Origin of the sequence: uncultured Roseibium sp., from assembly GCF_947499295.1 — a bacterium.
GTDB lineage: Bacteria > Pseudomonadota > Alphaproteobacteria > Rhizobiales > Stappiaceae > Roseibium.
Map to the genome: position 1 here is coordinate 230,686 of NZ_CANMNP010000004.1, position 57,671 is coordinate 288,356.

52 protein-coding genes (2 of these 52 only partly in view) are annotated in these 57,671 nt (G+C 56.1%); 31 read left to right on the forward strand and 21 right to left on the reverse strand.

The window, feature by feature from the left end; all coding sequences use genetic code 11:
• The 10 genes from deoA to Q0835_RS09460 form a co-directional block, all read right to left on the reverse strand.
• Positions 1-866: the 5' portion of a thymidine phosphorylase gene (deoA, locus tag Q0835_RS09415; protein WP_298960591.1), read on the reverse strand. The gene continues 451 nt to the left of window position 1, outside the view; the window shows 866 of its 1,317 coding nt (coding positions 1-866); its start codon is at positions 864-866; its stop codon lies off the left edge, out of view.
• Between the two features lie 23 nt (positions 867-889).
• Positions 890-1,672, reverse strand: a complete 783-nt coding sequence (deoC, locus tag Q0835_RS09420) for a deoxyribose-phosphate aldolase (protein ID WP_298960593.1) — start codon at positions 1,670-1,672, stop codon at positions 890-892.
• A complete protein-coding gene (locus Q0835_RS09425; RefSeq protein ID WP_298960596.1) occupies positions 1,669-2,478 on the reverse strand; it encodes a purine-nucleoside phosphorylase in 810 nt (269 codons plus the stop codon). Before Q0835_RS09425 ends, deoC begins: the two co-directional genes overlap by 4 nt.
• 6 nt (positions 2,479-2,484) lie before the next feature.
• Positions 2,485-2,883 (reverse strand): cytidine deaminase, encoded by a 399-nt coding sequence (locus Q0835_RS09430; protein ID WP_298822114.1) that lies wholly within the window; start codon positions 2,881-2,883, stop codon positions 2,485-2,487.
• Entirely contained in the window at positions 2,880-3,848 is a 969-nt protein-coding gene (locus Q0835_RS09435; protein ID WP_298822113.1) for an ABC transporter permease, read from the reverse strand. Before Q0835_RS09435 ends, Q0835_RS09430 begins: the two co-directional genes overlap by 4 nt.
• A gap of 2 nt (positions 3,849-3,850) precedes the next feature.
• On the reverse strand, positions 3,851-4,957 hold the full coding sequence (locus Q0835_RS09440; protein WP_298960599.1) for an ABC transporter permease: 1,107 nt from the start codon (positions 4,955-4,957) through the stop codon (positions 3,851-3,853).
• A complete protein-coding gene (locus Q0835_RS09445) occupies positions 4,954-6,507 on the reverse strand; it encodes an ABC transporter ATP-binding protein (protein ID WP_298960602.1) in 1,554 nt (517 codons plus the stop codon). Before Q0835_RS09445 ends, Q0835_RS09440 begins: the two co-directional genes overlap by 4 nt.
• A 67-nt stretch (positions 6,508-6,574) precedes the next feature.
• On the reverse strand, positions 6,575-7,570 hold the full coding sequence (locus Q0835_RS09450) for a BMP family ABC transporter substrate-binding protein (protein ID WP_298960605.1): 996 nt from the start codon (positions 7,568-7,570) through the stop codon (positions 6,575-6,577).
• Between the two features lie 88 nt (positions 7,571-7,658).
• Complete coding sequence (locus tag Q0835_RS09455) at positions 7,659-8,642, reverse strand: BMP family ABC transporter substrate-binding protein (protein ID WP_298822169.1); 984 nt, start codon at positions 8,640-8,642, stop codon at positions 7,659-7,661.
• A gap of 86 nt (positions 8,643-8,728) precedes the next feature.
• Entirely contained in the window at positions 8,729-9,679 is a 951-nt protein-coding gene (locus Q0835_RS09460; RefSeq protein ID WP_298822109.1) for a sugar-binding transcriptional regulator, read from the reverse strand.
• Positions 9,680-10,865: 1,186 nt separating this feature from the next.
• Here Q0835_RS09460 and Q0835_RS09465 point away from each other — a divergent pair.
• The 4 genes from Q0835_RS09465 (at position 10,866) to hrpB (ending at position 15,855) form a co-directional block, all read left to right on the forward strand.
• Positions 10,866-11,720, forward strand: a complete 855-nt coding sequence (locus tag Q0835_RS09465) for a DUF1194 domain-containing protein (protein WP_298960608.1) — start codon at positions 10,866-10,868, stop codon at positions 11,718-11,720.
• A 191-nt stretch (positions 11,721-11,911) separates the two neighbouring features.
• On the forward strand, positions 11,912-12,337 hold the full coding sequence (locus Q0835_RS09470) for a methylglyoxal synthase (RefSeq protein ID WP_298822107.1): 426 nt from the start codon (positions 11,912-11,914) through the stop codon (positions 12,335-12,337).
• Positions 12,334-13,374: an ROK family protein gene (locus tag Q0835_RS09475; protein WP_298960611.1), complete on the forward strand. Its 1,041-nt coding sequence runs from the start codon at positions 12,334-12,336 to the stop codon at positions 13,372-13,374. Before Q0835_RS09470 ends, Q0835_RS09475 begins: the two co-directional genes overlap by 4 nt.
• 9 nt (positions 13,375-13,383) lie before the next feature.
• Positions 13,384-15,855, forward strand: a complete 2,472-nt coding sequence (hrpB, locus tag Q0835_RS09480) for an ATP-dependent helicase HrpB (protein WP_298960614.1) — start codon at positions 13,384-13,386, stop codon at positions 15,853-15,855.
• A gap of 67 nt (positions 15,856-15,922) precedes the next feature.
• On the opposite strand, the gene putA is transcribed toward hrpB, so the two are convergent.
• The gene (gene putA, locus Q0835_RS09485) at positions 15,923-19,063 is read right to left on the reverse strand and encodes a bifunctional proline dehydrogenase/L-glutamate gamma-semialdehyde dehydrogenase PutA (protein WP_298960617.1); all 3,141 of its coding nucleotides are present in this window, start codon (positions 19,061-19,063) and stop codon (positions 15,923-15,925) included.
• A 143-nt stretch (positions 19,064-19,206) separates the two neighbouring features.
• On the opposite strand from putA, the gene Q0835_RS09490 reads away from it, so the two are divergent.
• From Q0835_RS09490 to Q0835_RS09505, 4 genes are all read left to right on the forward strand, one after another.
• On the forward strand, positions 19,207-19,662 hold the full coding sequence (locus Q0835_RS09490) for an Lrp/AsnC ligand binding domain-containing protein (RefSeq protein ID WP_298822103.1): 456 nt from the start codon (positions 19,207-19,209) through the stop codon (positions 19,660-19,662).
• A gap of 112 nt (positions 19,663-19,774) precedes the next feature.
• Positions 19,775-20,998 (forward strand): ABC transporter substrate-binding protein, encoded by a 1,224-nt coding sequence (locus Q0835_RS09495; RefSeq protein ID WP_298822102.1) that lies wholly within the window; start codon positions 19,775-19,777, stop codon positions 20,996-20,998.
• Entirely contained in the window at positions 20,988-22,712 is a 1,725-nt protein-coding gene (locus Q0835_RS09500; RefSeq protein WP_298960620.1) for an ABC transporter permease subunit, read from the forward strand. The genes Q0835_RS09495 and Q0835_RS09500 overlap by 11 nt, the downstream gene beginning before the upstream one ends.
• A gap of 9 nt (positions 22,713-22,721) precedes the next feature.
• Positions 22,722-23,420 carry an ATP-binding cassette domain-containing protein gene (locus tag Q0835_RS09505; protein ID WP_298960627.1) on the forward strand — a complete coding sequence of 233 codons (699 nt, stop codon included), beginning with the start codon at positions 22,722-22,724 and terminating at the stop codon, positions 23,418-23,420.
• Positions 23,421-23,437: 17 nt separating this feature from the next.
• On the opposite strand, the gene bfr is transcribed toward Q0835_RS09505, so the two are convergent.
• Positions 23,438-23,923, reverse strand: coding sequence for a bacterioferritin (bfr, locus tag Q0835_RS09510; protein ID WP_298822099.1), 486 nt, complete (start codon positions 23,921-23,923; stop codon positions 23,438-23,440).
• Between the two features lie 14 nt (positions 23,924-23,937).
• Positions 23,938-24,180, reverse strand: coding sequence for a (2Fe-2S)-binding protein (locus tag Q0835_RS09515; protein WP_298822098.1), 243 nt, complete (start codon positions 24,178-24,180; stop codon positions 23,938-23,940).
• 126 nt (positions 24,181-24,306) lie between these two features.
• Between Q0835_RS09515 and Q0835_RS09520 the strand changes: the two genes are divergently transcribed.
• The 3 genes from Q0835_RS09520 (at position 24,307) to Q0835_RS09530 (ending at position 28,795) form a co-directional block, all read left to right on the forward strand.
• A complete protein-coding gene (locus tag Q0835_RS09520; RefSeq protein WP_298822097.1) occupies positions 24,307-25,065 on the forward strand; it encodes an SDR family oxidoreductase in 759 nt (252 codons plus the stop codon).
• Between the two features lie 194 nt (positions 25,066-25,259).
• On the forward strand, positions 25,260-27,695 hold the full coding sequence (locus Q0835_RS09525; RefSeq protein ID WP_298960630.1) for a methyl-accepting chemotaxis protein: 2,436 nt from the start codon (positions 25,260-25,262) through the stop codon (positions 27,693-27,695).
• Positions 27,696-27,841: 146 nt separating this feature from the next.
• On the forward strand, positions 27,842-28,795 hold the full coding sequence (locus Q0835_RS09530; protein WP_298822095.1) for a class I SAM-dependent methyltransferase: 954 nt from the start codon (positions 27,842-27,844) through the stop codon (positions 28,793-28,795).
• Positions 28,796-28,859: 64 nt separating this feature from the next.
• On the opposite strand, the gene Q0835_RS09535 is transcribed toward Q0835_RS09530, so the two are convergent.
• Positions 28,860-32,039: an efflux RND transporter permease subunit gene (locus Q0835_RS09535; RefSeq protein WP_298960633.1), complete on the reverse strand. Its 3,180-nt coding sequence runs from the start codon at positions 32,037-32,039 to the stop codon at positions 28,860-28,862.
• 3 nt (positions 32,040-32,042) lie between these two features.
• On the reverse strand, positions 32,043-33,242 hold the full coding sequence (locus tag Q0835_RS09540; RefSeq protein ID WP_298822093.1) for an efflux RND transporter periplasmic adaptor subunit: 1,200 nt from the start codon (positions 33,240-33,242) through the stop codon (positions 32,043-32,045).
• Positions 33,243-33,405: 163 nt separating this feature from the next.
• On the opposite strand from Q0835_RS09540, the gene Q0835_RS09545 reads away from it, so the two are divergent.
• The 12 genes from Q0835_RS09545 to Q0835_RS09600 all read left to right on the forward strand — a co-directional run bounded on the left by Q0835_RS09545 (position 33,406) and on the right by Q0835_RS09600 (position 45,007).
• Entirely contained in the window at positions 33,406-34,035 is a 630-nt protein-coding gene (locus Q0835_RS09545; RefSeq protein WP_298822092.1) for a TetR/AcrR family transcriptional regulator, read from the forward strand.
• A gap of 80 nt (positions 34,036-34,115) precedes the next feature.
• Positions 34,116-34,955: an RNA methyltransferase gene (locus Q0835_RS09550; protein WP_298822091.1), complete on the forward strand. Its 840-nt coding sequence runs from the start codon at positions 34,116-34,118 to the stop codon at positions 34,953-34,955.
• Between the two features lie 2 nt (positions 34,956-34,957).
• The gene (locus tag Q0835_RS09555) at positions 34,958-35,815 is read left to right on the forward strand and encodes an SDR family oxidoreductase (RefSeq protein ID WP_298960636.1); all 858 of its coding nucleotides are present in this window, start codon (positions 34,958-34,960) and stop codon (positions 35,813-35,815) included.
• A gap of 44 nt (positions 35,816-35,859) precedes the next feature.
• Entirely contained in the window at positions 35,860-37,665 is a 1,806-nt protein-coding gene (locus tag Q0835_RS09560) for an adenylate/guanylate cyclase domain-containing protein (RefSeq protein WP_298960639.1), read from the forward strand.
• A 151-nt stretch (positions 37,666-37,816) separates the two neighbouring features.
• Positions 37,817-38,269: a YtoQ family protein gene (locus Q0835_RS09565; RefSeq protein ID WP_298960642.1), complete on the forward strand. Its 453-nt coding sequence runs from the start codon at positions 37,817-37,819 to the stop codon at positions 38,267-38,269.
• Between the two features lie 268 nt (positions 38,270-38,537).
• Positions 38,538-38,738 (forward strand): cold shock domain-containing protein, encoded by a 201-nt coding sequence (locus tag Q0835_RS09570; RefSeq protein WP_298822087.1) that lies wholly within the window; start codon positions 38,538-38,540, stop codon positions 38,736-38,738.
• A gap of 72 nt (positions 38,739-38,810) precedes the next feature.
• Complete coding sequence (locus Q0835_RS09575) at positions 38,811-40,124, forward strand: tetratricopeptide repeat protein (RefSeq protein ID WP_298960645.1); 1,314 nt, start codon at positions 38,811-38,813, stop codon at positions 40,122-40,124.
• A 127-nt stretch (positions 40,125-40,251) separates the two neighbouring features.
• Entirely contained in the window at positions 40,252-41,853 is a 1,602-nt protein-coding gene (locus tag Q0835_RS09580) for a B12-binding domain-containing radical SAM protein (RefSeq protein WP_298822084.1), read from the forward strand.
• Positions 41,854-41,902: 49 nt separating this feature from the next.
• Positions 41,903-43,168, forward strand: coding sequence for a TCR/Tet family MFS transporter (locus tag Q0835_RS09585; protein ID WP_298822083.1), 1,266 nt, complete (start codon positions 41,903-41,905; stop codon positions 43,166-43,168).
• A gap of 1 nt (position 43,169) precedes the next feature.
• Positions 43,170-43,847: a dienelactone hydrolase family protein gene (locus Q0835_RS09590; RefSeq protein ID WP_298960648.1), complete on the forward strand. Its 678-nt coding sequence runs from the start codon at positions 43,170-43,172 to the stop codon at positions 43,845-43,847.
• Positions 43,848-43,945: 98 nt separating this feature from the next.
• The gene (locus tag Q0835_RS09595; protein WP_298822081.1) at positions 43,946-44,548 is read left to right on the forward strand and encodes a hypothetical protein; all 603 of its coding nucleotides are present in this window, start codon (positions 43,946-43,948) and stop codon (positions 44,546-44,548) included.
• Positions 44,549-44,704: 156 nt separating this feature from the next.
• Complete coding sequence (locus Q0835_RS09600) at positions 44,705-45,007, forward strand: NIPSNAP family protein (protein WP_298960651.1); 303 nt, start codon at positions 44,705-44,707, stop codon at positions 45,005-45,007.
• A 119-nt stretch (positions 45,008-45,126) separates the two neighbouring features.
• Here Q0835_RS09600 and Q0835_RS09605 read toward each other — a convergent pair whose 3' ends face one another.
• A complete protein-coding gene (locus Q0835_RS09605; protein WP_298822079.1) occupies positions 45,127-46,170 on the reverse strand; it encodes a M20/M25/M40 family metallo-hydrolase in 1,044 nt (347 codons plus the stop codon).
• A gap of 300 nt (positions 46,171-46,470) precedes the next feature.
• On the opposite strand from Q0835_RS09605, the gene Q0835_RS09610 reads away from it, so the two are divergent.
• On the forward strand, positions 46,471-47,556 hold the full coding sequence (locus Q0835_RS09610) for a patatin-like phospholipase family protein (protein WP_298822078.1): 1,086 nt from the start codon (positions 46,471-46,473) through the stop codon (positions 47,554-47,556).
• Positions 47,557-47,594: 38 nt separating this feature from the next.
• Positions 47,595-48,725 (forward strand): penicillin-insensitive murein endopeptidase, encoded by a 1,131-nt coding sequence (gene mepA, locus Q0835_RS09615; RefSeq protein WP_298960655.1) that lies wholly within the window; start codon positions 47,595-47,597, stop codon positions 48,723-48,725.
• On the opposite strand, the gene Q0835_RS09620 is transcribed toward mepA, so the two are convergent.
• Entirely contained in the window at positions 48,722-49,240 is a 519-nt protein-coding gene (locus Q0835_RS09620; RefSeq protein WP_298960658.1) for a GNAT family N-acetyltransferase, read from the reverse strand. The genes mepA and Q0835_RS09620 overlap by 4 nt on opposite strands.
• 244 nt (positions 49,241-49,484) lie before the next feature.
• On the opposite strand from Q0835_RS09620, the gene lepA reads away from it, so the two are divergent.
• On the forward strand, positions 49,485-51,290 hold the full coding sequence (gene lepA, locus Q0835_RS09625) for a translation elongation factor 4 (RefSeq protein ID WP_298822075.1): 1,806 nt from the start codon (positions 49,485-49,487) through the stop codon (positions 51,288-51,290).
• A 108-nt stretch (positions 51,291-51,398) separates the two neighbouring features.
• Here lepA and Q0835_RS09630 read toward each other — a convergent pair whose 3' ends face one another.
• Entirely contained in the window at positions 51,399-52,235 is an 837-nt protein-coding gene (locus Q0835_RS09630) for a LysR family transcriptional regulator (protein ID WP_298960661.1), read from the reverse strand.
• A 104-nt stretch (positions 52,236-52,339) separates the two neighbouring features.
• Here Q0835_RS09630 and Q0835_RS09635 point away from each other — a divergent pair, with 104 nt between their 5' ends.
• A complete protein-coding gene (locus tag Q0835_RS09635) occupies positions 52,340-52,741 on the forward strand; it encodes a tautomerase family protein (RefSeq protein ID WP_298960666.1) in 402 nt (133 codons plus the stop codon).
• Positions 52,742-52,767: 26 nt separating this feature from the next.
• Here the strand turns inward: Q0835_RS09635 and Q0835_RS09640 are convergent, their stop codons facing one another.
• The 3 genes from Q0835_RS09640 to Q0835_RS09650 form a co-directional block, all read right to left on the reverse strand.
• Entirely contained in the window at positions 52,768-53,367 is a 600-nt protein-coding gene (locus Q0835_RS09640) for a short chain dehydrogenase (RefSeq protein WP_298960669.1), read from the reverse strand.
• A complete protein-coding gene (locus Q0835_RS09645; RefSeq protein ID WP_298960671.1) occupies positions 53,364-53,726 on the reverse strand; it encodes a MerR family transcriptional regulator in 363 nt (120 codons plus the stop codon). The genes Q0835_RS09640 and Q0835_RS09645 overlap by 4 nt, the downstream gene beginning before the upstream one ends.
• 217 nt (positions 53,727-53,943) lie before the next feature.
• Positions 53,944-54,081, reverse strand: coding sequence for a hypothetical protein (locus tag Q0835_RS09650; RefSeq protein WP_298822070.1), 138 nt, complete (start codon positions 54,079-54,081; stop codon positions 53,944-53,946).
• A gap of 133 nt (positions 54,082-54,214) precedes the next feature.
• On the opposite strand from Q0835_RS09650, the gene Q0835_RS09655 reads away from it, so the two are divergent.
• From Q0835_RS09655 to pheT, 4 genes are all read left to right on the forward strand, one after another.
• Positions 54,215-55,132 (forward strand): LysR substrate-binding domain-containing protein, encoded by a 918-nt coding sequence (locus Q0835_RS09655; RefSeq protein WP_298960674.1) that lies wholly within the window; start codon positions 54,215-54,217, stop codon positions 55,130-55,132.
• Positions 55,133-55,522: 390 nt separating this feature from the next.
• On the forward strand, positions 55,523-56,605 hold the full coding sequence (gene pheS / locus Q0835_RS09660; protein ID WP_298960677.1) for a phenylalanine--tRNA ligase subunit alpha: 1,083 nt from the start codon (positions 55,523-55,525) through the stop codon (positions 56,603-56,605).
• 29 nt (positions 56,606-56,634) lie between these two features.
• Positions 56,635-57,288: a phenylalanyl-tRNA synthetase subunit alpha gene (locus Q0835_RS09665; RefSeq protein ID WP_298822067.1), complete on the forward strand. Its 654-nt coding sequence runs from the start codon at positions 56,635-56,637 to the stop codon at positions 57,286-57,288.
• 62 nt (positions 57,289-57,350) lie between these two features.
• Positions 57,351-57,671: the 5' portion of a phenylalanine--tRNA ligase subunit beta gene (gene pheT, locus Q0835_RS09670; RefSeq protein ID WP_298960679.1), read on the forward strand. 2,097 nt of this gene lie beyond the right edge of the window; only the first 321 of its 2,418 coding nucleotides appear in the window; it begins with the start codon at positions 57,351-57,353; its stop codon lies beyond the right edge, outside the window.

Genomic DNA, 57,671 nt, shown 5'->3' on the forward strand with positions numbered 1-57,671 from the left:
GAGGCCGCAAGACGACCTGATGCGAGCAGTTCTCCACCTTGTGCCACAGTGACGTCCCACAACCGATTGTCGACGGCGGTACCTTTGAGAAAATCGACCGCATTTTGCATCTCGACAGCATTTCCGGCGGCAGATGCAAGGGGCTCATTCATGTCGGTGAGAAGCGCAGTGGTCTTCAGTCCGGCGCCATTTGCAACGAGCACAAGACTTTCCGCCAGCGTACGCGCTTCTTCCAGGCTCGCCATGAAAGCCCCCGTGCCCCATTTGACGTCGAGCACCAGACCTTGCAAACCCGCCGCCAGTTTCTTCGACAAGATTGAAGCCGTGATGAGATCCACACTCTCCACGGTACCTGTTACATCCCGAATGGCATAAAACCGCTTGTCAGCGGGTGCGAGGTTTCCAGTCTGGCCAATGATCGCGCAGCCAACTTCCTTCACCACTTTCTTGAACAGCACATTGTCCGGTTGTGTCTGATAGCCCGGAATGCTGTCGAACTTGTCGAGCGTACCGCCAGTGTGTCCAAGACCTCGGCCAGAAATCATCGGCACGGCCGCACCACAGGCTGCGAGCGCCGGGGCAAGCATGAGTGAGACATTGTCACCAACGCCACCTGTCGAGTGTTTGTCGAGAACAGGCGCGTCGACATCCGACCAGTCCAGGACATCACCGCTATCGCGCATGGCGAGGGTGAGCGCCACGCGCTCGTCCACGGTCAGTCCCTTGAAAAAGACCGCCATTGCAAGCGCCGAGACCTGGCCTTCCGTAACCGAACCGTCAGCGAGCCCCTTGACGAAGAATGCGATCTCCTCCGCGTCGAGCGTTCCCCCGTCGCGCTTTTTCCGGATAATTTCTTGCGGCAGCATTTTTTGTCCTTCTTGAAGCCGTCCTAGTAGCCGTGATGGGAGTGATCGACGATTTCCTGACCTTCGATCGTGGAAATCAGGGAATCCAGCAATCCGCTCGCACCGAAACGGAACGTATGCGCCGATACCCAGTTGTGGCCCATGATCCTGTCAGCGACGGCCAGATACGCTGCGGCATCTTCAGCGGTCTTGATGCCTCCGGCAGGCTTGAAGCCGATGACGCGTTCCCCATCGTCCCGGCGGGCCTCCTCAATCGCGGTCAGCATGATTTCCGCAGCTTCGAGGGTCGCGTTGACGGCAACCTTGCCGGTCGAGGTCTTGATGAAATCTGCGCCAGCATTAATGGCCAGGTTTGACGCAGCATGGATCAGCAGCGGGTCCTTGATCTCGCCGGTCTCCAGGATCACCTTCAAGAGTACTCCTTCCGGGATAACAGCCCTGATGCGAATGATCTGCTCTTCGGCAAAACCCTTCCTGCCTGAGACAAAGGCCTTGTACGGCATGACCAGGTCGACTTCGTCTGCACCATCGGCAATCGCCTGTCTGGTTTCCGCAATCACCGCCTCCGTATCTTCACCGCCGGCTGGAAAGTTGACGACAGTCGCCACTTTGACACCTGTGCCTGTCAGTTCCTTGGCGGCCTGCGCAACAAAGCGCGGCCAGACACAAACGGCTGCGACAGAGCCGTGGTCTGTGACCGTGCGCGCGCACAGTTTGGTGATATCCTCAGCGGTGCAATCGTCATTCAAATTGGTGAGATCAACCAATCCGAGAGCACGCGCTGCGATTTCGATCATGTCACTCATTCACCGACCTCCTTCACAAATGCCCGCACCAGCTCTTTCATCCGTTCCATGCCCTGAAGGGCAACCGATTTGGTTTCATCGTGTGACAGCGCATGGGCCTGCAAGCCCGCACCGTAGTTCGTGACGATCGACATCGCGGCCACTCTCAACCCCAGGAACCTTGCCATGATGACTTCCGGAACCGTGGACATGCCGACCGCATCAGCCCCCAGCACCTTGGCCAGACGAATTTCGGCAGGCGTCTCAAAAGAGGGGCCGGAGAACCACATATAGACCCCTTCCGCGACCGGATCTCCGGTTTCAGCTGCCACCTTTTTCATGGCGGCTCGAAGTTCTGGGTCATACGCGGCACTCATGTCGAGAAAGCGCTTTTCGTCTTCCTCGCCGATCAGCGGGTTCTTGCCGGACCAGTTGATATGGTCGGAAATCAGCATCGGAGACCCCGGCGCAACCTCTTCCCGCAGTGAACCCGCCGCATTGGTTGCAAGCAGGATCTCGCAGCCAAGTTCCTTCAGTGTTTCAACAGGTGTACGCATCACCGTCGGATCACCGCTCTCATAATAGTGCGCGCGTCCAGAAAGGATCACCACAGGAACACCTGCGAGCGAACCTGCTACCAGTTCGCTGGAATGAGACGTCACAGTGGAGATCGGAAACTCGGTCAGATGCGAATAAGGAATTCGCACAGCGTCTTCAATTTCCTCGGCTAGCGCTCCGAGACCGGATCCAAGGATCATGCCAATCTTGTAGGATCCCTGACGGGCAGCGCGGACAATATCCGCACATTCACGGCCGTAACCACTCATGGAGGGTCAGTCCTTCTTGTCTTCGAGTTCAAATGCAGCCGGCAGCAGCTCATCAATTGTGAAACTGCGTCGGATGCCGTTTAAGTCGGCGACATGGACGATCAGATCGTCCGTGCCGAATTCCTTCAAACGCTGACGGCACATGCCGCAAGGTGTGCATAAAGCCGCATCGCCAATCACAACCGCCTCGGCGATCTGGCGTTGGCCGGCCGCGATCATAGCACTGACGGCGCCGCCTTCCGCACAAACGCTCACCGGATAAGAAGCGTTTTCAACATTGCACCCGGTGAAGACATTCCCGTCCGGGGTCCGCAATGCGGCCCCGACAAGGAAATTCGAATACGGCGCATAGGCCTTTTCGCGGACCGCCCTGGCGGCTTCAAAGAGGGCGTTCACATCGCTCATGAACGTTCCTTCAGATACGGGATACCTGCTGCCTTTGGAGGGATCGCCTTGCCGATGAAGCCAGCCAGGAGGATCACGGTGAGGATGTATGGCAGAGCCTGGAAGAACTGGACGGGAATTTCACCAATCCCGGGTATCTCCTGCCCCTGCATTCGGATGGAAACAGCATCCAGAAAACCGAAGAGCAGGCAGGCAAACATTGCGCTGGCCGGACGCCACTTGGCAAAAATGAGCGCGGCCAGTGCAATAAAGCCCTTGCCCGCAGTCATGTTCACACCAAAGCCCGAGCCCTGAGCGATCGATAGATAAGCACCTGCAAATCCACACAGGATGCCGCAGGCGATAACAGCACGATAGCGCAGCCAGGTGACGGAAATGCCCGCTGTATCCACAGCGGCTGGACTTTCGCCGACCGCGCGCAGGCGCAAGCCGAAACGGCTGCGGAACAGAACCCACCAAGTGAGCGGTACAGCAAGAAAGGCTGAATAGACCAGGAGGTTATGTCCCGAAATCAACTCGCCATAGAGCGGACCGATAAACGGCACCTCGCGGATCTGCTCGGCAAACGGCCAGACGACATCCTTGAAACGTCCACCATCCGGCAGGGACGGTGTCCGCCCACCTTGCTGGAACCATGTCTGGCCGAGAAGTGCCGTCAGGCCTGCCGCCAGGAAATTGATGGCGACACCGGAAACGATCTGGTTGCCGCGATTGGTGATCGAGGCAAAGCCGTGCAACAGCCCAAGAGCGACGGAAACGGCAATGCCGGCCATCAGGCCAAGCCAGGCGTTTGCAGTGATGTAGGCAACGGCACCGGCCCCGAAAGCGGCTCCCAGCATCTTGCCTTCAAGGCCGATGTCAACGACGCCGGAGCGTTCAGAATAAAGACCGGCCAGACATGCCAGAAGCAGTGGAGTTGAAAGACGGACAGTGGAATCAAGTGTCAGGATCAGAACTTCGAACATGTCTACGCCTCCTTCGCCTTGAGGGCCCTTGAGGGCGTAAACAATCGGACAATCGTTGGCCGGAACATGTGTTCCAGTGCCCCGGCGAACAGAATAACAAGACCTTGAATCACGATTATCATATCACGCGTGATGCTTGGCATCTCGAAGGATAATTCCGCACCTCCTTGATAAAGCATTCCAAACAGCACCGCTGCGAGAACGATACCGACCGGGTGGGCGCGGCCCATAAGCGCGACCGCGATGCCGACAAAGCCGTAACCTGTCACAAAATCGATCAAAAGCCGATGCTGAGATCCCATGATTTCGTTGATTGCCATCATGCCGGCGAGACCGCCGGAAATCAGCATTGTGACCACAATCGTCTTCACGGGTGAAATGCCCGCATAGACGGCTGCTGTTGCATTGGCTCCGAAGGAGCGGATTTCAAACCCGAGTTTTGTCCTCCATATCAGCAGCCAGACAAGGACGCAGGCCCCCAGCGCAACGAACAGCGACAGGTTGACTGGCGCATAGCCGAAGCCGAAGGACGGAAAAATGTCATTGAGGAACGGCAGGCGGCCGCCTTCCTCAAAAGTGCGGGTTTCCGATTGCATCGAACCGGGTTTCTTCAAGATGTTGTTCAGCAGATAGACCATGAGCGACGACGCAATGAAGTTGAACATGATCGTCGTGATAACAACGTGACTGCCGCGCGTTGCCTGCAGCCAGCCAGGGATCAAGGCCCAGGCTGCGCCCATCATGGCGGACCCAAGGATTGCAAAGGGCAGCGTTACGTACCAGGGCACATATTGGTCCAGTGCGAGGCAGGCAAAGGCCACGCCGAGACCACCTATATACGCCTGGCCTTCACCACCGATATTGAAGAGCCCGGCATGAAACGCAACGGCGACGGCAAGACCGGTAAAAATGAAGTTCGTGGCATAAAACAGCGTGAAGCCGATGCCTTCACCATAGCCGAGGGACCCCCATACGAGGATCTTCACGGCCTCCAGGGGGTTTTCGCCAATCAGAACCACAACAAGACCCGAAACCAGAAAGGCAGCGGCCAGGTTCAGAAACGGAATAAGGCCATAGTCGGCCCAGCGGGGAAGCTGTCCGGAATTCATTGAGCGCCTCCTGCTGCCGCGGTTTGGTTGTCTTCAACACCGGCCATCAGCAGGCCAAGTTCGCCTTCTTCTGCATTTGCGCCTCGTTCGCCGACAATCTTGCCGTCAAACATCACTAGAACTCTGTCCGAGAGCGCGCGAATTTCATCCAGCTCAACGGACACGAGCAATACCCCCTTACCTGCGTCTCGCATTTCTACCAGGCGGCGGTGTATGAACTCGATTGCACCGATATCGACGCCGCGCGTTGGTTGCCCGACCAACAAGACTTCAGGATCGCGCTCGATCTCGCGGGCAAGCACGATCTTCTGCTGATTGCCACCGGAAAAGTTGGCCGTTTTCAGCATCGGATTCGGGGGTCGGATATCGTATTTTTCTATTTCGGCGACGGCGTTTTTCTTGATCGCGCCAAGATCCATCAAGACGCCCTTCGAATAGGCCGGATCCCGGTGATAGCCGAGTATGGAGTTTTCATACTCATAAAAGGAGTTGATCAACCCCATCCGGTGCCTGTCTTCCGGCACGTGCCCCATGCTTTTGGCGCGCATATCGGCAGCGTCCAGCCTGCTCGTGCCAAGATCGATCGTTTCACCGTTTATCTTCAATGTGCCGCTGGTCGCCCTGCGAATACCGCACAAGGTTTCAAGCAGTTCCGACTGTCCGTTGCCCGACACACCCGCGATGCCGACGATCTCGCCTGCACGCACGGTAAAGCTGACATCTTTCACCACCTGCACACCGCGGCTGTCGGTCACGGTCAGGTTTTCAACTTCCATGACCGGCGCTTCCGGGGTGGCCGGGTCCTTGTCGACCCGCAGAAGGACGCTTCTGCCAACCATCAGTTCGGCCAACTCTTCCATCGAGGTCTTCGCAGTTTCGCGCGTTGCGACCATTTCACCGCGCCGCATGACGGAAACGGTATCCGTCACTTTCATGATTTCGCGCAGCTTATGGGTGATCAAAAGAACCGTCTTGCCCTCGTTCTTCAGGACTTCAAGGATCTTGAAGAGGTGATCAGCCTCAGCTGGTGTCAGGACCCCGGTCGGCTCGTCCAGGATCAAGACCTCAGCACTGCGATAAAGCGCTTTCAGGATTTCGACCCTTTGCTGCAATCCCACTGGCAGGTCCTGGATCAACGCATCGGGATCGACGCGCAGCTCATATTCGTCTTCAAGATGCTTGAGCGTGGTGCGTGCGCGCGACAATCCGCCGGCCAGCAACGCACTGTCTTCCGCCCCAAGGACAACGTTTTCCAGCACGGAGAAATTGTCGACCAACATGAAATGCTGGTGAACCATGCCGATCCCCATTCCGATGGCAGCCTTGGAATCTGAAATGGTGACCTTTTCGCCATTGATGAGAATGTCGCCATCATCAGCTGCATAAAAGCCATAGAGAATGGACATGAGCGTTGATTTGCCCGCGCCGTTTTCCCCAATGATGCCATGAATTGAGCCCTTCTTCACAACAAGGTCGATATCCTTGTTGGCGTGGACCGGCCCAAAACTCTTGTTGATCTTGCGCAGTTCAATTGCCGGCGTGTCGCTCATGCCTTCCCCCAGGCCTGACATATCTTGCTTATCATTCTTGCCCCCTCACCGTTGACGGGCCTTTCGCTCAGAAAGGACACTTTCCGTCAGCAACGACGTCGTGAACGTTGATCGATCCGTCCGAAATTCCGGCGACCGCCTTATCGGCAGCAACTTTCATCTCCGATGTGATCAGATCCTTGTTGTTGTCATCCAGAACCCAGTCCATGCCGCCGTCGGCAACACCCAGCACTTGAATGCCGGGTTTGAAATCACCGTTCTTGGCGGAAGTGAAACTGTCGAAAACAGCGTTGTCTAACCGCTTGCGGATGGATGTCAGCACCTTACCCGGGTGCAGTCCGTTCTGATTGCTATCCGTGCCGACACCTAAAATGCCAGCGTCTGCCGCCGCCTGTAGAACACCGATGCCGGTGCCGCCGGCAGCCTGTATAATGACGTCCGCACCTTGCTGGATCTGACCTGTTGCCAGTTCTCCGCCGCGCACCGGATCAGCAAATGCGGCCGGGGTGTCGCCGGTCATGTTCGAGACAACCCTGATGTCAGAGTTTGCATCAAGAGCACCTTGTTTGTACCCGCAGAGGAACCGCTGAATGATCGGGATATCCATACCACCAACAAAGCCTATGGTTCCGCTTTTTGACGCCATGGCTGCGAGCAGCCCCCCGATATAGGCGCCTTCATGCTCCTTAAAGACATACGAGCGGACATTTGGCTGGTCGACGACCATGTCGACAATCGCGAAGTCCGTTTCCGGAAAGGTTGGCGCTACCTGGTCAAGCGCATTGGCCTGATTGAACCCTATGGCCACAACCGGCGAGCTGCCCCGGCTGGCAAAATTGCGCAGCGCCTGCAGGCTTTGGGCATCCCGCTCGAGTTCGAATTCACGAACACTCTCGCCGCTGGCCTCCTGAAAACGCTTTACTCCCGTGAAGGCGCTTTCATTGAAGGAACCATCGAACTTGCCGCCAACCGAATAGACGATGGCCGGATCGGCCAGAGTGGACGTGGCTGAGACCGTAGTGGCCATCAAAGCGGAAAAAAGAACTGACCTGAAAGAGAACATCCGGCTCCCCGCAACGCTGGTTGAGCGGTCTTGAAATTCATGGAATGGCCCCCGCGGAAAATCGCGGAGGCCAATGTCTGGTACCGCTTTAGAACGGGCAGGACTGGTCGGACATATAGTCGTGGACTTCGATCTCACCTGAGATGATTTTCTGAGAGGCAAGCTCAACAGCTGCCTTCATTTCATCATTGACGAGTTCTGCATTGTGATCGTCCAGTGCCCAGTCGACGCCGCCCTCTTTGAGGCCGAGGACTTCAAAGCCAGAGGACCATGTATCGTTCTGAGCATCTTCAAACGCCTGATAAACGGCAATGTCGACGCGTTTCAGCATTGATGTCAGAACGGAACCGGGATGCAGCGCATTCTGGTTGCTGTCGACGCCGATACCGAGCTTGCCAGCATCAGCTGCTGCCTGAAGAACGCCAATGCCCGTACCGCCGGCCGCGTGATAGACAACATCAGCGCCACGATCGAATTGTGACTTTGCCAGCTCGCCGCCCTTGACCGGATCGTTCCAGGCCGCACCGGTGGTGCCGGTCATGTTTTCGAAGATTTCAGCGTCGGCATTGACGGATTTGACACCCTGCTTGTAGCCGCAAGCGAATTTGCTGATCAACGGGATGTCCATGCCGCCAACGAAACCGACTTTGCCGGTTTCGGAAGCCATTGCCGCCAGCATGCCAACAACATAGGAACCTTCTTGCTCCTTGAAGAGGATGGAACGTACATTCGGCAGATCCACAACCATGTCGACGATAGCGAACTGAAGGTCTGGGAATTCCTTAGCAACTTTCTCGACAGCGTTGGCTTGCGAGAAACCGATCGCAACGATCGGACTCATGCCGCGCTTTGCGAAGTTGCGCAGAGCCTGCTCGCGCTGGCTGTCGTTCTGAATTTCAAAGTCACGATATTCGACGCCGTTGTCTTCCTTGAACTTCTCAGCACCCGTGTAGGCTGCTTCGTTGAACGACTTGTCAAAACGACCACCAAGGTCGTAGAGCACTGCCGGCTTGATATCAGCCGCCATCGCACCAGCGACAGAAAAGGCCAGACCGGCGAGCGCCGTGCCCATGGTAAGAAGCTTTTTCACGTTTATGTCCTCCGACATGCAGGGCTTTGCGTTCAGCTTGCCCATTTCCCCTCGTGACCCAGCCGCATTCACGCGGACTGTGCCAGTTGCGATCCGACCCGTGCACTCAAAGCCCTCGCAAGGGTCTCGTCTGTCACAAGGTCGGTAATGACACCGGTGCGCAGAGCCGCAAGCGTGGCATCCACCTTGCTCTCTCCGCCCACCAGCGCAATCAGTCTGCGCCCACGCACTTCCTCAAAATGCAGACCCACGGCACAATCGCCAAGCGGGTCCGGCGCCAATTCTCCGTCAATCGTCAAGAACCGGCCCATCAGGTCGCACACGGCGCCCCCTGAAAGCAGCCCTTCCTGCTCTGTCTTGGTAATCATGCCGCGCTGAACCAGGTGACCCTCATTTTCAACCGAACCAATTCCGATTAGAAATGCATCCGATTGACGCGCGCGCTCCATCAGGTCCTGAACACTGCGCTGGGTGAGGAACATTGCCCTCTCGTCCTGATTTTCGGCAAAGTAAGGCACAGGCAGGTAGTAGCCGATACCGCCAGTGCGTTCCTGCATCTTCTGCACAATGTCATAGGGGTTTGCGGCAAGCGTGCGGGTGAGCGATCCACAGATCGACATGATTTCCAGGTCTGACCGCGAAACCTTCGGCAAAGCTTCAACGGCGGCGGTCAACGTACGCCCCATACCCACACCAAGCCGACTGACACTTGTACCGCTCAAGAGGCCAGACAGAAACTGTGCTGCGGATACCGCCACAGCTCTCAACGCGCTTTCGTCGTCACCGCCGCCCAGATCCGGAGCCACGATACAATTTGTCAGGTCGAAGTGGTGGGAAAGTTCTTTTTCCAGCTTCAGGCATTCCATGGGCCGGCCATCCACCTGGAACTTCACATAGCCCTCACGCTGGGCATGTGCGATGAGGCGGTGAACCTTGGCAGGAGAAACACCGAGCTGGGAAGCGATTTCGCCTTGCGTCCGGCCGCCCACGAACGACAACCAGGCCGCACGTATCGCCATGTATGATGTCCAGTCGTCGTCGCGCGCCTGCATCCGCGTCGAAACCTTCCCCTCTGCCGCGCACCCTTTTCAGGCAAGCGGTGGCTGCGCCATGCTCTCTTTGGAGCCTTGTCTTTGCGGGCCCGGCTTTCCGGGCTACCGAAAAATTCTTCACATAGTGAGAATTTATTCAGATCATGACCAGCCTTGCTGCTGCCGTCAACTAAAAAACTGCCGAAATTCTGGCCAAAGGGCGCATTTTAAAGCAGCAGATCGCAGGAGCGCCACCGACTACGGGACGGAAAAATCTGCCCAGACAACGTCAATCTGCAACAAAAGCCGGAAAATGTTGCCCAGTCATTGGGCAAATTCTGCCGCCTCACCGGGGACCCACCCTCCGATTTCGCAAAAAGGACCCGACAGCCCCCTTCATTTAGCAATCGGCTTGCCGCAACACGTGAGGCCTTTATTCTTAAAGAACAAACCGGCCAACGCGGCACATTCATTGACATAGAAGGAACTTCCGGCCCGAGCCACTCGACTTAACAGATCGTCGTTCAATGGGGGCAAACTGGGAGACCAACTTCCTCGTTCGGCCGGCAGAACCCTTCGCGAAGGAAACGCCAAAGCAGCTGCATCCCCACAAGCATTCAGACCGGGAATCAAGTTATTTTGCCACCAAAAGACAAAGGCTGAAATACAGCTTTGGAACGGGATCCATGTTCAATTCGGATTTGAGCGACTTCCCTTTAAGGTTAACACTTGATTAACCAATTTTGCTTGACCACGCGACACATCCAAAGCGCCTTCTTTGCGATCACTTGCGACAGTCGCGGTTTTTCTTCTCCCCATGCCGTCGCTCAAAATAAATTGAAGCCATCAAACACAGCAGATCAAACCGTAATTTCATGAGCTTACGTATAGGTAATCTATTGCCGGATGGCCGGTCAGAAAATTTTGCCTAGCAATTCAAGCCCGGGCTCACCACCTGTGGATAGAAGCCGCACTCCGTGCACATTCATTTTGCCAGCCAACCCGAATTACGCTACGGTTGGCATGTAGCTTGCTAAGTAAAATATCAAGCTGAGCCAAGGCATTCGCCCGTTCCTCGTGAATAATTACGAGGGATGTTTAGATGAGGAATACAACGACAAAATAACAGGGGAGACGTGGCAACCAGCCGAAAGGCTGACATAAGGAGAAAACAATGCGTCTCGACAAAATGACGAAACTCTGTGCACAGACAGTCTCTGCAATACTGTCCCTCTTCTGTGCGGCCATTATTTTCGCCGCACCTTCGGCCGCCCGTGATTTTCGACCGGTCCTGACCTCTTCGACAGCCTACAGTTATGACCCAGCCAAGGAAGTCGACGTCGAACTTGTGCTGGCCGTCGACATCTCCCAATCCATGGATACGGAAGAACAGGAAGTTCAGCGAGCCGGATATGTTGCCGCGCTCACATCAAGCGAATTTCTTGACGCCATTCAAGTTGGCCCCATCGGCCGAGTTGCAGTCACCTACATGGAATGGGGCGGCGTTGACGAACACTTCATCGTCGCCGAATGGACCGTGATCCAAGACGCCTCCTCTGCCTCTCATTTTGCTTCCAAGATCGCTGAGGCACCGCTCAGGCAGGTTCAGCGCACATCTATAGCGTCTGCCCTGGAAAAGTCCGTTCAACTGGTGCAAGGCAACGAATATACCGGCCTGCGCCAGGTCATCGACATTTCGGGGGACGGTCCGAACAACCAAGGTGGTTCCGTGACGGAGATGCGTGACCGCATGATCGCCGCAGGAGTTACGATCAACGGCCTTCCGCTTATGATGAAATCCAACAAGAACACCTGGCAGGCCATGCTGCACCTCGATCATTACTACGAGGACTGCGTGATCGGGGGCCCGGGCTCCTTTGCCATTCCTGTCAGGTCACAGGAAGGGTTTGCCGATGCAATCCGGATGAAGCTGGTCATGGAAATTGCTGGGCTCCATTTGCCGAAGCCCGCACCCCTTGTCCAGAAAGCTTCGGGACGCGAACGCATCCGGTGTGACCTCTTCGACTAACCCAGCCACGTCTTCGCCAGTTTCAAAGGCCGTGCTCCCAACCGGAGCGCGGCTTTTTTTCCTTGTACAACGCCTGAAGTAATCGATTACATTCGCGCAGATCTTGCATAAACTGCGGATCTGCCTTTGCGCAATCGGATCAATGGGGCTAAACACATCCCGCCGCACGCCACTGAACAAAAGGACACTCCATGCCAGCTACGCTCGCACTTGTTGCGCACGATGCCAAAAAGGACGCTATGGTCGAGTTTGCCAAGCGGCATGAGGACAAACTTGCAGCGTTTGATCTGGTGGGAACGGGCACGACAGGCGGCCGAATATTGGAGGCCTGCCCGTCGCTCAAGCTGACAAGGCTGAAAAGCGGTCCGCTGGGAGGCGATCAGCAACTCGGCGCCATGATCGCGGAAGGCAAATTGCAAGGCCTAATCTTTTTTGTCGACCCGCTTTCTCCCATGCCTCACGATGTCGACGTCAAGGCTTTGATGCGCCTTGCGACCGTTTACGACATGCCAATGGCTCTTAATCCATCAACCGCTGACATCTTACTGCGTTCCGCCCGCCTTACCGGACTGCAGACAACGTCCGAGACCCCTGAAGTTGGCTCCAAAGCATCATGAGTTTTTCTGAAAGTTCCAAGGCTTTTGCCTATCCGGTTCTGGTCGCCGACATTGGCGGTACGAATGCCCGCTTTGCGCTTGTCGATGGACCAGACGCACCGACCCGTATGTGCGGCAAGACAGCAACCGCCGACCATGTCGATATCTGTTCCGCAATTCGTGGCACCGTTTTCCCGGAAACAGACATCAAACCGCGTACAGCGATCATTGCGGTGGCCGGTCCCGTTACGGGCGACAAAATTCCGCTGACCAATGCGGCGTGGGTAATTGAACCGCTGAAGATGATATCGGAACTGGGCCTTGAAGAGGTTGTCGTCCTGAATGATTTCGAAGCACAGGCTCTCGCCCTGCCCGGCTATGCAGGTGAAGACGTCGAACAGGTGGGATCCGGAACGATCCGCCCGGCCAGCACCAAGTTTGTACTCGGCCCCGGCACCGGACTGGGGGCAGCTGCAATGATCCATGCTGCCGCGACCTGGATACCGGTTCCTGGTGAAGGCGGCCACGTGGAGCTCGGGCCCGTTACGACGGAAGACTTCGAAATCTGGCCGCATATCGAACGTGTTGGTGGCCGCATCGGCGCGGAACAATTGCTCAGCGGCACTGGACTGCCCCGCCTTGCACGCGCGGTCGCAGAATGGATGCAGGCCGAGCGGCAATTGGAAACACCAGCAAGCATCACGCAAGCGGCAGAACAAAATGACGCGGTTGCCGTCAAAACGCTTGAAGTCTTTGCACGGGCCCTCGGCCGGGTTGCCGGCGATTGCGCCCTGACCGTTTTGTCCCGTGGCGGGGTTTATCTAACCGGTGGCGTAACACCCCGGATCACCCGATTTCTGACTGACGTCAAATTCCGGGCCGCATTCGAGGCCAAAGCGCCGCATGAGGTCCTGATGGCCAAGATACCGACCTTCATTGTTCGCCATCCAAATCCTGCGCTGGAAGGGCTTGCGTCCTTTGCAAGAACACCGGACGCCTTCGCTGTGGACATGCAGGGACGGCAATGGAACGGACCGGTTTCCGCCAACGACAATTGACCTGAAGCCATGTCTTCCGCACTTGGCTTCAAGACCGCATTGCCGATAGACGGCGTATTGCCGGACCTGCTGCACGCGCTTGAAAAAAGCGCGAATGCCGTACTTGTTGCTGAGCCGGGCGCTGGAAAGACAACGCGTGTTCCGCTTGCCCTTCTTGATGCACCCTGGCGCGGTGACGGCAAGATACTGGTTCTCGAACCTCGCCGACTGGCGGCCCGGGCAGCAGCGCGGCGCATGGCCGAAGAGCTGGGCGAAAAGCCGGGCGAAACAGTCGGTTACCGGGTTCGCATGGACTCCAAAATCAGCGCGAAGACACGGATCGAAGTCGTCACCGAAGGTGTGTTCACCCGGCTGATACTGGAAGATCCGGAACTGACAGGTGTGGCTGCAGTTCTTTTTGACGAATTTCATGAGCGCTCGCTTGACGGCGACCTGGGTCTGGCTCTCGCAGTTGATGTTCAGTCTGCACTCAGGGACGATCTGCGCCTACTGCCGATGTCTGCCACCCTGGATGCCGCCCGCGTCGCAAACCTTCTGGGAACAGCTCCGGTCATCGAAAGCAAAGGGCGCAGCTTTCCGGTCGAAACACGTTATCTCGGCCGGTCAACCACCGAACGCATAGAACGTCAAATCGCACGCGTGGTTCGGCAGGCCGTGCAGGAGGAAAATGGGTCGGTCCTGGTATTCCTTCCCGGCCAGGGAGAAATCAAACGAACCGCTGATCTTCTGGCGGGTAGCCTTCCCGCCGATTGCACGGTTTCGCCGCTTTATGGCGGCCTGGACTCCAAGGCGCAGGATGCGGCAATCAAGCCCGCAGCGTCCGGCACCCGCAAGATTGTTCTGGCAAGTGCCATCGCACAGACTTCGCTCACCATTGAAGGCGTGCGCGTGGTCATTGACAGCGGTCTTGCAAGGGTCCCAAGATATGAACCACAAACCGGTTTGACGCGCCTTGAAACCGTGCGTGTATCCAGGGCAACAGCCGATCAACGCCGCGGCCGAGCCGGCCGAACCGAACCTGGCATCTGCTACCGGCTTTGGGACGAGGCGCAGACGGCGGCCCTACCGGAAACAGAGGCACCGGAGATCTTGGAGGCAGATCTTACCGGACTGGTTCTGGATCTCGCTGCCTGGGGTACGCTTGACCCAACAAGTCTCAGTTTCATGGATCCACCGCCGGCAGCTGCCTGGAATGAGGCCAGAAACCTGCTCTCCGATTTGCATGCCCTCGATCGTGCCGGGCGCCTGACGCCTGCGGGAAAGGCGCTTGCAAACCTGCCGCTTCACCCCCGTCTTGCACATATGCTGCTGGAGGGGATTGCGCGAGATCTCGGGATGACAGCCGCACTGATCGCGCTGCTGCTTTCAGAGCCGGGGCTTGGCGGCAGAGATCCCGATCTTCGCACCCGGCTGCGATCAGTACGCAACGACAAGGGACAACGCGCCAGAGACGGGCGAACACTCGCCGCGCGCTGGCTGCGCCAGGCCGGTGGGTCAGGATCGGGCGTCGACCTTGAAAGCACCGGATTTCTTTTGGCGCTCGCTTATCCTGACCGTGTAGCACAGGCCCGTGGCAAGACCGGGCGCTTCCGCCTTGCCAACGGACGCGGTGCTGAACTTGACATCAGCCACGTTCTTGCAGCTGAACCGTTTCTCACCGTCGCGGATATACAGGGAAAAGCCGCCAACGGCCGCATCCAGCTTTGTGCGCCGATTTCCAGAACGGATATCGAGGATCTCTTTGCTGACGACATTGTTAAGGAAGACGAAGTCCAACTGACGGCGGAAGGCGCGATCAAAGCAAGGCGTGTAAAACGCTACAAAGCCGTTGAGCTGCAAGCAGTTATCGTTCAATCACCGAACTCGGACGCAATCGAAAAAGCACTTGTCGACGAAGTACGGCGCCGTGGTGTCGCTCGTCTTGACTGGAGCAAGGACCAGCGGCGGCTTCGCCGACGGGTTGACTACGCTCGCTCAAACGGCGCGTCAGATCTGCCCGACCTTTCAGACGAGTTTCTTGGTGAAACACCGGAGAGCTGGCTGCAACCCTTTCTGGCTGGCATCACACGGACCAACGCAATCGACGCGGCCGTGCTCGGCAACGCCCTCAGCGTCTTGCTTCCTTTCGATGCCATGGCGCGTCTTGATGCACTTGCTCCCTCGCACTTCACAGCCCCGACCGGCAGCAAAGTTCCCATTGACTACGGTGCGGTGGCGGGCCCGACGCTTTCGATCCGCGTTCAGGAACTTTTCGGTCTGACCCACCATCCAAGCGTTTGCGATGGCAAACTGCCGCTGATCCTGGAACTGTTGTCGCCCGCACAGCGACCGATCCAGATCACCAAGGACCTCCCCGGTTTTTGGGCCGGGTCCTGGAAAGACGTAAAGGCCGACATGAAGGGACGCTACCCGAAGCACCCCTGGCCGGATGATCCGACGTCTGCGGAAGCAACAAGGCGGGTGAAGCCGCGCGGGAAATAGCCTGGCTGTTTTGATTGTCCCCTATCGTCGGCGAGGTTTCGGGGACAACGCATGTCGCTAAACTTGTTCAATCATCCGACGCGGCGACCAGGCTTGCATTGCCACCGGCTGCTGCCGTGTTGATCGACACCACCTGTTCCAGCGCGAACCGGGTGAGATAGACCGGCCCACCTGCCTTTGGACCAGTGCCGGAGAGACCCGACCCGCCGAAGGGTTGCGTACCGACAACAGCGCCGATGGTGTTGCGGTTGACATAAACATTGCCAACGGACAAACGGTCGACCACCTTTTTCACGGTCGCATCGATGCGGCTATGCACTCCAAGCGTCAGGCCGTAGCCGGTGCCGGCGATCTGATCGAGAACCTTATCAATGTCTTTTGCCTTGTAGCGCACCACGTGCAGCACGGGGCCGAACACTTCTCGAGACAGCGCCTCTGCCTGATCCAGCTCGATAATATGCGGTGAGACCCAGGACCCATTTGAGAGAGAGCCGCTCGGCAAATCGCCTGCAAATCGCAACGTCTGGCTTTCAGACATTTCATGGATGTGTGCCATGATGTTGTCTCGCGCTTCCTCGTCAATCACCGGGCCTATATCCGTTGACGGCAATCTTGGGTCCCCGAGTTTGAGTTCCTTCGCAGCACCTTCCAGCATCCTGAGCAGTGTGTCGGCGACATCTTCCTGCACGTATAACAGGCGCAAGGCGGAGCAGCGCTGGCCAGCCGAGCGGAAAGCGGACATCATGACATCGTCGCAGACCTGTTCCGGCAAAGCGGTCGCGTCCACGATCATTGCATTGATGCCGCCTGTCTCGGCAATCAGCGGTACGATCGGCCCGCGCTTTGCAGCAAGTGTTCCGTTTATTGCCCAGGCGGTTTCGGTCGACCCGGTAAAGGCCACACCGGCAACATCAGGGTGAGAGGTGAGCGCGGCACCGACATCGCCCTCGCCCGGTAACAGAAAGAAGGCATCTTCCGGAACACCTGCTTCATACATGAGTTTTGCCGTCTCAAAAGCAATCAGCGGTGTTTGTTCTGCGGGTTTGGCGACAACCGAATTGCCGCCCAGAAGCGCAGCACTGATCTGACCCAGGAAGATCGCCAACGGGAAATTCCAGGGCGAAATACAGACAAAAACACCCCGGCCGCGATAGCGATACCGGTTCTCCTCACCAGTCGGTCCCGGCATCAACCTGCCTTCGCCGAAATGCGTCCGCGCCTCGTGGGCGTAGTAGCGGCAAAAATCGACCGCCTCTCGAATCTCGGCGATACCATCGGTCAGGCATTTTCCGGCTTCCATGGACAGGATCATCATCAGCCGGTCACGGTTTTCCTCCAGCAGATCACCAAGCCTGTTCAGTGCTTCAGCCCGCTCATGCACCGGCCTTCTCGACCAGGTTTCAAAGCCTTTCTTCGCTGCAGCGACGGCCTCTTGTGCGTTTTCCTGGCTTGCAAATCTTACCGTTCCAACGCGAGTTGTTCCGTCCATGGGAGAAAAAACAGGATGCGCGTCACCGCCGATGGAAAGCCCAGCGCCCAACGGTGCTGCTTGCGTGAATGGAACCGAGGTCTTGCGCATGCCTTCAACCAGGAGGCTGCGTTCAGCCGCATGACCGAATTCGATACCGTCGGAGTTCTGCCGGCTTGCGCCATAAAGATCCGACGGCAAGGGAATGGATCTGTTTGTGGCATGATGCCCATTGTCCAGAATGTCTTTTGGCCGTTTCAGCAAGGCTTCCGTCGGCACCGACGCGTCGCCGACAATGGTGACAAAGGATGAATTCGCACCGTTTTCCAACAACCGGCGAACCAGATAGGCCAAAAGGTCCTTGTGACCACCAACCGGTGCATAAATGCGGCAAGGGAAACCGTCCCGCTCGCATACGGACTTGTAGAGGCTTTCGCCCATACCGTGCAGGCGTTGGAACTCGTAGCCTTCAGCCTTGCCGCCAGACAGCTCGATGATCTGCGCAACCGTCAGGGCATTGTGCGTGGCGAACTGCGGATAGAGCACATCACGGGCAGCGAGCATGCGCTTGGCGCAACACAAATAGGAAAGGTCTGTTGCAGCCTTTCGCGAGAAGACCGGATAGCCGCCAGCACCGTTTTCCTGGGCGTGCTTGATTTCCGTGTCCCAATAGGCGCCTTTTACAAGGCGCACCATCATCTTGCGTTTTGTCGTTCTGGCGGCCTTCACCAGCCAGTCGATTATCTCCACGCCGCGTTTTTGATAGGCCTGCACGGCCAGGCCGAAGCCATCCCAATTCGCGGTAACCGGATCGGCGAGCAATGCAGCTATGACGTCCAGCGAGATTTCAAGTCGGTCGGCTTCTTCGGCATCGATCGTGAAATTGAGATTGCGGTCCTTGGCCATTTGCACCAATTCACGCAGTCGCGGCAGCAACTCATCGCGCACCCTGTCACCGTTGACCGCCTCATAGCGAGGGTGGAGCGCTGAAAGCTTCACTGAAATCCCCGGACGCTCCGGCAGGTCCTTGTCACCGGCAGACCTGCCAATCGCCTCAATCGCATTGGCGTAGGACTGAAAGTAGCGTTCCGCATCCTTTGCCGTGCGCGCGCCTTCACCCAGCATGTCGTAGGAATACCGGTAACCTTTGGCTTCCTGTGCTTTCGCACGTTCCAGGGCTTTCTGAATGGTTTCTCCCAACACAAACTGATGCCCGAGAAGCTGCATCGCTTTGCGGGTTGCCACGCGGACGGTCGGCATGCCCATGCGTTTGACCAAGCTCGACAGGATACTCTGCGGCGTATCACCAGGATGCAGCAGACGAGAGGTGATTCCAAGGGCCCAGGAGGATGCGGAGACCAGCCAGGTGTCGGATTTTTGGTCTGACGGTTCGTCAAAACGGGCTGCTGCCAGCTTGTCCTCAATCAGCTTGTCTGCCGTTTCCGCATCCGGCACGCGTAACAGCGCTTCAGCCAGAACCATCATCGCAAGACCTTCACGCGTGGTCAGGCCGAATTCACGCATGAAATCCTCGACACCGCCAAGCCCTACCTGCACGGAGCGCATATCCTCTATGAGCCCGCGCGCGCGCTGATCGATCAGCTTCTCGACAACGGGATCTGATGCAGCTTCTTTCAGGAGTGCTTCGACAAGCACCCTGTCCTCGGGCGCATAATCCGCGCGAAATGGAACCAGATCGTCACCGTAACCCATCTTCACAGCAGCGGCAGTGGCAGTCATGAAAACCTCCCAAACGTCCTCTTCGGGACATCGATCAATACATTTCTCTAGAATATCCGAATTTCTTGGGCTTTATTCCCTATTTTTTTGTCAATGTTCCGTGCTATCTCCGGCAAAATTAAATTTCTAAGAGGTAATTCACTATGCTTGATGCAACCGACCGGCGGATATTGAGGGCGCTGCAAGAAGACGGACGCATTACCAACACCGAGCTGTCAGACCGCGTTCGCCTCTCGCCAACGGCGACGGCTGAGCGGACCAAGCGTCTCATACGCGAAGGCTACATCGAAGGTTTTTCAGCCACCCTCGATCCCAAGAAGGTTGAGCGGGGCCTTTTGGTGTTCGTCGAAATTCGACTTGAAAGAACGACACCGGACATCTTTGACGCCTTCAAGATCGCGGTCGAACGCTCCCCCGATATTCTTGAATGTCACATGGTCGCCGGCGGTTTCGACTATCTCATGAAAAGCCGGGTCAAGGATATGGAAGCCTATCGCAGCTTCTTGTCGGATGTGGTGCTGGCCTTTCCAGGCGTACGGGAGACGCATACATATGCTGTCATGGAGGAAATCAAGGACACGCATGTGCTGCCGGTCTAGACTTCGCGCAGAGCATGGCATGGCCTTCGCAGCGCCGGTTCACAAAGCCTTGTCTTGACCGTGTCGTACCGTCTTTGCGAGGGGAACGCAGTTCAGATCAAAAGGACTTCAGATGACTCGACTTCTCGCCGCCGGTCTTTGCCTTTTCGCGCTCGTTCTAGTGCCTCTGACTGCACTCGCTCAAGCAACGCAGGAAGATCCTGCCTGGCAGGCCCTACTGGACAAAGCAAATGGTCAGACGGTCTATTTCCATGCCTGGGGCGGAGAACCTCGGATCAACGCCTATATTCAATGGGCGGCTCGTGAGGTCGCGCGGGACTACGGTGTGCGTGTCATACATGTGAAAGTCAGCGACACAGCAACAGTTGTCTCCCAGGTTCTGTCGGAAAAATCGGTCGGAAAGGCCTCTGGTGGTGCTGTCGACCTCATCTGGATCAACGGTGAAAATTTCGCGTCGATGAAGGAAAACGAACTTCTGGCTGCGCCTGGTTGGGCGGAGACCCTCCCGAACTGGGCATATGTCGATGTAGAGAACAAGCCGACAGTCCTGGTTGATTTCACTGTCCCGACCGATGGTCAGGAAAGCCCTTGGGGTATGGCGAAACTTGTCTTCATGCATGACAGTGCGCGCCTTGAAACACCTCCTGCATCTCTTGACGAACTTCTGGCTTACGCAACGGCCAATCCGGGACGGTTTGCCTATCCTCAGCCACCCAACTTCTACGGTACGACATTTCTGAAACAGGTTCTTGCAGGCACGGTCGCCAATGCCGAACTGCTTTCCAAACCGGTAGACAAGGCTCAATTTGAAGAAGCGGTCGCACCGCTGTTTGCTTATCTTGATAAGTTGCACCCTCAGCTTTGGCGTGAAGGACAGGCATTTCCCAAGAACGCCTCTCATATGCGCCAACTGCTTGCAGATGGTGAACTCGACATTGCCTTTTCATTCAATCCAGGTGATGCGTCCGGTGCGATTGCCAATGGCGAACTGCCTCCGACTGTTCGAACGTTCGTTTTTGAGGGCGGCACGATCGGCAACACCCACTTTGTAGCCATCCCCTTCAACAGTTCTGCCCAGGAGGGCGCACAAGTCTTCGCGAACTTCCTCCTGTCCCCCATGGCACAAACACGCAAGCAGGAACCGGAAATCTGGGGAGACCCGACGGTACTCGACGTTGCAGGACTGCCTGCAAATGAAAAGGCCTTGTTCGACACCATGGACCTTGGGCCAGCAATCTTGTCGCCGGAAGACCTTGGACCGGTCTTGCCCGAACCACACCCGAGCTGGGTCAAAGCCCTGGAAGAAGCCTGGGTCCAGAGGTACGGTGCCGAGTGAGGTTGATCGCTTGTCGCAGGGAACCCGGCTTCGTGTGGACGCCCCTACCATTCTCGTAACGGTGTTGCTGGCAGGCCCGGTGCTTGCCGGCCTTGCGGGAACGGCACTTCCAGCATTCGGTTATCTGCCAGCATTGGGTTACGGGCAATTCTCATTCGCACCGTTCCAGCAGTTGTTTGAAGCGCCCGGGCTCGTGACATCCGCTTTGCTCAGCCTGTCGACAGGATTGACAGCTTCGCTGCTTTCGCTTGCGATCGTGCTTATCTTCACCGCAGGTTGGTCGGGTACGCAGACGTTTCGGCGTTTGACGCGGTTCTTGTCACCACTTCTATCTGTCCCGCATGCAGCAGCAGCTATCGGACTTGCCTTCCTGATAGCTCCATCGGGGTTCGTGGTGCGGCTGGTGTCTCCTTGGGCGACCGGATGGACGCGTCCACCCGACATTTTGATCCTGAACGACCCCTACGGTATGGCAATGACGTTCGGCCTTGTCGCCAAGGAAGTACCGTTTCTTTTTCTGATGACGCTGGCGGCGCTGAACAGGCCAAGAACCGAGGATTTTTTCAAAGCCGGCGCCGGTCTGGGCTATGGTCGTATGGCGACGTTCTTCAAGATCGTCCTGCCGCAGGTCTATCCCATGATCCGCCTGCCGATTCTCGCCGTCGTCGCCTATTCCACTTCCGTGGTCGATGTGGCAACGATCCTGGGGCCGACAACTCCGCCCCCCCTGGCACCTCGGCTCGTAGCCTGGATGAACGATCCCGACCTTACCGAACGCCTGATGGCATCCGCCGGAGCCCTGCTGCAGCTTGCCGTAACTCTGAGCGCACTTGTTATCTACCTATGCCTGGAGAAACTGGCGCGTGTTCTGGCACACCGCCAGTATCAAAGCGGGCATCGGTTTCGACAGGAAGGTTTCAGTCGCTTCTTCAGCCTTTTGCCGATGCTGCTGATCATCATCGTGATGGTTCTCTCGCTCTGCTTATTGGTCATTTGGTCTGCCGCAAAATCCTGGTGGTTTCCGGCCGTGTTGCCTCAGGCCTGGAGCCTGTCGAAGATGGTTGATGCTGTCCAGATGGGAAGCGGCAGTCTTGCCGCGACGCTTTTTCTTGCTGTGGTTTCCGCTTTATTGGCAACGTCGCTCACCCTCTGGCTGCTGGAGGCACGAAGCCACCGCAACCTTGCAGTCAATAAACGGTTGAAAAGTTACATCTTTCTGCCGCTCCTTGTTCCGCAGATTGCGTTTCTCTTCGGCCTTCAAATGCTATTTCTTTTATTTGGTTTGAGCGGAACACTCCTTGCTGTTCTGCTGTCCCATCTGATTTTTGTCTTTCCCTACGCCTTTCTCGCCTTGAGCGACCCCTGGGACCAACTCGACCCGCGTTACGCGCGCGCAGCAAGGTCTATCGGCGCACCACGGGCAAAAGTGTTCTGGAAAATTCAATTGCCGCTGCTTCTGCGACCGGTTCTGGTTACAATTGCAGTTGCTGCCGCTGTTTCGGTTGGCCAGTACCTGCCGACACTCATGATTGGCGCTGGCCGGATTGTCACGATCACAACGGAAAGTGTTGCACTCGCAAGCGGCGGCAACCGCCAGTTTGCCTCGCTCTATGCGCTGCTTCAGCTGATTGTTCCACTCATGGGTTTTTTGTTGGCAGCTCTGGTGCCGTCCCTTGTCCACCGCAACCGCGCAGCCATGCGCCTTGGAAAATAAGTATCCACGATGATCGCACCCGACCCGGCATCCGGTCTTATCCTTCAGAACGTTTCCCTTCGCCTGAACGGATTGGTATTGCTGTCGATAGACTGTGACATTCCACCGGGCGCCATTCTTACCATCATGGGGGAGAGTGGCAGCGGCAAGTCCAGCCTGCTCAATTTCATTGCGGGCTTCCTGAAACCGGACTTTGAGGCGCAGGGAGACGTTGTCCTGCGTGGACGTAACCTGTCAAACGTTGCCGCGCAGGACCGGCACATCGGCCTCATGTTCCAATCGCCCTTGCTGTTTCCACATATGTCGGTTCTTCAAAATCTTATCTTTGCGATTCCCCCCGAAATCAAAAATCGGCAAAAACGGCGTGAACTCGCAGAACAAGCGCTTACGGACGTGGGTCTCGCCGGCTTTGGAACACGGGATCCAGCCACCTTGTCCGGCGGCCAGCAAACGCGGGTTGCCCTCATGCGCACACTGCTTGCTCAGCCAGAAGCATTGTTGCTGGACGAACCTTTCTCCAGCCTGGACCAATCACGCAGATCCGAAGTTCGAAAGCTCGTTTTTGATCTTGCCCGTAAAAACGGATTACCGGTACTGCTCGTCACCCATGACGAGGAAGACGCACGCGCTGCCGGTGGTATGGTGCACCATCTTGGCGCAGACGAAACGAAAAACGGCTGCCCATTGACGGGGCAGCCGCAGCAATAGAAACCGATGATTGTCGACTATTCAGCCTGATCCGCCGACTTGGCCTGAAGAAGCGAATAATTGTCGATGCCGATTTGCTCGATCAGTTCCAATTGTGTTTCCAGAAAATCGATATGGCCTTCTTCATCACCGAGAAGGCGCTCGAAAAGGCTCATTGTAACGTAGTCACCGATCTCACGGCACACTTCGCGGGCTTCCTTATAAAGGGCGCGCGCCACATATTCAGCTGCCAGATCACACTCGAGACATTCCTTCAAGGACTGACCAATTCTCAGCGGGTCTAGTGTCTGAAGGTTCGGGAGCCCCTCAAGAAAGATGATCCTGTCGATCAGCTCCTGGGAATGCTGACGCTCTTCGTCGGCTTCCACCAGTTCCTTGTCTGCCAGCTTTTGGAAACCCCAGTCGGCAAGTAGCCGGGAATGCACCCAGAACTGATTGACGACAGTCAACTCATGACGAAGTGACTTGTTGAGATACTCGATAACGCGCGGATCGCCCTTCATTAGCCCTCTCCTGGCTAGCGGCTTGCTGCCCGTTTTGCGGGTGCAGGCTCGGTCTCAGACTCAGAACCCTCTTCAGAGCCTTTCTTGTGAATGATGTCAATGACAGAAGGAAAGCAGCTGCCGCACTTTGGCCGGCACCCCAGGTGACGAAACACAGCACCCGGCGTCGGCACTTTCCCATTCGGATCCGCACGCATTTCCTCCGCAGCTTCGCGAAGCTGCTTTTCGGACAGAATGTTACATGAGCAAATGATCATTGCAGGATCCGGTGCATGTCCTCATATTGGGACATATTGGCATGGACGATTTCCAGCGCAATAACTAAACTCAACTATAAAAGTCAACTTTTTCTGAGCCTTCTGTACTCCGGCTAAGGACACGGTATGAGCGTCAACGAAGCAAACGACACCCGCCCTACACTTGTCCTGACCGGAGCCAGTCGTGGCATCGGCCATGCGACTGTGAAAAAATTCTCGTCAGAAGGCTGGCGGGTCATCACCTGCTCCCGCCAGGCCTTCTCCGACAAATGCCCGTGGCCCATGGGACCGGAGGACCATATTCAGGTTGACCTGTCCGACCCTGAAAATCTTGGGTACGCAACACAGGAAATCCGCAAAAGGCTTGAGGCCAACGGCTCCAGATTGAATGCACTTGTCAACAATGCCGGTATCAGTCCCAAGGGGCCCGAAGGCGAGCGCCTCAATTCCCTCTCAACCGCCATGCATGAATGGCGCACTGTTTTTCAGGTCAACTTCTTCGCACCTATTCTGCTTGCCCGAGGTTTGTTTGAGGAGCTGAAGAGCACAAAGGGATCCGTTGTGAACGTAACCTCGATTGCAGGCATGCGGGTTCATCCATTCGCCGGCACCGCCTATGCGACTTCAAAGGCTGCGCTCGCATCGCTGACGCGGGAGATGGCCTCGGACTTCGGACCTTATGGTATTCGCGTCAATGCCATTGCACCGGGGGAAATCGATACCTCGATCCTGTCACCCGGAACGGAAAAGCTCATTGAGGATATACCTCTGCGCCGGCTTGGCCGAACGGAGGAAGTTGCCGATACGATCTTCTATCTGTGTTCTGAAAGCTCGTCTTATGTCAGCGGCTCCGAAATACACATAAACGGCGGGCAGCATGTATAAACTTGGAACACACTCTTAAATTGATTTATTTGATCAATATAAGAAACAATCCTGTGCAGATTCGTTTAGAATCCTGAATTATTATTTTAATCTAGGAAAGACCTGCATCTCCGAAGAGGATTTACCTAATATTCATTGCCCCGCGTAATAGTGCCTAAACAATTATGCTGATTATCCAGCTGTGTGGGGATCAAATGAATCGAATTCTGAAAATTCTGGTCGACCTGAAATTCGGGTTCAAGGTCGGCGGAGGTTTTCTGGCTGTGCTGCTGCTAACCGCGGTGGTAGGCGGTGTCGGTTTCCTGGCATTGCATAAGCTTTCATCCCGTTTTGTCGTGGCAGATCTTGCGGCGCAGGTCGCAAGCCAGGTGCAGGCGACGTCGCTTGAACGCGAAGACTACCTCAACAATCCGACTTCGGAACTTGGCCAGTCCGTGAGCAGCAAGATTGTTGAACTCAAGAAGTCTCTCGATGTCCTGTCGACAGAGGTCGCCAACGACCCGCAGGCAGCGAGCCAGCTTGCCGGCGCGCAAGAAGCGGTCGCAGAGTTTGCAACCACCTTCGGTCAAGTTGTCGATGAGACCAAACAGCAAGCCGAACGTCTGGCGACGCTTCAAAAGAGCACCGACGATCTGGGCGCACTTGCCGCAGTCATTACCGACGCTGTTTTGACAGAAGAAAAACAGGTCAGTGCCGAGGCATTCTCGGCCGATGGACGGCTGGATGATGCCAATCAGCTTGAAAGAGGCGTTTTCACACTCAAAGACGATGTCGTGAAAATTCACATGTTTTACCTGAAGGGCAGCGGCAACATTGAAGGTGATGACCTGACCGCTTCCATTGGAATTGCGCGCGGGCTCGTCAGCGACACCAAGCAGATGAAGTACAAGCAGATCGAGGGCATCGACAGCAAAACCGTCAGCAAACTGGCGGCGCAGGCCAAAAACCTGCTTGTCTCGCTCGAAAAGCTGACAACCGATCTTGGTTTTTCGGAAGGTTATGAGGCTCGTCTGGCAGTCGGCACGAATATTGAAGGCATGGATGTCCTGACAAATGAAATCCTGGGTCAGGTCAACCCGGTTGTCTCAAAGGCCAAAACAGATGCCCTGACAGCTGCAACGCGCCTTGCGACCATCCGGACGATTGCCGACAAGGCCACCAACCTGAACCAGCTATCGATTGGAGCGCGTGCAGAAACGCTGTTGCTCTTCGGCGCCTTTGGCACCACCGACCCGACGAAGGTTGAAGAAAGCATCGCCGGTCTTTCCAAACTGGAAGCAGACCTGGTCAAGTACTCCAAGGTATTGCCAGCTGCGGCCGACGCAATCAATGCAATTCCGACGTCTATCGCGACCCTGGACAAATCGTTCATGGAAATGCGCGCCACGAAGGAGAGCCTCGCAGGTCAAAGAAAGCAACTCGACAACCTGACCCGTAAGGTCAGTGCCGACATCTCGGCGATTTCCGAAGTTCAGTCCGAGCAGGCCAAGACTGCATCGAGCTCGGCGGAAGTCCAGATTGCCATCACCATCCTGCTTGCCATTCTCGGCGGCATCGGACTTGCCTTTGTACTCAACCTTGCGATCACACGCCCGATCCGCACCATTACCAACGTGATGGCACGCCTGGCCGATGGCGACAATGAAGTGCACATTCCGGGCCTCGACCGTGGTGACGAAATCGGCGACATGAGCCGTACCGTCCAGGTTTTCCGTGACAACGCCGTTGAACGCGCAGAACTTCAGGCACACAATGCCAACGAAGAAGCCGCTCGCCAGGAGCGTCAGCAGCGCATTGACAACCTGATCCAGAGCTTCCGCTCCACGGCTGAAGACGCACTTGGGTCTGTCGAAGCAACAGCCGGCAGTCTGGACTCAACTGCACAGGCGTTGACCGAAATCGCCCGCGACAGCGCAGGTTATGCCTCCGAAACGCAGTCGGCCTCCAATGAGACGACCAACAATGTGCAGACCGTTGCGAGCGCAGCAGAAGAACTCGCGGCATCGATTGGTGAGATATCCCGCCAGGTTTCTCAGACCACCGAGATCGTCGACCGGGCAACCACGGGCACTCGGGTCACCAACGAAAAGGTTGAAGGTCTGGCAGAAGCTGCCAACAAGATCGGTGAAGTCGTGACGCTTATTCAGGCGATCGCGGAACAGACCAATCTGCTCGCACTCAACGCGACCATCGAAGCTGCCCGCGCTGGTGAAGCCGGCAAGGGTTTTGCGGTCGTTGCCGCTGAAGTCAAGGAACTTGCGACCCAGACGTCAAAGGCAACCGAAGAAATCAGCTCGCAGATCACAGAAATCCAGAACGCGACCAAGGAATCTGTCGTTGCCATCGGCGAAATCGCCGAGACGATGACGGAAGTCAACTCCTACACCACTGCGATCGCCTCGGCCGTGGAGCAACAAGGTGCGGCCACTGCGGAAATTTCGCAGAACGTCCAGCGCGCTGCAGAAGGTACGGGTGCGGTGTCCTCGTCCATGTCGGAGCTGTCACAGGCGGTCGACCAAACGTCCTCCTCGGCCGACATGGTTCTATCGGCCTCCGGTGAACTGACTGAGAAGACGGGCGAACTGAAACAGGAAGTCGAACAGTTCCTATCAGAAGTGGCCGCGGCCTGATTTCAATTGCATTTCCTGAAAAGGGTCGGAAGCGCCTGTTGCTTCCGACCCTTTTTTCATTTTCGGGCGCTCGTCAAGCGTTGACCTTGGCGCGATACGCGACTAAGGCGGAAAGCCTCCTTTCATCAGACGTCAGAGAGACAAAAGTGGCGGACCAGACCAACGCCTCCTCCTTTGCCCCGACCGGCAAGCCCCCGAGCCAGTCCTGGCCAGTTGTTTTGGAAACAAACGGCTGGAAGGACTACAAACTCCTCGACATGGGCACCGGCCAAAAGCTGGAGCGTTATGGCCGGTTCACGATCGTGCGGCCGGAACCGCAGGCCATGGGTGCGCGGCGCCTGAAGGATACCTCCTGGGACCGTGCAGACGCTGTCTTTTCAGGTGACACGGAAGAAGAGGGACCCGGCCGCTGGAAATTTTCCGGCAATGTTCCGGAAACATGGGAAATGTCATTTGGTCCGGTGCGATACAATGGCCGTTTCATGTCATTTCGGCATGTTGGCGTCTTCCCCGAACAAGCCGCGCATTGGGATTGGGTCAACAGCAAAGTTCGCGCAGAGAAGAAACGTTCTCCGGATAAGCCGCTAAAAATCCTGAACCTCTTTGGATATACCGGTCTGGCATCGCTCTTGCCGGCAACGGAGGGTGCCCAGGTAACCCATGTGGACGCTTCCAAGAAGGCGATCGGATACGCAAGGGAAAACCAGGCCCTATCCGAACTTGAAGACCTCCCGATCCGCTGGATTTGCGAGGACGCGTCCAAGTTCGTTGCCCGCGAAGTCCGCCGCGGCAACACCTATGACGGTATCATCCTGGACCCGCCGAAATATGGCCGGGGCCCCAAGGGCGAAGTCTGGGACCTTTACACCAGTTTGCCCGGGATGCTGAGCGACTTGCAGAAGCTGCTGAGCGACGATGCTCTCTTCATGATATTGACGGCCTACGCCATTCGCTCCAGCTTTGTCTCCATTCACGAGCTGATGGCAGAAACGCTTGATGCCCAGGGCGGCTTGCTGGAATCGGGCGAACTCGTCATCCGCGAAGAGACCGGCAACCGCGCCCTGTCGACGTCGCTCTTTTCGCGTTGGAGCAGTCGTTAGACAAACGCCGGAAAATAGAGTTTCCATCGCGCCGTCACTTGAGTTCGCGTTTCTTCGTTACCTCTTACTCTGCTGCGACCGAGACCTGACGATTGTCGTTGCTCCAGTTTGAAGCCAGGCCATCCGGGCTCTGTTCGTCCGTGTCCCGCCCTCCGATTGCATTCTTTAAAAATGCCTTCCGCCGGGCGTAGACCAGCGCGAACATGGGCGGTGCAAAATAGAACGAGATTACCGTCGACAGCAGAACACCACCGGCAATGGACATGGCAAAAGGTGGCCAGAAGCCGCCTCCATCCAGGATTAATGGAAGGAAACCGCCAAAGGTTGTCAGCGTGGTGGAAACGATGTGACGACTGGATCCCATCACGACGTCAACCATGGCCTCGCTGTCGCCGTTCACCGCGTCCTGATTCTGCTGCATCCCGGTCAGAATGATGATCGCGGCATTGATCGACACGCCGATCGAGCCAATCACACCAATGATAGCATTGATGCCGAAAGGGTACTGAAAAACAGCAAGGGAGAGAATGCTCAGGCCCGCCGACAAAATGGCGACCATGAAGGTCACTACGGACAGACGGAACGAGTTGAAAGTCAAGACAATCGCAGCAATGGACAGGGGAACGATCAGTCCAAGCGATCCGATAAGGTTTGTCAGCGTTTCATTGCGCGCATCGGAATCGCCGCCGGTTTCAATCCGGTATCCGTCAGGCAGTGAATACCCTGCTGCATCCATCCGGGCCTGCAGGGTCTTGAGGGCTTCTTCCGGAAGCACGCCATATTGAACGAAAGCCTGAATCGTGTTGGTGCGTTCGCCGTTGCGGCGGTTGATCTGTCCCTCAGAGGGTTCAATGCGGATATCTGCAATCGCAGAAAGCGGCACGCCGTCATAGTCCGCTTCTCCCGACACTCCGCCTGAGGGGAGCAACGGCAAGCTGGTAATCTCAGCGAGGCTGCCCCGCGCTTCATCGCCAATTCGGACCCTGATCGGAAGTTCTTCCGTGCTTTCGATCAAGCTTCCACCGGTTGCTCCTTCAAGGGTCGCCTCCAACTGGCGTGCGACGTCCGACAGTCCAAGACCAACAAGGCGGGCCTTGTCTTCGTTGACTTCAAATTTCAGCTTGGGTGCTCCACCGTCCAGTGTCGTCCTGACGACCGTGATCTCGTCGACATTGGCGGCCAGCTGTCGAATGGCATCTCCCTGCTCCCGCAGAACCTCCAGCGATGGCCCCACCAACCGCAATTCGACAGGCGCATCAACAGGCGGTCCCTGCACCAGGTCACGCACCAGAATGCGCGCTTCAGGAAAGCGACTAGAAAGATCCGCCTGAAGCTTTGGCACCAGATCCGTTGTGGCTTCAGCCGAGCTTGACGTGACCAGGGCTTGCGCAAACGCGGGCGCCCGGTCCCGGCTACCGACGATGTTGTAGTAAAAAGCCGGCGCACTTTTGCCGACCACCCAGGAAACCTGTTCAACGCCGTCAGTGGTGGACAGAAAACGGTCGATTTCAAGCGCCGTGGCCGAGGTTTGAGCGATCGCTGTTCCGTCAGCAAGTTCAACCTCGATATGAAACTGGTCTCTGTCGACGCCCGGGAAAAACTGTGCGGTCAAGGTGGGCATGCTCAGAAAGCCGACAACAGGCAGTATGAGCGCATAGGCAACGGAGCTCGCCGGGTTTCGCATAGCCAGCTTCAGCGAGTACCGAAAGGGTACAGACACAATCGACAGCAGCCGAATCGACTTCTTCTTTTTGCTTCCACCGCCGGCAGGCAATACCCAGCCGGCAATTGCCGCCGTCAACGTTACGGCCACGACGAAGGACCAGAGCAGCATCACGATTACCGCAATTGCAATGGAGCCGACGAAGTCGCCTGGAGGCCCCGGCAAGAGGACCATGGGCATGAACGAAAGAGCGGTGGTCACCGTGGAGGCAAGGAGCGGCGCAAACAGACGGCGAACCGCCTTGCCAACGGCGTCTCGCCGCGACAAGCCTTTGTCCAGAGCCTGACCGATTTCGTCCGTCATCACGATACCGGCGTCAACCAGCAGCCCCAGAGCAACGATCATTCCCGTCAAAGACATCTGGTGCAGAGGCAAGCCAATCATGCTCATAGTCGAAAACGAGGCGAGGGTAACGACCGGCAAAACCATGGCGACAATCAAGGCAGAGCGCATTCCCATTGTCACCAGCAACACGACCACCACCAGCGACATCCCGATGGCAATGTTGACGCCCACGTTCGACAGGCGATTGATGGTGTAAGTGCTTTGATCGAATACCAGTCGGTGTTCGATAGAATACGGCATGTCGCGTTCAAACTGTGTGAGCCTGTCCCGGACCCGCCCCATCCAGGTGTCGACCTGCAGTCCTTCAGAAATCTTGGCAGCAATCAACAACGCAGGACGGCCATCCGAATAGGCCTGTTCCTCGGCAGGCTGCCGGATTCCCTTGCTCACACTCGCAATATCGCCAATTCGTGTAACAATTCCCGAAGTGCCTGTGGAAACCGGGATCTGGCGAATGCGGTCGAGGGTAGCGATTTCGCCCTCAACCTCGATCAGGAATTCTTGCTCGGAATTGCGCAGGCGACCGGCCTGCACCTTGACATCCGCCGCACTGATCGCCGAAGAGACCTGATCCGCCGTCAACGAAAGTGATGTCAGCAGGGCCGGGTCGATCCGAACCAGAATTTCCTCATCGATGCCCCCGAAAATCTCAACCTGTTTTGTCCCCGGCGCATTCCGCAAAATGTCGGAGAGCGTTTCGGCATAGCGCAGCATGACCGCCTGGCTGACATTGTCATGTTTGGGGATGAGCGCACTGATCGACGCGAAGGCCCCTGCACCTTCCGTGTCAAACTCTGGCTCCTGTACACTTTGCGGAAACTCCCGTGTCGCATCTGAAATCTTGTCACGGATTTCGGACCAGGTCTGTTCGATCACCTCTTCCGACAAGGTATCGAGCAATTCGATCTGGATGATCGAAATCGACGAACCGGAAGTGGACTCGATCACATCGATCTCTTCCACTTCTCTCATTTCCTCTTCGATCTTTTCCGTCACCAACGCTTCGACACGTGCGGGATCAGCACCGGGATAGACTGTCGTAACGGTGGCAAAGATGTTGGTGATTGTCGGGTCTTCCTGGCGTCCGATACCGACAAGTGCAGACAGCCCCGCCGCGACGATGACAAGAATGGTGAGAGCGACCAGTCGCGGCTGACGAAAGAACAGCGTTTCCATCGTTTAGACCCCATCTGACCCAAGACGGACCAACTGGCCGGTGACGACCCTGTGCACCCCCACAGCGACGATTTTGCTGTTCCTGGAAAGCGTGCCGCGGACAAATGAGCGGCCTCTATCCGCATGGATCACCTCAACCGCCTCGCGCGCGATCTTGTAGTCCGGCACAGCAACTTCCGAAGACCGGGGGACGACGGTTAAAAGCGTCCAGAGGCCTCGCGGACCTTCTTTAAGGGCCGTCGTCGGCACCCAGTAACCTTCGGTTTGGATCCACTCCGTCAGAGTAAGCTCAGCCAGCCTGCCGAAACCCGGGGCGGCGGCGCTGCCCTTGAGTTCGAACAAGGACTCAATTGTCCGCGTGCGCGTCTCCAGATCCGGTCTAAGGCCGGACAGCACAGCAGTGTAATTCTCATCTCCGATACGGATTTTGTAGGTGTCTTCTTCCTGAAGCTGATCAACCACTTCCGGCGCCAATCCAATCCGGACGGTTGGGCGGGCGCTTTCAAGCACGCGCAGGACCGCTTGACCCGGCGACACGGTTGCTCCTTCGTCAAGCAGGCGTTCGCCGATATTGCCGTCAAAGGGTGCCCGCAGAACCGATTTGTCCAGACTGATTTCGATTGTCTCGATTGACGCATCTATCTGGGCAAGGGAAGCGTCCAACCGGCTGAGTGTCAGCCTTGCCTCGTCCAGCACCTGGTCGCTTACATGTCCGGAGACCCGCAACTTGCTTCGGCGGTCGAGCGTCAATTGGGCCAGTTCCCGGTCACTTTCGGTCGCTTGACGATTGGCTTGCTGCCGACGGAGCTCTGCCTTGAGCGATCGGATGTCCAGCACCGCGATGATATCGCCCTTTTGAACGCTGCCGCCCTCGTCCACCCGAATTTCGCGAACCGTTCCGGACAGTTCAAATCCGAGGTCCGTCCTGCGCGCCGGCTCCAGCCGTCCAACGAAACTGCGTGTGACGTCGTATCCTTTCTGAAAGTCCGGATTGATCGTGGTCACTTCAGTGAGAGGTGCCGCTTCGACGACCGGTCTTTCCTCTGCCCGCATCTGGATTGTCGTGACACCAACAACCACAGCAACAGCCGCCAGTCCGAGATTGACGGTAAATGTCGCCAGACTTGCAAATCCCCGAGCGAAGAGACGAATACGGCCGGTCTTATGCGTTCCAGCATCCCGCTCATGAATTGTTCCCGACATGCCGCACCCTCACCTTTCGTCCGATTTTCGCGTCTTGCAATCTGCGTTCGCGCGGGCAAATGCCCGAATGTGAACACTACTAACTATGTTACTATTGTTAACATATGTTAGAAGAATTAACTTCCGCAAGGGGATTCGCCGCAAAAAAATCGAAGCATTGAGAATGACCGGAAAAAAAATTCAGAAGAAAAGCGCCTATCATCATGGCGACTTACGCGGTCAACTGATTGCTGCTGCGAGGCGGTTGATCGAAGAACACGGCCCCGACGGGTTCTCAATGTCGGATGCCTGCCGTCTGGCGGGGGTCAGTACAGCAGCGCCTTACCGGCATTTTTCCTCCAAAAACGATCTTTTGACGGATGTCGCCAAAGACGGCCTTCAGCGCCTTGGAGCGGAGATGGAGCAAAGCGCTTCAGAACACCCGCGCGGTTCCATCGAATCGATCTCTGCAATCGGCCGGGTTTACGTGGCATTCGCAATACGGGAGCCGCATACGTTTCGTCTCATGTTCAGCACCAGAAGCCATTCGGGACGGATAGAGGAACTCAAACAGGTTGGACGCGGTTGCTATGGTGTGCTGCTTGCGGAGGTCGCGCGCTATCTTGGTGAAGACGACATCACCGAGTGGGTCATCAAGACAGCATTTCCTCTTTGGACGCAGGTCCACGGACTGTCCTTTCTGGCGATTGACGGCAAGCTGGATGTGACGTCGTTTCCAGTAGACATCAACGATGCGGTTTTGCTGGCGACACAGAGACTGCTTCCGCCACAAGATGAGCGCCAAAAACCTTGACCCGAAAAGGGCCAGCGCATACTCCAGCTTAACTTGTTCAATTTCCGTCCCTGGCTCCAGTTGAGCTCCCGGAGCAAAGAATGCCACAATCCGGCAAACCTCAGCGTATCGGCGCGGTGAAGCAGATCACCAGCCACTCCAATCCGATTGTCAAGGAAATCAAAGGGCTCGTCGCCCAACGCAAGCATCGCAGCCAGTCGGGCATGTTTGTTGCCGAAGGGCTGAAGCTGGCAACCGATGCACTGGAAGCAGGTTGGGATGTTCGCTATCTCGCTCTTGGTCCGGAAGCGCGTGACAACCCCATTGCACAAAAAGCAGCGGCAACCGCCAAGGCACGCGGAGCGCTGATCCTGGAAGTTTCAACGGCTGTCATGTCTGCCATGACGCGCAAGGACAATCCTCAAATGGTTGTTGGCGTCTACGGGCAAAAGATCCTTTCAGCCGGGGAAATTGACTCGAAGGGTTCAAGCATTTGGGTCGCACTTGACCGGATACGAGACCCGGGCAATCTCGGCACGATCATTCGCACGGTTGATGCGGTCGGCGGTTCGGGTGTCATGCTGGTTGGTGATTGCACTGATCCCTTTGCGGTTGAAGCGGTGCGCGCCACCATGGGTTCGCTCTTTCACGTGCCTCTGGCCCGGATGACCAAGGAAGAATTCAAAACCCTGGCGGGCAAATGGCCAGGCACCGTTGCGGCGACGCACCTGAAAGGTTCTGTCGACTATCGGACGCCGGACTACACTGAGCCGGCGCTTCTTGTCATGGGCAATGAGCAGAAGGGACTGGAGGACGACATGGCGGATGCCTGTTCGACGTTGATCCGAATTCCCCAGGTCGGTCAGGCTGACAGTTTGAACCTCGCCGTTGCGACCGGCATTGCCCTTTACGAAGTTCGCCGCAAGCATCTGGAGTTATGACCATGCGCCTTTTTGTTTTCGGTGTCGGCTTTTCCTCAAAGGCCTTCATCGAAGAGACACGGGATCAGTTTGACTGGATCGGCGGCACCACACGGTCTGTCGAAAAGGCGGAAGCCCTCAAGGCGACCGGCATCGAACCTTTCCTATTCGATGGGACGACCCAAGGCGAAGGCATTGCTGAAGCGCTTGCATCGGCGACACACGTCCTTGTTTCCATCGGACCGAATGATGCCGGAGATCCTGTGCTGAACTTGCACGGCGAAGATGTTGCCGCCGGTCGACCGGAATGGATCGGATATCTCTCCACCGTTGGCGTATACGGCAATCACGATGGCGACTGGGTAAATGAGGACACTCCGTGCAAGCCGGTTTCGAAAAGATCCGTACAAAGGGTCGCGGCGGAAAACGCATGGCTGGAATTTGCGGGATCGAACGATTGTCCCGTTCAGGTTTTTCGTCTTTCGGGAATCTACGGCCCAGGCCGAAATGCGTTTGAAAACTTCCGGAAAGGCAAGGCCCGCCGCCTTGTCAAGGCGGGCCAGGTGTTCAACCGCATTCATGTTTCCGACATTGCAGGTGCGGTGTCGCTTGCCATGGCAAATCCTGTAACTCGGATTTACAATGTTACGGATGACGAACCCGCTCCGCCTCAGGATGTGGTCACCTTTGCGGCAGAGCTTCTTGGGATTGAGCCTCCCCCTGAGATTCCCTTCGAGACCGCGGACCTGACACCCATGGCGCGCTCCTTTTATGGCGAAAACAAAAGGGTTTCCAATCAGCGCATAAAGGACGAGCTTGGGTATTCCTTCCGCTTTCCCAACTATCGTGTCGCGCTCCGGGATCTGCACGCCTATATTTAGGTATTATTGCCAGCCGTCAGCTGTGCCGATGGAGGATCTGTCTGATGCGTATTGCCTGGAAGATATTCGGCATTTCCCTCATAGTTTTCGCTGTTATGGCCGCCGCTGCGGCGTTCTCGATCTACAAGATTTTCGAGATCAACACCGAACTGCAACTGATTTCGAAGGTCTATTCGCCGCTGCGCAACGAAATTGCACAAATTGAAGTCGTGACGCTTCAGGAAGAAATCGATCTGGAACGCGCCGAGAAGTATCAGGCGGAGTTGCGGGCGGACCGGTTGGAAGTTCTCAGTTACGACAAGTCTGCCGAAGAAATTGATGCGCTTTTGCAAAATCACCCCGAGCTTCAAACCAGAATAAAGCATCTCGAAGAACGGCTTGCCGAGGATTTCACTAGGTTCGAGGAACACGCCAACAAGGTGGAAGACCTGCTGAAATCAGCGGAGGCACGTGTCAAAGCTGCGCAGGATCAGTCGGCTTCGCTGCAGGACAAGCTGGAACTTGCGGCGCTATATCCAGCGCTTGTGGCCATCGAAACACAGCATAACAATTTCCATACGCATGCATCGACCCTCGTGAATACGGCCGACTTGCCTCCGGCAACACGCGAAAAACTGGAACAACAGCTTGAGCAGGAGGAGGACAAGCTGACAGCGCATCTCGACGAGCTGCACAAGCATGTCAACCAGTTCACCGACCAGGCGATAACCACGGCAGCGCTTCACGAACAACAGGCCCTTTACGCGAGTATCGCCGCAACAGCCTCGGGCGGGGCCCTGGCATTGCTGCTCTCGTCTCTCGTGATCTCCGGCATTCTGCGGCCCATGAAGCTTCTGACTTTGAGTGCAAAGCGCGCTGAGCAAGGAGACTTCAGTGTCGAGCTGGAGCCGCGTTCACAAGACGAAATCGGTACACTGACCCGCAGCTTCAACACCATGGTGGATGGGCTGCGGTCGACGCAGAAGATCAAGGATACCTTCGGGCAATATCTGGACCCTCGCGTCGTGTCCGGCCTGATTGCCGATCATGAAGATGCAACGGCTGGTGAGAAGAAAATTGTCACGGCCTATTTTTCGGACCTGGCGGATTTCACGAGCATTTCCGAGCAGTTCACCCCGTCTGGCCTTGTTCGGGTGCTCAACCGATATCTGGATTTGATGTCTTCGGAAATCACGGATAGGCAGGGCGTGATCGACAAGTATATCGGTGACGCGATCATGGCTTTCTGGGCACAACCGTTTTGTGATGATGGCGGACAGGCGACGCTCGCGCTGGAGAGCGCGCTCCGCAATATCGAGCACATGCAGGCTTTCCAGGAGGAACTGCCGGAATTGACCGGACTTCAGAAAAACCTGCCCCAGATCAGACAGCGTATCGGAATTGCAACCGGAGATGCGGTCATCGGGTCGATCGGATCGGAGAAAACCAAGAACTACACCATCATGGGTGACACGGTGAACCTCGGCGCCCGCCTCGAAAGTGCCAACAAGATCTACGGCACCCAGTTGCTGGTCTGCCAAAGGACACGCGATACAGCATCCGGCATCGAATTCAGGGCCGTCGACAGGATCCAGGTAAAGGGCAAGACCGAACCGACCAGTGTCTTTACCGCCCTGGCGCGTTCAAAGGACATGACCCCTGCCCTGAAAGAGCTGCAAACCACATCCGAAGAGGCCCTTCATGCATTCGCTGCCGGTCTTTGGAGTGACGCGCACAAGCTTTTTGCAACCATTCTTGCCAAAGATCCCGACGACAGAATTGCGCGGGTGTTCCTGAACCGGCTTCAGATCATCGAAACTCAGGGAGTTCCTGACAGGTGGGATGGCGTCTGGCATCTGACTTCAAAATAGCTACGATTTCGAAATGACTGGTGTCGGGTTGGGAAAAGGTACCTTTGCCCAAGTCCCAAATGCACTTGACGGCCGCATCAATGCTCCCCAGCTTGAATGCACGGCTAACCACCTTTCGACACTGAACTCAAATTCTTGAGCGGACAAAATCATGAGCAATTGGAACGTCTATCTTTCGGGTGAAATTCATACAGACTGGCGCGACCAGATTGTGGAAGGGGTCAAGGCACTTGGCCTCCCGGTCACCTTTTCCGCTCCGGTAACCGATCATGCCGCCAGCGACGATTGCGGTGCCAGCATCTTGGGCGGGGAAGACAAGAAATTCTGGTATGATCACAAGGGTGCGAAGGTAAACGCTATTCGAACCCGAACACTCATCGAGAAGGCGGATGTTGTCGTTGTTCGCTTCGGTGACAAGTACAAACAATGGAATGCGGCGTTCGATGCAGGATACGCTTCAGCGCTCGGCAAGTCACTTGTGGTGATGCACGACCCGTCGCTGACACATCCGTTGAAAGAGGTTGATGCCGCAGCACTCGCAGTGACCGAAACGCCGGCACAAGTTGTCGATATTCTGCAATATGTTATCTTGGGCAAGCTGTAGGTCTGCCTTGACATTAATTATTTAGTTACCATACTAATAGAAGCTATGTATTAGCCCGCGCACATTAGCCGGGCAAAAGATCCCTTCCTTATCGGAACTGCAATTCGATGGAAAGCGGTCCTATTAGACTGCGCCACCGGACTTTTATTCCGGATCGGATCTGACGAGTACTTTAGTTTTAACTTCAACATTGTCATCAAGGCGTTGAATTCGGCGTTTATCAAAGCCGTATAAATGCCTTGATACGGAGAATTGGAAAGCAATATCCATGCAACATGGAAACGTAAAATGGTTCGATCAGCGCCGAGGTGTCGGCAGCATCGAACCCGAAGACGGCGAGGACATTCCCGTCGAAATCTCAGCCCTGCACCGTTCGGGCATCGACACTTTGAAAGAAGGTCAGCTCGTTGCCTTTGATCTGGAGTGGCGCCGCGGGCAAATGGTAGCTGAAGATTTGAAAGTCCTGTAAAGTCACTTTCAGGTCTTTCCGAAAACAAGGGCGGTCCGACCGCCCTTTTTTATTGGCAGAACGAGTGACGACATGCAGATAGATACCAGGCTGCAGGAAGGCATTGATGCGCATCGCAGCGGAAATCTCGAAGGGGCCCTGGCGGCATACAAAGACGTCCTGACCGAAAACCCAGACCATGCGGATGGGTTGCATTTTCTTGGACTTCTTCATTTTGAGGCCGGCAAGGCGGATAATGCGGTGATCCTGATCCGCAAATCACTTGAACAAAATTCAAAAAATGCTGCGGCGTACAACAATCTCGGCAATATCCTGAAAATCAGCGGTCAATCCGACCAGGCGCTTGAAGCCTATGTGCGGGCAGTTGAACTGGAACCGCGCCATGAGGATGCCTGGAAAAACATCAGCCTCATGCTTGAGGGCGCCGACAATAATGAAGACCTTCTGCCGATCCTGAAGGAAGTCGTTCGGCTGGACCCGGACAATCCCAACGCCTGGCACAATTACGGTTTGTCATTGATGCTTGCCGGGGAAAAAGATGAAGCTGCCGAGGCCCTGGAGCGGTGCCTTGAATTCGGCTCAGACGTATGGTCGGACCCAGTCTGGCATGCGCGTGTTCTATGTGCGCTCGGGCGACAGGAGCGCGCGGTCAGTCATCTGGAATCGGTTGTCGCGGCCAACCCGGACAACAAAGTCGCGCAGTATCAGCTTGCAGCGGTGCGCGGCGATGCTCTCGACCAGGCACCGGAAGACTACGTCAAAGAGCACTTCGACAGCTTTTCGGAGAGTTTTGACGATGTTCTGAGGAACCTTGGTTATCGGGCCCCGGAACTGGTCGCCGATAAAGTGGTCGCGCTGGCGAAACAGGACAACAAGGTCTTTCAGGACGTGGTTGACCTTGGTTGCGGAACTGGCTTGTGTGGGCCATTGATCCGTGAACATTGTGACAAACTGACCGGGATTGATCTATCGCCCGGGATGCTGAAAAAAGCCAATGCGCTCAATGCCTATGATTTTCTGCTCGAGGTTGAACTTGTCGAGTTTTTGAATTCGGACCTGCCGACCCGCTTCGATCTTGCGGTTTGTGTCGATACGCTGTGTTACCTTGGAGATCTCGGCCCGTTCATGAAAGCCTTAAGCGGGGCACTCAAACCAGGTGGGCTTCTGATCGCCAGCGTCGAGCATTTGGCCGATACTTCAGGTCCGGACTATCGGGTCGACCCGACCGGGCGTTATGCCCATTCACCGGAGTACCTGAAACGCAGCGCAGAAGCCGCGGGGCTCTCCTACACCAAGGAAGAACCGGTTGTTCTGCGCCGCGAACTTGGCAAGGATGTGCACGGACTTATTTTTCATTTGCAGAAGCCTGATGCGCTTACCTCGTAACGGCCCGATCACATCGCCAATCATTTGTCGCAGCAACCGTTGACACTTCAACTGTTGTGCCCACGTGTAAACTTGATAATGTGTCGCCAATTTTAGGACGGAATGCCCGTTCGAAAGGAAATTCAGCATGACGGAATGCAACGTATTATTGGTCTATCCGCGGTTTAACGCCGGTTCCTTTTGGAACTACGGCAAAACCTGCGAGATGGTCGGTGCCAAATATCCGGCACCACCCCTCGGACTGATCACCGTTGCTGCCATGTTGCCGGAGAACTGGAATGTGCGCCTGGTCGATCGCAACACAGGCGAGCTTGAAGAGGAAGACTTCAACTGGGCCGACATGATCATGACCGGCGGCATGCTGCCACAGCAGGCCGATTGCCTTTCCGTGATCCGCAAAGCGCAGGAAAAAGGTGTGCCTGTTGCAGTTGGCGGACCAGATGCCACGTCTTCTCCTGAAGTTTATGAAGCCGCCGATTTTCTTGTCCTTGGCGAAGCGGAAGGTATTTTGAACACGTTCATCGACGCCTGGAACGAAGGTGCGCGCAAGGGACGCTTTACTGCTGAAAAATTCAAGGCCGACGTCACCTCAAGCCCGATCCCGCGATTCGATCTCCTGAAATTCGAAGACTATGTCCAGATCGGCGTTCAATATTCGCGCGGCTGTCCGTTCACTTGCGAATTCTGCGACATCATCGAACTCTACGGCCGCGTGCCGCGCACCAAATCCAACAAACAAATTCTTGCCGAACTCGATCGCCTCCATGAACTTGGCTACCGCGGCCATGTCGATTTCGTCGATGACAATCTGATCGGCAACAAGCGTGCCGTTAAGGGATTTCTTCCCGAATTGGCGGCTTGGCAGAAAGAACGGAACTATCCGTTTGAAATGTCAACCGAAGCCTCCCTCAATCTGGCGGATGACGAAGCGCTTCTGAAGATGATGCAGGATGCCGGGTATTTTTCTGTCTTTATCGGCATCGAGAGCCCGGACCCGGAAGTTCTTATCGCAACGCGCAAGAAACAGAACACGCGCAGGGATATCGCCAAGAGCGTTCACAAGATCTATGACGCCGGGATATTTGTCCTGGCCGGCTTCATTGTCGGCTTCGACGAAGAGAGCGACAAGGTTGCAGACGAAATCTCAGCCCTGATCGAAGAGGCCGCCATTCCTGTGGCCATGACGGGCCTTCTCTATGCGCTGCCCAATACTCAGCTGACGCGCCGACTTGCCAAGGAAGGCCGTCTGCACGCGGACTTCGGCACGGACGACCCGGACACGGTCCATGGTGACCAGTGCACTGCCGGCCTCAACTTCACCACCGTTCGGCCCCGCGAACAGATCCTCGAAGATTTCAAGATGGTCATCGATAGGGTCTACAGCCCGGAAGCCTATTTCAGGCGCGTTCAAAAAGTCGCGGAAATGCTGGACATGAAAGGCGCCAATGGTTCGATTTTCGGCGCAGGTTTTTTCCACGACATGAAGCAATTCGGCAAGTTGATGTATGCCATGACCTTCGAGGAAACGACCTATCGCGGCCCGTTCTGGAAAACCCTGGCAAAAACGGCCTTCACGAACTTCCGAGCACTCAAGCCTGTCATGATGATGCTTGCGCTCTACGTTCACCTTGGTCCGTTTTCCCGGTTCGTCATGACGCAAATCGATCAACAGATCGCGGATATCGAAAAGGGCAACTGGGAACAGCCAACGCTGGTCGCCGCAGAGTAGTTGCGCTAAAGCACTCCGGTCCGATCCAAAACCCGACCAGGAAGGCTTTGTGAGAACCGGTCTGTCAAAACGCAGCGCGCTTGGCTTCATACTCGTAACGCTGACCATCAATTCGATGGGCATCGGGCTGATGATGCCCGTCATGCCATCTCTGCTGACCGAGCTGACTGAATTGCCTGTCAGCGATGCCGCGCGCTGGGGCGGCGCCCTGAGCGTTGTCTACGCTCTCATGCAGTTTGCGTGCGGCCCGACCCTTGGCGGCCTCTCTGACCGGTTCGGGCGGCGTCCTGTGCTGCTTGCTTCCATGTTTGCCATGGCCGTGGACTATCTCATCATGGCACTGTCCTGGAGCCTGGTAATTCTCTTCATCGGCAGGACGCTTTCTGGAGTGGCTGGCGCTACGTTCGCGGCCGCATCCGCCTATATCGCCGATGTCTCCTCGAAAGAGGATCGCGCCAAGAACTTTGGCCTGATTGGTGCCGGTTTCGGTGTCGGTTTCGTGCTTGGGCCCATGATTGGCGGCTTTCTTGGCGAGTGGGGGCCGCGTGCACCGTTTTATGCTGCGGCCGCACTGTCGTTTGTCAATTTTCTGTTCGGTTATTTCGTCCTGCCTGAAACACTCAAGGAGGAAAACAAACGCAAATTTGAATGGAAGCGGGCCAATCCTCTCGGAGCCCTGAAACAGATCGCCAATTATCCTGCGGTCAGAACACTGCTTCTTGCAGTCTTCCTGTTCGATATCGCGCACTACGTCTACCCGGCTATCTGGAGCTACTATACGGAGGAAGTGTTTCGATGGAGCCCCGGCGACATTGGCCTGTCCCTGGCATTTGTCGGCATTGGCTTTGCCTTTGTTCAAGGATATCTCATACGCGTCCTGGAACCGAAACTCGGACCGGGTAGAACGCTTTTGGTCGGGCTGGTTGCCAATCTGATCGCGTTCACAGGACTATCCTTCGCGGATTCCGGTTGGATGGCCTATGCCATGGTCGCGTTCGCCTCCTTCGGTGCTCTGGCGACACCCGCCTTTACTGGTCTCATGTCCAATCGTATTCCGGACAACGCGCAGGGTGAACTGCAAGGCCTGATCTCCAGCGCGGCAGGCCTTTCCATGGTTTTCAGCCCATTTGTGATGACGCAGGTCTTTTCCCATTTCTCCGGACCGGATGCGGCCGTCTATTTTCCAGGCGCTCCTTTTGCCCTTGCAGGTCTCCTGATTCTGGCATCCATGCTGATCGCCCTGCCCTTCATGCGGCTCCAGCAGAAACCACCGCCTGGCGCTCAACCGGAAGAGAAAGAAAACCCGGCAGAATGACATGACAGATCCGCTGCATAACCTTGCCCTGGACGGCCCACGTCTTGATCCGCTCGCTGGCAATACTGCACGCCAACTGGTTGTCTTGCTGCACGGGTATGGTGCGGATGGCACCGACCTCATCGAACTTGGCCACGCTTGGCAGGATCTGTTGCCAGAGGCTGTTTTTGTCGCCCCGAATGCACCTGAACCATTACCTTTCGAGGCTTTTGGCGGACGCCAATGGTTTGCCTTGGCGGAACACTCTTTGCGCGAGTACCGAATTGGAGCCGAAGCCGCGCAAGCGATACTTGACAGATTTCTGGACACAGAACTCCGTCGGTATTCCTTGGACGACACCTCCCTTGCGCTTGTGGGTTTCAGTCAGGGCACAATGATGGCGTTGCAGTGCGGACTTCGCCGCAGGTTTTCACCTGCTGCCATTGTTGGATTTTCTGGCCTGCTGCCAGGTGCAGACTGTCTCGGCAACGTGAAAACCAATTGCCCCATACTAATCGTGCATGGCACTGAGGACGATGTCGTCCCCTGTTATCATGCCGACGCCGCCCATACCGCGCTCACCAAGGCAGGGATTGCGTGTGACTTGCACAAGCTCACCGGCCTTCCCCACAGTATTGACGAACGCGGCCTGGCCTTGGGTGGTCAATTCTTGAAAGACCAGTTTTTCAGAGCTTCTTAGCCGGAGCCAATTGGTTAATGGCCTGTTAACCCTATTGCGCGATCCTCTAAGGACCTTTGCCGGCCCAGGACGGGCCGGGAGCCGAGGATCCATGCACGATGCAGATTTCGATCGAAACCACCACCCAGAGCGCAAGCCTTTTCTCAGCCAGCTTCTCAAATGGCGTCCAGGATGGTCCGAAAGGCCATGCTCACGGTCATGAAATCGGCCAGCGCAAAGGACAGCAGGCCGCACCGGCAGAAAGCCTCCTGGAAGCTGCAAGCAAAAAAGCCGAGGAAGATGCGGTGGTGATTGCGGCGCTGCAAGCGGCCGTCGAAAAGGGCAAAGGTGAAGACGAGGAAGATGCCAAAGAGGGTGCTTTGGCAACCGTTGAGGACTATCAGAAAACGGCGGGCAAGCTGAAGGTAGCTCTGGGCGAAGAGACTTCGGGGCCATCGGCGTCTGTTGCCTATGAAAGTGCGACGATCTCAACAACAACGATTGAAGCAGAAATCGGCGGTGAAACCTTATCTGCTCAATTCGTTTCCTTCGAGCGGGTCTCCTTCGACAGCGAAACCGGACTATCCGTTCGCTCCGCCAGTGCGTCGACAATCGAAGGTGACTTCGGGAACAGCTCTTTCAGCTATCAGAGCGCATCTGTGAGCGAGCTATATGCGGGAAACAGTGAACAGGTATCCAACCTGCTGGGAACCATCGCCTGATCGCAGGCAAGTCTTTCGTCTTATGAGCCGCCATTGACGAAACATGCGGCACAGCACCAAACCCCGCTGATCAGCGGGGTTTTTCCGTTTGAACTTATCTAGATTGCGTTGGCACAGACAATGTGCCTAAAGGTCAGCAGCAACGGGAGAAACCTGATGATTACCTGTTACATCAAGTATGAGATCAATCCGGCGAAGCTCAAAGATTTTGAAGAATATGCGCGGATGTGGATCCCGCTCGTGGAAAAATTCGGCGGCACACACCACGGCTATTATCTACCGTATGAAAGCCCAAGCGATCTTGCAGTGTGTCTCTTTTCCTTCCCCTCTCTGGCCGAGTACGAAGTCTATCGTGCCGAAAGCATGAAGGATGCGGACTGCCAAAAGGCATTTCAGTTCGCGGAGGACACAGCCTGCATAAGGCGCTACGACCGCCACTTCCTGCGCCCGGTGACCTGAAATCAGCAAAACCCGCAGTCATTCGCGAATGACTGCTGTCCCGGGTTTGCCCCGGGACCTCATGTTTTTCCGGTCATAGCCACTGCGTGAAAGCCACCTGGCAGAAACAGCCCGCTTGATCAGGCCTTCTTCAGGTAAGCAACCAGAATATCCAATGCGGCTTGAAGGTCCGACTTATGGATCATTTCGGTGACCGTGTGGATGTAGCGCGTACCGACGACGATCCCGACAGCCTTGGCTCCGGCTGCGGCCTGCTGGGCAGCAGCGCCGTCCTGGCCACCGGCCGCCAGCATCGTGCGCTGGAACGGGACTTTTTCTTTTTCCGCCAGCGCCTCAAATTCCTTCACCAGATCCCGGTCGGCAATGAAACTTGAATCCTTCACATGAAGGCCAAAACCCGCGCCCTGAACCGTGGTCCGATCCTGCTCCGGAACGCCCGGTGTATCGCAGGAAAGGGTCGTATCTATGCCAAGGCCGATATCGGGCTTTATGGCAAAAGACGCGGTGCGCGCTCCACGCAGACCAACCTCTTCCTGACAGGTGAAGGCAACGTGGATTTCACAGGCATGCTTGACTTTGCCCAGTCCCTTGATCGCCTCAATACCCAGCCAGCAGGCAATGCGGTTGTCGAGCGCTTTTGAGACGATCTTGTCACCGATTTCAATCAAAGGTTCGTCCATGGTGACCATGTCACCTACCTTGATGACGTCCTTGGTCTTTTCTCCAAGGCCAAGATCAATCACAAATTCCTTGGGTTCCGGAATCTTTTTGCGTTCTTCCGGCGAAGAAATGTGGATCGGTTTGCCACCCGGGTTCATCACGCCCTTGTAGTCACCCTCATCGGTGGACACGAGCACGCGCCTGGAGAACAGGTTGCGCGCGTCAAATCCTCCAACCGGCTGGACATGCGCGAAGCCCTTGTCGGTGACATGAGAGACCAGAAACCCGATCTCGTCCATATGACAGAGCAGCATGACCTTCTTCGGATCGCCCTTCTTCGAGGCCTTGCGACTGTTCCGCTTGCACAGAAGCGAGCCCATGGGATCGACCGTCACTTCGTCGAACAGATCCTTGATTTCGGCCTGGATCAAGTCGCGAACGCGGTGTTCGTGACCCGGCACACCCGGTGTTTCACAAAGGTTGCGGAGCAGTTCGATATTCATGGGGCATCCTGTCGGGGTTGATTTCCGGATCCAATCCTATGCCAAAATCCCCACACGGATAAAGAGCATAAGCGGCAAGAAACAGCGTAAAGCAGTAAAATAGACCTGACTTTTTTGAAGATAACCCCTGCTACGCCTTAACTGATTGGTCGTCAAATTCGCAATTTCGAACACGCAGTTTGTGCTTTGCCATTGCGGTGTCGTATTTTATCGCGAAAAATTGTTCCTAGATAAAAAAGACGCCTATCGCTTCTGCGAAAAGACGTAGCCCCTTTCGATTAGACCACTCGGGGACGGATCATGGCCCAGAAAAAACGTTTTATTCTCTCTATAGATGGCGGCGGTGTCCGCGGCCTTATTCCATTGCGTATTCTTGAAACGCTTGAAAACAGGCTTAACCAGCGCGGTGTCGGCGCGGGCTTGCACAAGGTTTTCGACCTGATGGCAGGCACCTCCACCGGCGGCTTGATTGCCGCAGGTTTGAGTGCACCGCGTCCTGGTGGCAGCATGGGTGAAGCCGCAGCGACGATTGCCGAGCTCAGAGCGTTCTACGAACGCGACGCGCGCGATATCTTCAACAACTCGATTACGACACGACTGGCGCGAGCCGTCACCAACCCTTATGGCCTTTTTGATGAGACCTATGATGCACGGCCGCTTGAAAAGCTCCTGAAAGAGCGCTTCGGATGGACCTCCATGGCCAGTGCACTCACAAAGCTGGTTCTGACAGCTTACGACATCGAACAGCGCAAGGCCGTATTCATGACCAACGGGCTGGAGGAAAATGGCAGTCGTCCCGACGACTACTATTTCTGGCAGGCTGTGCGCGCGACCACGGCAGCGCCTTCCTTCTTTGAGCCCGCCAAGGTTGAAAACCTGACCCGCAAGCGAGATGAAGCGCTCGTCGATGGCGGCGTCTTCATGAACGACCCGGCCGTTGCCGCCTATCTCGAGGCACGCAAGATCGGGTGGGATCAGGATGAGATCGTCATTCTGTCGCTCGGGACCGGTAAAGCGCCCGAAAGGCCCTTCCCTTATAAGGAAGCCATCGGCTGGGGAGGCCTTGGCTGGATGCAGCCCTCAAAAGGTGTGCCGATCCTGTCGATCTTCTCCGACGGACAGAGCCAGACCGCAGCCTATCAGGCGGCACATCTGTTCGGTGATCTGCCGAATGTCACCTATTACCGACTGAATGCGGAACTCGCGCCGGACGGCGAAGACATGGACAACGCCCGGCCCGGCAACATCATTGCCCTGAACGGCGCAGCCGACGTTGTCATTCGTGACAACACGATATTCCTCGATGAATTTGCCGACATGTTGAAAGAGCACGCGGAAAGCAGGGAAACGGATGCAGGACCGGCCGAATTAGTGCATGCTGCCTGAAGCAAAAGGTGGAACCGGGCGCCGGAAACCCCTCCGGCGTGCACTGGCTCCACAAAGGCATTGATGCACGAGGTTCCAAAGTGGTCATGGACTGGAGACCGGCAGCCAACAAATTGAGTCCTGCAATCGCCGCATGCGCAGGAGCTCTATTATTCGTTCTGTCGACCCCGGCGCTGGCGGCCGTTGTCCCTGTTCCAGCCGTCAAACCGGCAACCGCTGACAAGTCGCACTATTCACCGAGCCTGAAGGTCATTGCGGGCACGCCTGTGCCCGCACGAAAGCGCGCCGTTCCTGAAGGTTACATTGCCAGCAAACCCGAACTGGTGCTTTATCCCGATTTTCCGGCCAAGAACTATTTCGGAGCCGCGAACGGTCCGGCCTCATTGAAGGCACGTGCCATAGGCTCTTACGCGAAAGGTTGTCTTGCCGGCGGGACGGTCCTGCCCGCCGACGGTCCGACATGGCAGGCCATGCGACTTTCCAGGAACCGTAACTGGGGTCACCCTGAACTGGTCGCCTACCTGAAGGATCTCGCCGCAGATGCACCAAAGGTCGGCTGGAACGGCCTCTTGGTTGGTGATCTGGCACAGCCTCGAGGTGGACCTATGCTGTCCGGTCATGCAAGCCATCAGATCGGCCTGGATGCCGATATCTGGCTGAGAGAAATGCCCAACCGGCGCCTGAGCGCTGAAGAGCGTGAACAGATCTCGGCAATCTCCATGTTGAAAGGTCCACTGGATGTCAAAGGCGCCGATCGCCGTGTCGATCCGAACAAATGGACTGACGTTCACGCTCGGCTGATCCGCCGGGCCGCATCCGACAAGCGCGTCGCCCGTATTTTCGTCAATCCGACGATCAAGAAGGCCTTGTGCGAATTTGAAAAAGGAAAGAACCGGGCTTGGCTTCGAAAAGTTCGGCCTTGGTGGGGACACCATTATCATTTCCATGTGCGGCTATCGTGCCCGGCCGGCAGTGTCGGGTGCAAAAATCAGAACCCGCCGCCACCCGGCGATGGCTGTGGCGAACATCTGACCTATTGGTTGTCCGATGAACCCTGGGTACCGAAAAACCCGCCCAAGAAAGGCGAAAAGCCGAAGGTCGTGAAAAAGCGGCCGATGGCATTGGCCGCTCTTCCCAAGGACTGCCGGACAGTGCTGAAAGCAGACTAGCGTTCCGGAGCTGGCGCCTTTTCATCGAGCACCTTTGTCAGAAACACCAGATCCAACCAGCGTCCGAATTTGGTTCCGATCTGCGGCAAGTGTCCTGTGACTTCAAAACCGAGCGCATGGTGCAGTCCAATAGACGCTGCATTGTCACCGTCAACCACGCCGACCAGTACATGATATCCATTTGCCGTTGCCGTCGAGATCAGCTGCTTCAGAAGCGTGCGTCCAACTCCCTGTCTTTGCACCTTCGGATCAACATAAACCGTGTGCTCGGCCGTCAGACGGTAGCCCTCCTTGGCGCGGAAAGATCCGTAACTGGCAAAACCGGCGACGCTGCCCGCTTCCGTTTCCGCCACCAACACAGGCAGACCTTCCAGTTGGCGGCTTTCAAACCAGCTGGTCCGTTCTTCCAGGGTTTCTTCCTGCGTTGTCCAGGCAGCCGTAGTCTCTCTGACGGCGTGATTGTAAAGCGCGAGGATGTCGGGAAGGTCTTTCGGGTCGGCATTGCGAATTTTCATCATCGATCTCATGTCTTTTTCGTGCGTATTCCCGCACTGCGCGGCCATTAAAGCCATAGTCTGGCACAGCGACAGACACATCATGTTTTGGACGCTCTTGCTGCCGTCAATTCACGTATTGACGGCGGTTTGCATTGAATGGTGCTTCAAGGAAAAAGTTGATCGTTAAAAAACCAACCGATTTCGGCGCTCAAAGTCCTCAATCCACTAGGCGAAATCGAATTGCAGTGGTAAAGGGGCGGCCATGACGACGAAGACGCTTTCCAACATCAGAAACTTTTCCATCGTAGCCCATATTGATCATGGCAAGTCGACTCTGGCTGACCGGCTGATCCAGATGACCGGCACGATGACCGATCGGGAAATGACCGAACAGGTCCTCGATTCCATGGATATCGAGCGAGAGCGCGGCATCACGATCAAGGCGCAGACGGTTCGGCTCATTTACAATGCCAAGGACGGCGAGCAATACACGCTGAACCTGATCGATACACCCGGCCACGTGGACTTTGCCTATGAAGTCTCCAGATCCCTGGCTGCCTGTGAAGGCTCATTGCTGGTGGTCGATGCGTCTCAGGGCGTTGAGGCCCAGACTCTTGCCAACGTCTATCAGGCCATCGACAACGACCACGAGATCGTCACCGTCCTGAACAAGATCGATCTGCCTGCTGCCGAACCTGATCGCATCAAGGAGCAGATTGAGGACGTGATCGGTATCGACGCGTCGGAAGCCTGCATGATTTCGGCCAAGACCGGTCTTGGTGTCGAAGATGTTCTGGAAGCCATCGTTCAGAAGCTTCCAGCACCGCAAGGCGATCCGGATGACACGCTCAAGGCGATGTTGGTCGACAGCTGGTACGACACCTATCTCGGTGTGATGGTCCTTGTGCGCATCATCAATGGTTCGCTCAAAAAAGGCCAGAAGATCAAGATGATGGGAACTGGCGCGTCTTACGACGTCGACAGGGTCGGTGCCATGACGCCGAAGTTCCTTCAGGTCGAAGAACTGAAAGCCGGTGAAATCGGCGTTCTTACCGGCTCGATCAAGGAAGTTGCCGATACGCGCGTCGGTGACACCATCACGCTCGACAAGAAACCCTGCGCTGAACCACTTCCAGGCTTCAAACCGGCGCAACCGGTCGTCTTCTGCGGGCTTTTCCCGGTTGATGCCAATGACTTTGAGGACCTGCGCGCAGCAATGGGCAAACTGCGCCTCAACGACGCCAGCTTCTCTTTCGAGATGGAAACCTCAGCCGCACTCGGCTTTGGTTTTCGCTGCGGCTTCCTCGGGCTGCTGCACCTGGAGATCATCCAGGAGCGTTTGTCGCGCGAATTCAACCTCGATCTGATCGCAACCGCACCGTCCGTTGTCTACCAGATTTCCCTGACCGACGGATCGCAGCTGGATCTGCACAACCCGGCCGACATGCCGGACATCGTGAAAATCTCCGAGATCAGTGAACCGTGGATCCGCGCGACCATCATGACACCGGACGACTACCTTGGTGGCATCTTGAAACTTTGTCAGGAGCGTCGCGGCATTCAGGTCGAACTGTCATATGTCGGTTCTCGAGCCATGGTCGCTTACGACCTGCCGCTCAATGAAGTCGTGTTCGACTTCTACGACCGATTGAAATCGATCTCGAAGGGCTACGCCTCCTTCGACTATCAGTTGTCCGACTATCGGGCAGGCGATCTCGTGAAGATGTCCATCCTCGTCAACGAGGAACCGGTCGACGCGCTTTCGGTTCTGGTACACCGCAGTCAGGCCGATCGGCGTGGGCGGGCGATGTGCGAAAAGCTGAAAGAGCTGATCCCGCGGCACATGTTCAAGATTCCCATTCAGGCGGCGATCGGAGGCAGGGTCATTGCCCGCGAAACCATCTCCGCCATGCGCAAGGATGTGACGGCCAAGTGTTACGGCGGCGATGCCACACGCAAGCGCAAGCTCCTGGAAAAGCAGAAGGCCGGCAAGAAGAAGATGCGCCAGTTCGGCAAGGTAGAAATTCCGCAGGACGCCTTCATCCAGGCCCTGAAGATGGAAGAGTGAGAAAGCGGCTGGTTTTCTAGGTTGCCAATGTTCCAGTGATACTTTGGCGACTTTCGAACGCGCGGGCGCCGCATCGGTTGCTGGCCCGCCCCTAAAAATACGGCCCGCTCATGCAGTCCGAAACGCTTTCAGAATCGCAGAACCGATTGCTGCTTTATCCCGGCTATAGAGGGCCATCCTTGTCTTGGGCAGCTTTGGAAGCTGATATTCCGCGCCGACATCCCGGCAACCATCCGGTACGTTGCGCTTGTCGAGACAAGCTATGCCGAGGCCTGAACTGACAGCCGCCTGAACAGCACTGACACCTGTGCCGATAAAGGCGTCCTCAAACCCGACGGCCGCAGTGTTCAAAGCAGTTGTTGCAAGCTGTCTCAAAGCGCAACTGCTGGCCAATGCCACCAGTGGCAAGTTGCTACCCGCTTCCCATTGAAAGTCGTTCGCAGCCGTCCAGACCAGTTCTTCCTCAAAAGCTGTCTGACCCGTAGCCTCAACATCTTCAAAGCGCACCAAGACGGCATTGAAAAGACCCGACTTGTAGTCGCGAAAAAGTCTGCCAGATAACCCAACCGTGACATGCCAGCGACACTCCGGCAGTTCGTGACTGAGTTTCGCGATGATCTCTGGAAGCCGCGCTCCGGCTGCATGATCGCTGATGCCCAACAAAACCTGTTTGGGTGTGTCCTTGCCGTTGACCCGCGATATCACCCGATCGTGCAATTCGATCAAATCGCGTGCATCGTTCAAAAACCTTGTCCCGAATGGGGTCAACTGAACAGACCGCGGAGAGCGTGCAAGCAGTGTATCGCCAAGCCGCTCTTCCAACTTCTTGATCTTGACGCTGACAGCCGACTGGCTCGCACCGGTCAACGAGCCTGCCTTTGTGAAACTGTTGGTTTCGGCAACGCCAATAAAAGCCCGAAGAAGGTCAGGGTCCAAATCAGTCATAGCTCTATTCTATTTTCGAATTTTAAATATATCAAAGATTTGTTTTGTTTATCTTTAGCTGCCGGTTAGCGTCCTCTTGTTGCCGCAAACACTTGGAGGTTGATATGCCGCTCACCCAGATTTCCATCCGCAAGGGCTCAAAGACCGAGGCTCAAAAGCGCACGATTTTCAACGAGATCTATACGTCGATGCGTGAGACGTTCAATGTGCCGGAAGATGATCGGTTCATGACATTGAGTGAACACGCAGCCGAGGATTTTGTCTTTGGCCGGCACTATATGAATATCGCCCGGTCCGACGATCTTATCTTGATCCGGCTGACCGTGAGCGACACGCGCAACACCGGGCAGAAACAAGCGCTCTTCAAGCGAATTGCCGACAGTTTGGAGCGCGAACTGGGCGTACGTCCGGAAGATGTCTTTATCAGTCTGGTTGAATCCAAATCGGAAAACTGGTCGTTCGGACATGGCATAGCGCAATATGCAGAAAAAGTGCCTCAGACCTGAGAGGCCAAGGAAGGGCGGCCGCGGGGTTAGTCAACAGTCACCACCTTGCCAGTAATTGCTCCTTCAACACACTTGGCGTAGGCAAGACCAACCCTTCTGGACGAGACAGGATCGTGGCCCGGAAACCAGGCACCATATTTGCCGGCGGAGACGTCAAGCAAACCCGGGCTCACCACATTCAGACGCAGGTTCCTCGGCAAATCGATAGCCGCTGAAGTCACGAACCCGGCGAGGGCTCCGTTGGCAGTTGCCGCGCCCACTCCCATACGAACAGGATCGCGATCCAGAATGCCACTCGTCAATGTAAAGGACCCTCCGTCGCGGACCGTCTCCAAGCCGGAAAGAACGAGGCTGATTTGAGTCAGCACCTTGTTTTCCAGACCATAACGAAACATGTCCGTCGTCATGTCGTTCACACGTCCGAATTCCACCTCACCTGCGGCCGAGATGACAGCATCGACGGGACCAACTTGCCGATACATCGCCCTGATGCTGTCTCCGGAGGTCAAATCGACTTGAATATCGCCGGATGAGCGCCCGGCGGAAACGACATCATGGCGCGCAGCGAGCTCTGCATGTGCGGCTTTGCCAACGTCTCCGGATGCACCGATCAGAATGATCTTCATGAAAGACCTCCTTCAATTTTCGCATATGTGGCAATCTTGTAGGCCAGCACTTCTTCGCATCGGTTCAGATCAAGCCGACGCTGTTGGAGACGCTTCTCATGTTTCAGCAAGACTTCCTTGCGCTCCCCAATGGTCGTCCCACCTTGACGGTAGAGAGCCGCAAAACGCTGCATCTCCTTCATCGGCATTCCGGTTTTTCGGAGCCAGTACAGCAGTGTTAGCCATTCGACGTTTTCGCCCGTAAACTGGCGCAAGCCGTCAGGGCCACGTTCGATTGCCGGAACGAGCCCGGATTTTTCGTAGTATCTGATTGTAGCCGCGCTCAAGCCTGACTTCGCCGATGCTTCCGATATCCTCATGTCCATCACCCTTTGGATTTGCAAAAACCCTACCGGGTTGAAGTCACTCCAAGTCAAGCGCTTTAGGCATAAAACGAAAATCGGCTGCGGATTGAGCTATCGGCAAAACCAGAAACGGCGCCGGATCGGATCCAGGCGCCGTTATCAGTGTTTCCAACCGGCCCGTTGGGGCCGATCAAGTTTTGTTTCGACCGGCGTTTCAGCCGGTCGGTTGCGATTATAGCCTGTTGAGCGGCAAGTCTGCCAATTCACGCTGGCTCATACGCTGGATCGCCGGATGGGAGAGCGGGTCGGTCCGGTCGTAAGCGGAAGCTGGCCGTGCTCTGAATTGGCGTCGCATAAACAGTTTCATCATGAGTTTAAGTCTCCTTTTTATTGTTTTTCTCATCGCCAAATCCTTCTTTTGAATTTAGCTTGACTTCATATATAGACTCAGAAACTCGATAAATAAATCGACTTTTTGTGAAGTTCAGTATAGTTTTTCTAAAATGAAAAGTCTGAATTCCATACACCTCTCTGGTTTACGGGCCGTCGAGGCCGTCGGCCGTCTGGGCTCGATCAAAATCGCCTCGGAGGAACTTGGCGTAACGATGGGAGCTGTCAGTCAACAGGTTCAAAGGACCGAAGCCCAGCTTGGCGTTCAGCTTTTTGAACGGCAAAACCGGATGCTGCTGCCAACACCTCATCTTCTGGCAATGCAGCCACATCTCACTTCCGCCATGTCTTCGCTATCGACTGCCATCGCCACCACGCAAAGAGGCCGTGAAGATGCACTGACCATCTCAGTCGCGCCTGTCTTTGCCGGCAAGTGGCTGGTCTGGCACCTGAAGAAATTCAACCGCGCATTTCCGGATGTGCGTGTCCGGGTCGAGGCAACTGTTGACCTGGTCGATCCAGATGCCAGCGACGTGGACTTGTGCATTTGTGTTGGTGAAGGACCCTATCCGGGGCTGAACGCAGAAAAGCTGTTGAACCAGCGCGTTTTCCCTGTCTGCAGCCCAGCATTGGCAGATCAGATCAAAGGCCCTGAAGATATCGGCCGTTTGCCCATTATTCGTGACCCGGGCCAGATGTTTTCCTGGCAGACGTGGCTGGACCTTTTCAGTCTCGACGAGAGCATCCTTCAAGATGGGCCGACCTTTTCGGATGGCTCGCTGTGCCTTGACGCCGCCATTGCCGGACAGGGTGTCTTTCTTGCCTGGGAAACGTTAGCCGTTTACGCAGTGAAGTCCGGCCAGCTTGTCTCCCCGTTTCCACAAAGACCGGCAACCGGATTGGGATACTGGCTGATCAGTGGCAAGAACGCGCCAAGAACCAAGGCGAAACAAGCCTTTGGTAGCTGGCTCAAGGAAGAACTCCAAACATCGATAGGCCGGCCAAAAGGGGCGGATGTGGTGAATGAGTAAGTTAAAGGCCGGCAATTGCCCCATCACTGCCAAAGTGCTGGTGACCTGCTCCTGCGATTGCCTTGCGCCTTTTCCGCTTGCCTTCCCCCGTTCATTCGGTAAATTGTCGGCCATGATCTACCGCATCGCACATATATGCCGTTCCGGCCAACCCAACCGCCTGTTGTCGCAGACGGGTGCTTTTGTGCGTCTGCGTCAGCTGCAGGGGCCTGCTTGCGGGCGATTTATGCGCTAACGCGCTCTTCTTCCGGCGCTTTTCTATTCACTCGGGGCTCACGCAATAATGCGTTTGTGGCCGTGGCATTGTGCGCCATTATTCGTTAAAAGGTCCCGACTTTCAGTTTCGACACAGATGCGCGCAACTCAGCGCGAACCGACCACCGAGCACGCATGTCCAATCTCGACACACTTGAATCCGAACTTCTGACCGCCATTGACGGTGCGAATGACGAAGCCACCCTGGAGGACGTCCGCGTCCATGCCCTTGGGAAAAAGGGCAAGATTTCCGAGCAAATGAAAACGCTTGGCAAAATGACGCCCGACGAGCGCCAGGTCATGGGGCCGGCGCTTAACGGCCTCAAGGCCAAGATCACCGATGCCATTTCCGCCCGCAAGGATGTTTTGGCCGAAGCGGCCCTTGAGACACGCCTGGCGAGCGAAAAGGTGGATGTGAGCCTGCCGCTCCGCCCGGCAGCGGCCGAAACGGGACGCATCCATCCGGTTAGTCAGGTAATTGACGAGCTGACCGCGATCTTCGCGGATATGGGCTTTTCCATTGCCGAAGGTCCGGACATTGAAACGGACGAGCTGAACTTCACCGCGCTGAACTTCCCGGTAGGACACCCGGCGCGTGAAATGCACGACACGTTCTTCTTCAACGAGAAGACCGACGGCGACCGGCTGCTGCTGCGCACGCACACGTCTCCGGTTCAGATCCGCACTATGCGGACACAGGAACCGCCCATCCGTGTGATCATTCCCGGACGGACCTATCGCTGTGACAGCGATCAGACACACACGCCGATGTTCCACCAGGTGGAGGGCCTTGTCATCGACAAGGGCAGCCATTTCGGCCATCTGAAATGGGTCCTGCGCGAATTCTGCAAGTCGTTCTTCGAGGTGGACGACATTAAGATGCGGTTCCGTCCGAGTTTCTTCCCGTTCACCGAACCGTCCATGGAAGTTGACATCCAGTGCGACAGGTCCGGCGGTGAAGTGAAAATCGGCCAGGGTGAAGACTGGCTTGAAATTCTTGGCTGCGGCATGGTGCATCCGAACGTCATCCGTAACTGTGGCCTCGATCCCGATGTTTATCAGGGCTTTGCCTGGGGCATGGGTATCGACCGGATTGCCATGCTGAAATATGGCATGCCGGACCTTCGGGCCTTTTTTGACGCGGATGTACGCTGGATACAGCATTATGGCTTCCGCCCGCTTGATCTGCCGACGTTGTTCGGTGGGTTGTCGAGTTAATTTTCTGGACCTTTGGGGGGCGATCATCCATGTCACTGCTGACCCGGCTTTTTCTCGCAATAGCGCTTTCGTTTGCAGCTGTTTTGCCAGCGGTGGCGCAGACCACCGACAAGGACGCACGCGTTCCGACGCCGACATCCTTTTTGGAAGCCTGCGCTGACAAGATCGAAAGCCGTGGGCGACTGCGGTTCTGCGATACCTATTTTCGCGACAAACTCGGCACAGAAGCCGATTCGCTGCTGTATCTCAGAGACCGCATCACCCGCCTGAGGGCCAGCCATGAGGCAAGCTCCACGGAAAAGTATCAGAGCTTTCTTCAGGCGATCTATATCGTGGCCTTTCTGACCATCGCTTCGATCGTCCTGATTGCAAGTGACCGCCGTATCGGTGGAACGGCAAAATGGGCGGGGCTCACCAGCACCGCGGCTCTTCTGGTGATGGTCGTGATCGTCGCCATGGGCTGGCTTGGAAAGTACCGCGCCGAATATGCGGCACAGTTTGAACTTGGGATCCTTCGCGACCGGATCGAGACGGAAGCAGCGCAAGCAATCGCGACCGGCAATCAGATCACCCCGGAAATGGTGCGCAGCTGGACCGAGGACTTTTCCGACATCGGACGCCGCTTCGCGGTGACTTATGCCGACGCCACGCTGCTGCCAGAAGTTCACCGGTTGGGGAACTGACGGACGACTTGAACAGATTTGCGGCCGGCTAACGCCGCATGACCGATTGAAGAGTAAAGACTATGAAATTCACCCTGTCCTGGCTCAAGGACCATTTGGACACTGACGCCAGCCTGGAAGAGATCGTGGAACGATTGACCATGATCGGCCTGGAAGTTGAAGAAGTCACCAACAGGGCCGACCGGCTGAAACCGTTCAGGATTGCCAGGGTTCTGGAAGCTGAACAGCACCCCAACGCCGATCGTCTGCGCGTTCTGAAAGTGGATACGGGCGAAGGTGACCCGATCCAGATCGTTTGCGGGGCACCCAATGCCCGTGCGGGGCTGGTCGGTGTTCTGGGCAAACCTGGCGATTATATTCCCGGTCTCGATGTGACACTGTCC

Bases quoted from the DNA above. Each gene is read 5' to 3' on its own strand.
- Q0835_RS09430 (WP_298822114.1), bottom strand. From the start codon at position 2,883: ATGAGCGATGTGAACGCCCTCTTTGAAGCCGCCAGGGCGGTCCGCGAA.
- Q0835_RS09545 (WP_298822092.1), top strand. From the start codon at position 33,406: ATGACCGGAAAAAAAATTCAGAAGAAAAGCGCCTATCATCATGGCGAC.
- Q0835_RS09450 (WP_298960605.1), bottom strand. From the start codon at position 7,570: ATGTTCTCTTTCAGGTCAGTTCTTTTTTCCGCTTTGATGGCCACTACG.
- Q0835_RS09605 (WP_298822079.1), bottom strand. From the start codon at position 46,170: ATGAATATCGAACTGCTCCGCAACCTTTGTGAAACACCGGGTGTGCCG.
- bfr (WP_298822099.1), bottom strand. From the start codon at position 23,923: ATGAAGGGCGATCCGCGCGTTATCGAGTATCTCAACAAGTCACTTCGT.
- Q0835_RS09520 (WP_298822097.1), top strand. From the start codon at position 24,307: ATGAGCGTCAACGAAGCAAACGACACCCGCCCTACACTTGTCCTGACC.
- Q0835_RS09635 (WP_298960666.1), top strand. From the start codon at position 52,340: ATGCCGCTCACCCAGATTTCCATCCGCAAGGGCTCAAAGACCGAGGCT.
- Q0835_RS09555 (WP_298960636.1), top strand. From the start codon at position 34,958: ATGCGCCTTTTTGTTTTCGGTGTCGGCTTTTCCTCAAAGGCCTTCATC.
- putA (WP_298960617.1), bottom strand. From the start codon at position 19,063: ATGACTGCCACTGCCGCTGCTGTGAAGATGGGTTACGGTGACGATCTG.
- Q0835_RS09425 (WP_298960596.1), bottom strand. From the start codon at position 2,478: ATGAGTGGTTACGGCCGTGAATGTGCGGATATTGTCCGCGCTGCCCGT.
- Q0835_RS09630 (WP_298960661.1), bottom strand. From the start codon at position 52,235: ATGACTGATTTGGACCCTGACCTTCTTCGGGCTTTTATTGGCGTTGCC.
- Q0835_RS09515 (WP_298822098.1), bottom strand. From the start codon at position 24,180: ATGATCATTTGCTCATGTAACATTCTGTCCGAAAAGCAGCTTCGCGAA.
- deoC (WP_298960593.1), bottom strand. From the start codon at position 1,672: ATGAGTGACATGATCGAAATCGCAGCGCGTGCTCTCGGATTGGTTGAT.
- Q0835_RS09655 (WP_298960674.1), top strand. From the start codon at position 54,215: ATGAAAAGTCTGAATTCCATACACCTCTCTGGTTTACGGGCCGTCGAG.
- Q0835_RS09645 (WP_298960671.1), bottom strand. From the start codon at position 53,726: ATGAGGATATCGGAAGCATCGGCGAAGTCAGGCTTGAGCGCGGCTACA.
- Q0835_RS09525 (WP_298960630.1), top strand. From the start codon at position 25,260: ATGAATCGAATTCTGAAAATTCTGGTCGACCTGAAATTCGGGTTCAAG.
- Q0835_RS09550 (WP_298822091.1), top strand. From the start codon at position 34,116: ATGCCACAATCCGGCAAACCTCAGCGTATCGGCGCGGTGAAGCAGATC.
- Q0835_RS09610 (WP_298822078.1), top strand. From the start codon at position 46,471: ATGGCCCAGAAAAAACGTTTTATTCTCTCTATAGATGGCGGCGGTGTC.
- lepA (WP_298822075.1), top strand. From the start codon at position 49,485: ATGACGACGAAGACGCTTTCCAACATCAGAAACTTTTCCATCGTAGCC.
- Q0835_RS09590 (WP_298960648.1), top strand. From the start codon at position 43,170: ATGACAGATCCGCTGCATAACCTTGCCCTGGACGGCCCACGTCTTGAT.
- Q0835_RS09575 (WP_298960645.1), top strand. From the start codon at position 38,811: ATGCAGATAGATACCAGGCTGCAGGAAGGCATTGATGCGCATCGCAGC.
- Q0835_RS09435 (WP_298822113.1), bottom strand. From the start codon at position 3,848: ATGTTCGAAGTTCTGATCCTGACACTTGATTCCACTGTCCGTCTTTCA.
- Q0835_RS09535 (WP_298960633.1), bottom strand. From the start codon at position 32,039: ATGGAAACGCTGTTCTTTCGTCAGCCGCGACTGGTCGCTCTCACCATT.
- Q0835_RS09570 (WP_298822087.1), top strand. From the start codon at position 38,538: ATGCAACATGGAAACGTAAAATGGTTCGATCAGCGCCGAGGTGTCGGC.
- Q0835_RS09665 (WP_298822067.1), top strand. From the start codon at position 56,635: ATGTCACTGCTGACCCGGCTTTTTCTCGCAATAGCGCTTTCGTTTGCA.
- Q0835_RS09440 (WP_298960599.1), bottom strand. From the start codon at position 4,957: ATGAATTCCGGACAGCTTCCCCGCTGGGCCGACTATGGCCTTATTCCG.
- hrpB (WP_298960614.1), top strand. From the start codon at position 13,384: ATGTCTTCCGCACTTGGCTTCAAGACCGCATTGCCGATAGACGGCGTA.
- Q0835_RS09560 (WP_298960639.1), top strand. From the start codon at position 35,860: ATGCGTATTGCCTGGAAGATATTCGGCATTTCCCTCATAGTTTTCGCT.
- Q0835_RS09490 (WP_298822103.1), top strand. From the start codon at position 19,207: ATGCTTGATGCAACCGACCGGCGGATATTGAGGGCGCTGCAAGAAGAC.
- Q0835_RS09505 (WP_298960627.1), top strand. From the start codon at position 22,722: ATGATCGCACCCGACCCGGCATCCGGTCTTATCCTTCAGAACGTTTCC.
- Q0835_RS09460 (WP_298822109.1), bottom strand. From the start codon at position 9,679: ATGGCGATACGTGCGGCCTGGTTGTCGTTCGTGGGCGGCCGGACGCAA.
- Q0835_RS09580 (WP_298822084.1), top strand. From the start codon at position 40,252: ATGACGGAATGCAACGTATTATTGGTCTATCCGCGGTTTAACGCCGGT.
- Q0835_RS09540 (WP_298822093.1), bottom strand. From the start codon at position 33,242: ATGTCGGGAACAATTCATGAGCGGGATGCTGGAACGCATAAGACCGGC.
- Q0835_RS09475 (WP_298960611.1), top strand. From the start codon at position 12,334: ATGAGTTTTTCTGAAAGTTCCAAGGCTTTTGCCTATCCGGTTCTGGTC.
- Q0835_RS09445 (WP_298960602.1), bottom strand. From the start codon at position 6,507: ATGAGCGACACGCCGGCAATTGAACTGCGCAAGATCAACAAGAGTTTT.
- Q0835_RS09455 (WP_298822169.1), bottom strand. From the start codon at position 8,642: ATGGGCACGGCGCTCGCCGGTCTGGCCTTTTCTGTCGCTGGTGCGATG.
- Q0835_RS09650 (WP_298822070.1), bottom strand. From the start codon at position 54,081: ATGATGAAACTGTTTATGCGACGCCAATTCAGAGCACGGCCAGCTTCC.
- Q0835_RS09565 (WP_298960642.1), top strand. From the start codon at position 37,817: ATGAGCAATTGGAACGTCTATCTTTCGGGTGAAATTCATACAGACTGG.
- Q0835_RS09640 (WP_298960669.1), bottom strand. From the start codon at position 53,367: ATGAAGATCATTCTGATCGGTGCATCCGGAGACGTTGGCAAAGCCGCA.
- Q0835_RS09495 (WP_298822102.1), top strand. From the start codon at position 19,775: ATGACTCGACTTCTCGCCGCCGGTCTTTGCCTTTTCGCGCTCGTTCTA.
- Q0835_RS09470 (WP_298822107.1), top strand. From the start codon at position 11,912: ATGCCAGCTACGCTCGCACTTGTTGCGCACGATGCCAAAAAGGACGCT.
- Q0835_RS09465 (WP_298960608.1), top strand. From the start codon at position 10,866: ATGCGTCTCGACAAAATGACGAAACTCTGTGCACAGACAGTCTCTGCA.
- Q0835_RS09620 (WP_298960658.1), bottom strand. From the start codon at position 49,240: ATGAAAATTCGCAATGCCGACCCGAAAGACCTTCCCGACATCCTCGCG.
- Q0835_RS09595 (WP_298822081.1), top strand. From the start codon at position 43,946: ATGCAGATTTCGATCGAAACCACCACCCAGAGCGCAAGCCTTTTCTCA.
- pheS (WP_298960677.1), top strand. From the start codon at position 55,523: ATGTCCAATCTCGACACACTTGAATCCGAACTTCTGACCGCCATTGAC.
- Q0835_RS09600 (WP_298960651.1), top strand. From the start codon at position 44,705: ATGATTACCTGTTACATCAAGTATGAGATCAATCCGGCGAAGCTCAAA.